This is a genomic window from Allokutzneria sp. A3M-2-11 16, from assembly GCF_024213555.1.
Lineage (GTDB): Bacteria > Actinomycetota > Actinomycetes > Mycobacteriales > Pseudonocardiaceae > Allokutzneria.
Genome location: NZ_JANAVO010000022.1, coordinates 1 through 55,790, shown reverse-complemented (window position 1 = coordinate 55,790; position 55,790 = coordinate 1). Strand labels below are relative to the sequence as shown.

57 protein-coding genes (1 of these 57 running past the window's edge) are annotated in these 55,790 nt (G+C 70.3%); 22 read left to right on the top strand and 35 right to left on the bottom strand.

Annotation, left to right across the window (positions count from 1 at the left end; genetic code table 11):
• Window positions 1-688, top strand: partial view of a cytochrome P450 gene (locus NLX83_RS38355; protein WP_254240197.1) — the 3' portion only. Its footprint begins 380 nt before the window's first position; only the last 688 of its 1,068 coding nucleotides appear in the window; its start codon lies beyond the left edge, outside the window; it ends in the stop codon at window positions 686-688.
• A gap of 46 nt (window positions 689-734) precedes the next feature.
• Here the strand turns inward: NLX83_RS38355 and NLX83_RS38350 are convergent, their stop codons facing one another.
• The 6 genes from NLX83_RS38350 to NLX83_RS38325 form a co-directional block, all read right to left on the bottom strand.
• Window positions 735-1,670 carry a hypothetical protein gene (locus NLX83_RS38350; RefSeq protein WP_254240196.1) on the bottom strand — a complete coding sequence of 312 codons (936 nt, stop codon included), beginning with the start codon at window positions 1,668-1,670 and terminating at the stop codon, window positions 735-737.
• A 119-nt stretch (window positions 1,671-1,789) separates the two neighbouring features.
• Window positions 1,790-4,597, bottom strand: a complete 2,808-nt coding sequence (locus NLX83_RS38345) for a helix-turn-helix transcriptional regulator (RefSeq protein ID WP_254240195.1) — start codon at window positions 4,595-4,597, stop codon at window positions 1,790-1,792.
• Complete coding sequence (locus NLX83_RS38340) at window positions 4,594-5,226, bottom strand: MBL fold metallo-hydrolase (RefSeq protein WP_254240194.1); 633 nt, start codon at window positions 5,224-5,226, stop codon at window positions 4,594-4,596. The genes NLX83_RS38345 and NLX83_RS38340 overlap by 4 nt, the downstream gene beginning before the upstream one ends.
• Window positions 5,227-5,375: 149 nt before the next feature.
• Window positions 5,376-6,548 (bottom strand): AAA family ATPase, encoded by a 1,173-nt coding sequence (locus NLX83_RS38335; protein ID WP_254240193.1) that lies wholly within the window; start codon window positions 6,546-6,548, stop codon window positions 5,376-5,378.
• A 127-nt stretch (window positions 6,549-6,675) separates the two neighbouring features.
• Complete coding sequence (locus NLX83_RS38330) at window positions 6,676-7,698, bottom strand: terpene synthase family protein (RefSeq protein ID WP_254240192.1); 1,023 nt, start codon at window positions 7,696-7,698, stop codon at window positions 6,676-6,678.
• Complete coding sequence (locus NLX83_RS38325; RefSeq protein WP_254240191.1) at window positions 7,695-9,002, bottom strand: cytochrome P450; 1,308 nt, start codon at window positions 9,000-9,002, stop codon at window positions 7,695-7,697. Before NLX83_RS38325 ends, NLX83_RS38330 begins: the two co-directional genes overlap by 4 nt.
• Before the next feature lie 214 nt (window positions 9,003-9,216).
• Here NLX83_RS38325 and NLX83_RS38320 point away from each other — a divergent pair, with 214 nt between their 5' ends.
• Entirely contained in the window at window positions 9,217-9,942 is a 726-nt protein-coding gene (locus NLX83_RS38320; protein WP_254240190.1) for a VOC family protein, read from the top strand.
• Here the strand turns inward: NLX83_RS38320 and NLX83_RS38315 are convergent.
• Window positions 9,936-11,441 (bottom strand): hypothetical protein, encoded by a 1,506-nt coding sequence (locus NLX83_RS38315; RefSeq protein ID WP_254240189.1) that lies wholly within the window; start codon window positions 11,439-11,441, stop codon window positions 9,936-9,938. The two genes, NLX83_RS38320 and NLX83_RS38315, sit on opposite strands and share 7 nt — an antisense overlap.
• Window positions 11,442-11,477: 36 nt before the next feature.
• Window positions 11,478-11,840 (bottom strand): LapA family protein, encoded by a 363-nt coding sequence (locus NLX83_RS38310; RefSeq protein WP_374118863.1) that lies wholly within the window; start codon window positions 11,838-11,840, stop codon window positions 11,478-11,480.
• Between the two features lie 384 nt (window positions 11,841-12,224).
• On the opposite strand from NLX83_RS38310, the gene NLX83_RS38305 reads away from it, so the two are divergent.
• On the top strand, window positions 12,225-13,160 hold the full coding sequence (locus tag NLX83_RS38305; protein WP_374118864.1) for an acyl-CoA desaturase: 936 nt from the start codon (window positions 12,225-12,227) through the stop codon (window positions 13,158-13,160).
• Here the strand turns inward: NLX83_RS38305 and NLX83_RS38300 are convergent.
• The 4 genes from NLX83_RS38300 to pdxR form a co-directional block, all read right to left on the bottom strand.
• Window positions 13,141-13,926: a GAF and ANTAR domain-containing protein gene (locus NLX83_RS38300; protein ID WP_254240187.1), complete on the bottom strand. Its 786-nt coding sequence runs from the start codon at window positions 13,924-13,926 to the stop codon at window positions 13,141-13,143. The genes NLX83_RS38305 and NLX83_RS38300 overlap by 20 nt on opposite strands.
• Window positions 13,927-13,978: 52 nt before the next feature.
• On the bottom strand, window positions 13,979-14,707 hold the full coding sequence (locus NLX83_RS38295) for an ANTAR domain-containing protein (protein ID WP_254240186.1): 729 nt from the start codon (window positions 14,705-14,707) through the stop codon (window positions 13,979-13,981).
• A gap of 54 nt (window positions 14,708-14,761) precedes the next feature.
• Window positions 14,762-15,115, bottom strand: coding sequence for an STAS domain-containing protein (locus NLX83_RS38290; RefSeq protein ID WP_254240185.1), 354 nt, complete (start codon window positions 15,113-15,115; stop codon window positions 14,762-14,764).
• Between the two features lie 178 nt (window positions 15,116-15,293).
• Entirely contained in the window at window positions 15,294-16,652 is a 1,359-nt protein-coding gene (pdxR, locus tag NLX83_RS38285; protein ID WP_254240184.1) for a MocR-like pyridoxine biosynthesis transcription factor PdxR, read from the bottom strand.
• Window positions 16,653-16,720: 68 nt separating this feature from the next.
• Between pdxR and NLX83_RS38280 the strand changes: the two genes are divergently transcribed.
• Genes NLX83_RS38280 through NLX83_RS38270 form a run of 3 tightly spaced genes read left to right on the top strand, consistent with a single transcriptional unit; the run spans window position 16,721 to window position 17,953 of the window.
• The gene (locus NLX83_RS38280) at window positions 16,721-17,296 is read left to right on the top strand and encodes a TIGR03086 family metal-binding protein (protein WP_254240183.1); all 576 of its coding nucleotides are present in this window, start codon (window positions 16,721-16,723) and stop codon (window positions 17,294-17,296) included.
• A gap of 45 nt (window positions 17,297-17,341) precedes the next feature.
• Window positions 17,342-17,530 (top strand): hypothetical protein, encoded by a 189-nt coding sequence (locus NLX83_RS38275; RefSeq protein ID WP_254240182.1) that lies wholly within the window; start codon window positions 17,342-17,344, stop codon window positions 17,528-17,530.
• A 9-nt stretch (window positions 17,531-17,539) separates the two neighbouring features.
• Window positions 17,540-17,953, top strand: a complete 414-nt coding sequence (locus tag NLX83_RS38270; RefSeq protein ID WP_254240181.1) for a YbjN domain-containing protein — start codon at window positions 17,540-17,542, stop codon at window positions 17,951-17,953.
• Between the two features lie 43 nt (window positions 17,954-17,996).
• Here NLX83_RS38270 and NLX83_RS38265 read toward each other — a convergent pair whose 3' ends face one another.
• Window positions 17,997-18,500, bottom strand: a complete 504-nt coding sequence (locus tag NLX83_RS38265; RefSeq protein WP_254240180.1) for an RICIN domain-containing protein — start codon at window positions 18,498-18,500, stop codon at window positions 17,997-17,999.
• 111 nt (window positions 18,501-18,611) lie between these two features.
• Between NLX83_RS38265 and NLX83_RS38260 the strand changes: the two genes are divergently transcribed.
• Window positions 18,612-18,953, top strand: coding sequence for a rhodanese-like domain-containing protein (locus tag NLX83_RS38260; RefSeq protein ID WP_254240179.1), 342 nt, complete (start codon window positions 18,612-18,614; stop codon window positions 18,951-18,953).
• Here the strand turns inward: NLX83_RS38260 and NLX83_RS38255 are convergent.
• Both NLX83_RS38255 and NLX83_RS38250 read right to left on the bottom strand, forming a co-directional pair.
• Complete coding sequence (locus NLX83_RS38255; protein ID WP_254240178.1) at window positions 18,937-19,536, bottom strand: TetR/AcrR family transcriptional regulator; 600 nt, start codon at window positions 19,534-19,536, stop codon at window positions 18,937-18,939. The two genes, NLX83_RS38260 and NLX83_RS38255, sit on opposite strands and share 17 nt — an antisense overlap.
• Window positions 19,537-19,552: 16 nt before the next feature.
• Window positions 19,553-20,386 carry an AraC family transcriptional regulator gene (locus tag NLX83_RS38250; RefSeq protein ID WP_254240177.1) on the bottom strand — a complete coding sequence of 278 codons (834 nt, stop codon included), beginning with the start codon at window positions 20,384-20,386 and terminating at the stop codon, window positions 19,553-19,555.
• Between the two features lie 65 nt (window positions 20,387-20,451).
• Here NLX83_RS38250 and NLX83_RS38245 point away from each other — a divergent pair, with 65 nt between their 5' ends.
• A complete protein-coding gene (locus NLX83_RS38245; RefSeq protein ID WP_254240176.1) occupies window positions 20,452-21,303 on the top strand; it encodes a phytanoyl-CoA dioxygenase family protein in 852 nt (283 codons plus the stop codon).
• A gap of 1 nt (window position 21,304) precedes the next feature.
• Here the strand turns inward: NLX83_RS38245 and NLX83_RS38240 are convergent, their stop codons facing one another.
• Window positions 21,305-21,754: a DinB family protein gene (locus NLX83_RS38240; RefSeq protein WP_254240175.1), complete on the bottom strand. Its 450-nt coding sequence runs from the start codon at window positions 21,752-21,754 to the stop codon at window positions 21,305-21,307.
• 68 nt (window positions 21,755-21,822) lie between these two features.
• Here NLX83_RS38240 and NLX83_RS38235 point away from each other — a divergent pair, with 68 nt between their 5' ends.
• Window positions 21,823-22,773: an alpha/beta hydrolase gene (locus tag NLX83_RS38235; RefSeq protein ID WP_305884229.1), complete on the top strand. Its 951-nt coding sequence runs from the start codon at window positions 21,823-21,825 to the stop codon at window positions 22,771-22,773.
• Window positions 22,774-22,844: 71 nt separating this feature from the next.
• Here the strand turns inward: NLX83_RS38235 and NLX83_RS38230 are convergent, their stop codons facing one another.
• The 4 genes from NLX83_RS38230 to NLX83_RS38215 all read right to left on the bottom strand — a co-directional run bounded on the left by NLX83_RS38230 (window position 22,845) and on the right by NLX83_RS38215 (window position 27,222).
• Complete coding sequence (locus tag NLX83_RS38230) at window positions 22,845-23,393, bottom strand: DUF1062 domain-containing protein (RefSeq protein ID WP_254240174.1); 549 nt, start codon at window positions 23,391-23,393, stop codon at window positions 22,845-22,847.
• A 201-nt stretch (window positions 23,394-23,594) separates the two neighbouring features.
• The gene (locus tag NLX83_RS38225) at window positions 23,595-24,719 is read right to left on the bottom strand and encodes an HNH endonuclease signature motif containing protein (protein WP_254240173.1); all 1,125 of its coding nucleotides are present in this window, start codon (window positions 24,717-24,719) and stop codon (window positions 23,595-23,597) included.
• 320 nt (window positions 24,720-25,039) lie between these two features.
• Window positions 25,040-26,101, bottom strand: a complete 1,062-nt coding sequence (locus tag NLX83_RS38220) for a winged helix DNA-binding domain-containing protein (protein ID WP_254240172.1) — start codon at window positions 26,099-26,101, stop codon at window positions 25,040-25,042.
• Window positions 26,098-27,222 carry an epoxide hydrolase family protein gene (locus tag NLX83_RS38215; protein WP_254240171.1) on the bottom strand — a complete coding sequence of 375 codons (1,125 nt, stop codon included), beginning with the start codon at window positions 27,220-27,222 and terminating at the stop codon, window positions 26,098-26,100. Before NLX83_RS38215 ends, NLX83_RS38220 begins: the two co-directional genes overlap by 4 nt.
• A gap of 62 nt (window positions 27,223-27,284) precedes the next feature.
• Here NLX83_RS38215 and NLX83_RS38210 point away from each other — a divergent pair, with 62 nt between their 5' ends.
• The 3 genes from NLX83_RS38210 (at window position 27,285) to NLX83_RS38200 (ending at window position 34,496) form a co-directional block, all read left to right on the top strand.
• Window positions 27,285-28,244: a helix-turn-helix transcriptional regulator gene (locus tag NLX83_RS38210; RefSeq protein WP_254240170.1), complete on the top strand. Its 960-nt coding sequence runs from the start codon at window positions 27,285-27,287 to the stop codon at window positions 28,242-28,244.
• Between the two features lie 271 nt (window positions 28,245-28,515).
• On the top strand, window positions 28,516-33,978 hold the full coding sequence (locus NLX83_RS38205) for an ATP-binding protein (protein WP_254240169.1): 5,463 nt from the start codon (window positions 28,516-28,518) through the stop codon (window positions 33,976-33,978).
• A 65-nt stretch (window positions 33,979-34,043) separates the two neighbouring features.
• Entirely contained in the window at window positions 34,044-34,496 is a 453-nt protein-coding gene (locus NLX83_RS38200) for a GNAT family N-acetyltransferase (RefSeq protein ID WP_254240168.1), read from the top strand.
• Between the two features lie 62 nt (window positions 34,497-34,558).
• Here the strand turns inward: NLX83_RS38200 and NLX83_RS38195 are convergent, their stop codons facing one another.
• Entirely contained in the window at window positions 34,559-35,293 is a 735-nt protein-coding gene (locus NLX83_RS38195) for a MerR family transcriptional regulator (protein ID WP_254240167.1), read from the bottom strand.
• 41 nt (window positions 35,294-35,334) lie between these two features.
• On the opposite strand from NLX83_RS38195, the gene NLX83_RS38190 reads away from it, so the two are divergent.
• The 4 genes from NLX83_RS38190 (at window position 35,335) to NLX83_RS38175 (ending at window position 37,662) form a co-directional block, all read left to right on the top strand.
• Entirely contained in the window at window positions 35,335-35,784 is a 450-nt protein-coding gene (locus NLX83_RS38190; protein ID WP_254240166.1) for a DUF6194 family protein, read from the top strand.
• A gap of 45 nt (window positions 35,785-35,829) precedes the next feature.
• Window positions 35,830-36,324, top strand: coding sequence for a CGNR zinc finger domain-containing protein (locus NLX83_RS38185; protein ID WP_254240165.1), 495 nt, complete (start codon window positions 35,830-35,832; stop codon window positions 36,322-36,324).
• Window positions 36,321-36,860, top strand: a complete 540-nt coding sequence (locus tag NLX83_RS38180; protein ID WP_254240164.1) for a GNAT family N-acetyltransferase — start codon at window positions 36,321-36,323, stop codon at window positions 36,858-36,860. Before NLX83_RS38185 ends, NLX83_RS38180 begins: the two co-directional genes overlap by 4 nt.
• A 79-nt stretch (window positions 36,861-36,939) precedes the next feature.
• Window positions 36,940-37,662 carry a class I SAM-dependent DNA methyltransferase gene (locus tag NLX83_RS38175; RefSeq protein WP_254240163.1) on the top strand — a complete coding sequence of 241 codons (723 nt, stop codon included), beginning with the start codon at window positions 36,940-36,942 and terminating at the stop codon, window positions 37,660-37,662.
• A gap of 303 nt (window positions 37,663-37,965) precedes the next feature.
• Here NLX83_RS38175 and NLX83_RS38170 read toward each other — a convergent pair whose 3' ends face one another.
• The 9 genes from NLX83_RS38170 to NLX83_RS38135 form a co-directional block, all read right to left on the bottom strand.
• Entirely contained in the window at window positions 37,966-38,400 is a 435-nt protein-coding gene (locus NLX83_RS38170; protein ID WP_254240162.1) for an Imm1 family immunity protein, read from the bottom strand.
• On the bottom strand, window positions 38,388-38,762 hold the full coding sequence (locus tag NLX83_RS38165; RefSeq protein ID WP_254240161.1) for a DddA-like double-stranded DNA deaminase toxin: 375 nt from the start codon (window positions 38,760-38,762) through the stop codon (window positions 38,388-38,390). The genes NLX83_RS38170 and NLX83_RS38165 overlap by 13 nt, the downstream gene beginning before the upstream one ends.
• Before the next feature lie 37 nt (window positions 38,763-38,799).
• A complete protein-coding gene (locus NLX83_RS41515; protein ID WP_256565074.1) occupies window positions 38,800-38,925 on the bottom strand; it encodes a hypothetical protein in 126 nt (41 codons plus the stop codon).
• Window positions 38,926-39,037: 112 nt separating this feature from the next.
• Window positions 39,038-39,652, bottom strand: a complete 615-nt coding sequence (locus NLX83_RS38160; RefSeq protein ID WP_254240160.1) for a maleylpyruvate isomerase family mycothiol-dependent enzyme — start codon at window positions 39,650-39,652, stop codon at window positions 39,038-39,040.
• A complete protein-coding gene (locus tag NLX83_RS38155) occupies window positions 39,649-40,110 on the bottom strand; it encodes an SRPBCC family protein (RefSeq protein WP_254240159.1) in 462 nt (153 codons plus the stop codon). Before NLX83_RS38155 ends, NLX83_RS38160 begins: the two co-directional genes overlap by 4 nt.
• Before the next feature lies 1 nt (window position 40,111).
• Entirely contained in the window at window positions 40,112-40,435 is a 324-nt protein-coding gene (locus NLX83_RS38150) for an ArsR/SmtB family transcription factor (protein ID WP_254240158.1), read from the bottom strand.
• A gap of 171 nt (window positions 40,436-40,606) precedes the next feature.
• Window positions 40,607-41,161: a sugar O-acetyltransferase gene (locus NLX83_RS38145; protein WP_254240157.1), complete on the bottom strand. Its 555-nt coding sequence runs from the start codon at window positions 41,159-41,161 to the stop codon at window positions 40,607-40,609.
• Window positions 41,162-41,170: 9 nt separating this feature from the next.
• A complete protein-coding gene (locus tag NLX83_RS38140; protein ID WP_254240156.1) occupies window positions 41,171-41,710 on the bottom strand; it encodes a GNAT family N-acetyltransferase in 540 nt (179 codons plus the stop codon).
• 13 nt (window positions 41,711-41,723) lie between these two features.
• Window positions 41,724-41,909, bottom strand: coding sequence for a hypothetical protein (locus NLX83_RS38135; protein WP_254240155.1), 186 nt, complete (start codon window positions 41,907-41,909; stop codon window positions 41,724-41,726).
• 47 nt (window positions 41,910-41,956) lie between these two features.
• Between NLX83_RS38135 and NLX83_RS42160 the strand changes: the two genes are divergently transcribed.
• Window positions 41,957-42,766, top strand: coding sequence for a helix-turn-helix domain-containing protein (locus tag NLX83_RS42160; RefSeq protein WP_254240154.1), 810 nt, complete (start codon window positions 41,957-41,959; stop codon window positions 42,764-42,766).
• A 270-nt stretch (window positions 42,767-43,036) separates the two neighbouring features.
• Window positions 43,037-44,428, top strand: a complete 1,392-nt coding sequence (locus NLX83_RS38125) for a GMC family oxidoreductase (RefSeq protein ID WP_254240153.1) — start codon at window positions 43,037-43,039, stop codon at window positions 44,426-44,428.
• Between the two features lie 41 nt (window positions 44,429-44,469).
• Here the strand turns inward: NLX83_RS38125 and NLX83_RS38120 are convergent, their stop codons facing one another.
• Window positions 44,470-45,237 carry a right-handed parallel beta-helix repeat-containing protein gene (locus NLX83_RS38120; RefSeq protein ID WP_254240152.1) on the bottom strand — a complete coding sequence of 256 codons (768 nt, stop codon included), beginning with the start codon at window positions 45,235-45,237 and terminating at the stop codon, window positions 44,470-44,472.
• Between the two features lie 193 nt (window positions 45,238-45,430).
• A complete protein-coding gene (locus tag NLX83_RS38115; protein ID WP_254240151.1) occupies window positions 45,431-46,873 on the bottom strand; it encodes an FAD-binding protein in 1,443 nt (480 codons plus the stop codon).
• 156 nt (window positions 46,874-47,029) lie between these two features.
• Between NLX83_RS38115 and NLX83_RS38110 the strand changes: the two genes are divergently transcribed.
• Window positions 47,030-49,318, top strand: coding sequence for an ATP-binding protein (locus NLX83_RS38110; protein ID WP_254240150.1), 2,289 nt, complete (start codon window positions 47,030-47,032; stop codon window positions 49,316-49,318).
• On the opposite strand, the gene NLX83_RS38105 is transcribed toward NLX83_RS38110, so the two are convergent.
• The gene (locus tag NLX83_RS38105; protein WP_254240149.1) at window positions 49,309-50,343 is read right to left on the bottom strand and encodes an NAD(P)H-dependent oxidoreductase; all 1,035 of its coding nucleotides are present in this window, start codon (window positions 50,341-50,343) and stop codon (window positions 49,309-49,311) included. The two genes, NLX83_RS38110 and NLX83_RS38105, sit on opposite strands and share 10 nt — an antisense overlap.
• Window positions 50,344-50,471: 128 nt before the next feature.
• Here NLX83_RS38105 and NLX83_RS38100 point away from each other — a divergent pair, with 128 nt between their 5' ends.
• Complete coding sequence (locus tag NLX83_RS38100) at window positions 50,472-51,911, top strand: alpha/beta hydrolase (protein WP_254240148.1); 1,440 nt, start codon at window positions 50,472-50,474, stop codon at window positions 51,909-51,911.
• On the opposite strand, the gene NLX83_RS38095 is transcribed toward NLX83_RS38100, so the two are convergent.
• Window positions 51,886-52,527, bottom strand: coding sequence for a DJ-1/PfpI family protein (locus NLX83_RS38095; protein ID WP_254240147.1), 642 nt, complete (start codon window positions 52,525-52,527; stop codon window positions 51,886-51,888). The two genes, NLX83_RS38100 and NLX83_RS38095, sit on opposite strands and share 26 nt — an antisense overlap.
• 62 nt (window positions 52,528-52,589) lie before the next feature.
• On the opposite strand from NLX83_RS38095, the gene NLX83_RS38090 reads away from it, so the two are divergent.
• Complete coding sequence (locus NLX83_RS38090) at window positions 52,590-53,927, top strand: aminotransferase-like domain-containing protein (RefSeq protein ID WP_254240146.1); 1,338 nt, start codon at window positions 52,590-52,592, stop codon at window positions 53,925-53,927.
• 268 nt (window positions 53,928-54,195) lie between these two features.
• On the opposite strand, the gene NLX83_RS38085 is transcribed toward NLX83_RS38090, so the two are convergent.
• Window positions 54,196-54,393: a hypothetical protein gene (locus NLX83_RS38085; RefSeq protein WP_254240145.1), complete on the bottom strand. Its 198-nt coding sequence runs from the start codon at window positions 54,391-54,393 to the stop codon at window positions 54,196-54,198.
• Between the two features lie 300 nt (window positions 54,394-54,693).
• Here NLX83_RS38085 and NLX83_RS38080 point away from each other — a divergent pair.
• A partial coding sequence (locus tag NLX83_RS38080; protein ID WP_254240144.1) for an HNH endonuclease signature motif containing protein occupies window positions 54,694-55,790 on the top strand: 1,097 nt, incomplete at its 3' end.

Below are 55,790 nucleotides of genomic sequence, written 5' to 3'. Positions count from 1 at the left end.
CGAGGAGCGCGACCACTTCCAGCAGCACGCGATGGTGGTGACGGGCTCGGGGGACGGGGACGCGGTCGTGACGTCGTTCGCGGCGCTCCAGGATTTCCTGCGCGGGCTGGTGAAAGCCAAGCGGGCCAAGCCGACCGATGACCTGCTGAGCGATCTGGCGACCACGGAGCTGACCGACGAGGAGCTGACGAACATCGGCGTCGTGCTGCTCGGCGCGGGGTTGGACACGACGGCGAACATGCTCGCGCTGGGGACGCTGACGCTGCTCGGGCAACCCGATGGGCTCGCGGCGATGCGCGCGGAGCCGGAGCCCGCGGTGGAGGAACTGTTGCGGCACCTCACGGTCATCCCGTTCCTGGTGCGGGCGGCGCTGGAGGACGTGGAACTGGACGGGCAGCTGATCAGGGCGGGGGACGCGGTCACCCTGCAACTCGGGGCGGCCAACCGGGATCCGCGGTGGTTCGACGAACCCGACCGGGTCGACCTGGGGCGGAAAGGCAAGGGGCACTTGGCTTTCGGGCACGGGGTGCACCAGTGCCTCGGGCAGCAGCTGGCGCGGGTGCAGCTGCGCGTCGGGTTGCCCGCGCTGGCGAGCAGGTTCCCGGGACTGCGGCTGGTGGAGCAGGAGGTGGCGATGCGGGACGACGCGTTCATCCGAGGAGTGCACGAACTGCGGGTCGCGTGGTGACACGCGAAACGGCCCCGCCGGGGTGGCGGGGCCGTGTGCGCGCGGGTCAGCCGACCGGCGGGGCCATCACGAACCAGTTGAAGTTCTCGATCATCTGGCGGGTGCTGCCGATGTACTGCGGGCCGGTGAGCTCCCAGCGGGTCACGGTGCGGTAGGTGCCCGGCTGCAGGCTCTCGTCCTCGGCGGTCTCCTCGTTGTCGCTGACCGGGATGTACTCCTTGATCGACTTCTTGGTCAGGGTGACGTCCAGCAGCTGGTAGTCCGACTGCGTCTTGAGGTAGTCGCCGTCGCCGTGGTCACCGGCGCGGCCCGGGTCGGACAGCTTCAGCTGCACGGTGCTGCCGTTGAACGAACCCTTCGCCGCGACCACGGTGACGATGTGCCCGCCGCTGCGCTGGAGGCTGCCCGACTCCGGACCGGCCTTGTAGCGGCCGTAGGCGATCTGCAGCGGACCCTGGTTCAGCCGCTTCGCCAGCTCCCCGGAGAAGTCCGGCGAGGTCGCGGTGCTGACGTTGCCGACACCGGTGGACCAGTTCGCGTCGCGGGCGGGCTTGGTCGCGATGTTCCACGCGGTCTGAAGGTTGCTGAGCTTGGTGCCGCCGTCGTACTTCGCGTCGACGCCGATCCGGCCGATCGAGTTGGTGATCACGTTGTAGTCGGCGGGGTCCTTCGGGTCCAGGTTGCCGACCTTGGTGGTGAGCCAGCCGACCGGGGCCTTCTTCACGTGCCCCCAGTAGTGCAGCACGTTGTACAGCGAGGCGGGCCCGCAGTAGGCGTTGCCGTTGTTCTCCAGCCCGGCCCGGAACTGGTCGACGTCGCTGACCCCGCACTGCTTCACGTCGAAGTCGGGGCCGGTGACGTCGCTGAGCTTCACGCAGGGCTGCGGCGTCCCGATGACGTCGTCGGCGAACGCGGTGCCCGGGGCCGACACGGCGGCGGTGGCGGCAGCGGCGATGATCAGGGTGCTGGCCTTGCGAAACATGGTTTCTACCTCCTGTGTGAGCCACCCTCCGTGGCGATGACACAAGAGTCGCGGGGCGGACCCCCCAAGGGCATGAGGGGCGATCCCTCACATCCGCGCGTGGGGGATCGGGGGTCCCCTCAGGCCAGCGCGCGGGCCAGCTCGCGGCGGCCGTTGATGCCGAGCTTGGTGTAGATCCGGCCCAGGTGGTTCTCGACCGTCTTCGGCGTCACGAACAGCTCTCGGGCGATCTCGCGGTTCGCCCGCCCGCTCGCGGCCAGGTCGGCCACGCGGCGCTCGCTCGCGGTCAGCGACTCCCGCCCGACGAGCACCAGCCTGCGCGGCCGGTCGCCGAGCGCCTCCAGGGCCTCCACCGCGCGGCGGCGCAGCACGATCGAGCCGCACTCCGTGGCCAGGTCGATGCCCCGGTGCAGGGGATCGCGGGCGTCGCTGCGCCGCCGCGCAACCCGCAGCGCCTCGCCGAGATCGACCAGCGAGCGCGCCAGCTGCAACCGCGCGGGAGAGGTCTCCAGCACCGCGACGGACTCGGCGAGCACGTCGAGCCGGTTGTCCACGTCGGCGTGCGCGAACAACCGCAGCGCGGCACCGACTTCCGTTGCGGCGCCCCATTTTCTGGCCAGCGCTAGCTGTTCGCGCGCGAGGACGAGAGCTTCCGCCTCCGCGCCGAGCAGCATGCACGCGCGCACCGCCGGATCCCGCCACGGGATGGTCGGCGGGTCGAGCCCGGCCGCGAGGGAGGCGTCGCGTTGCAGCAGGGCCTCTTCCTTGGCCAGCACGGGATCGCCGGACGCGAGCGCGATGAGCGCCCTCGGCTCGTGCAGCCACAGCGTCGGCATCATCTTCGGCCCGTCCGCGTGCTCCACGTCGAACCGGGCCAGCGCGGCAGCGGCCCCGTTGACGTCGCCGCGTTCGAGGGCCGCGTAGGCGGTGAAGTGCGTCGCGGTCGCTCGCAGCGCGATGACCTGCGGCAACGCGTCTTCGAGGGCGACGGCGGCGAGCGCGCCCTCGGACTCCGCGTCGACGGAGGTGACGTTGCCCAGCCGCCAGTCCAGGAACAGCGTGGCGTTGGCGACCATGGAGAACTCGATCGGCGAGCCGTGCGCGCACACCCGCCGACGCGCCCGCTCGACCTCGCGCCGCGCATCGGCCACCCCGTCGGCGGAGACCAGCGCGAGCACGGCGACCAGCCACGCCACCATCGCGTCGATGCTGCCGGTGGCGTCGTCGAGGTAGGCGCCGTGGGCGAGGGCCCGCCGCGCGACGGCCGCGACCTCCGCGGAGTCCCGGACCTCGTAGCGCCCCATCTGCGCGAGCAACCCGAGCAGGGTCCGCTCGTCCGGCGTGCCGCCGGGCAGCGTGGCGTAGCCGCTCAGGTGCTTCGACGCCACCTCGCGCTGGTGCGGCAGGAACGAGCGGATCACCGCGAGCCGGGCCTCCAAGTGCATCCGACCCGCGTCCCTCGGCCCGCCGGGGCGGTTGTCGATCGCTTCGGTCAGCTCGGCGATCGCGGCCTCGGGCCCGTCGACGGCCATGGTCGCCGACGCCGCCGCGGCGACGAGTTCCGCGTCGGGCAAGCCGTCCGCCGCGGCCCGGAGGTGGTCGCGCGCCTCCTCGGCCCGCCCACCCCGCATCAGCGCCCGGCCCAACTCCGCCCGCAGCGCCGCGTCGTCCGGGTTCTCCTCGATGGCGCGGGCCAGATGTGCCGCGGCGGTGCGGGAATCACCCGCCGCGAGCAAGGCCGTCGCCGCCTTGCGCAGCACCTCCGCCGCATTCGGCAACGTCCCCCTCGGCGCCTGCGCGAGGTGCGCCGCGATGCGATCGGCCGGGGCCTTCACCGCCCACAGCTCCCGCGCGGCGCGTGCGTGCAGCCCGGCGCGCGCGACCGCCCCGAGGTCGGCGAGAACCGCTTCGCGCACAACGGGATGCACGAACACGAGATGGTCGGACTCGCCCGTCAGCACGTTCGCCGCGACCAGCGACTCGACCGCGACGGACAGCTCCATCGCGTCGAGGTCGGCGAGCGCGCCCGCCTGCCACGGATCGCTGCCGATGCCGAGCACGGCCGCGGCCCCGGCCAGGCGCACGGAGTTCGCGGGCAGCCTGCCCAGCGCCGCCCGGAACACGGTGCTCGGACCGAGCCTGCCCACCCGCTCGGCGGTCTCCGGCTGGTCCAACGGCAGTCCGAGCGCGGCCATCTCGTCGACCAGAACCCTTGCGAGGAAAGGGTTTCCGCCGCTCGCGGAGTGCATCGCGGTGACCACCTCCGGTGCCGCGCGCACACCGCTGGCCGCGACCGAGGTGGCGAGCGCGGACGGGCTCAGCGGCCGTGGCAGCAGCCGCTCCGCCTGCCGCGAGACGCTCAGCTGCGCCAGCGGCCCGGTGTTCTCCGCGGGCGGGCGGGTCGCCACGACGAGCGCGATCGGCAGGTCGGCGATCCGCCGCGACAGGTACACCAGGAACTGCGCCGAGGACAGGTCCGCCCAGTGCGCGTCGTCCACGGTGATCAGCAGCGGTCGCGTGGAGGAGAGGTCAACGGCCACCCACCACAGCGCGTGCAGCGTCCTGGCCAGCTCGGCCTCGCTCGGATCGGCCTCGGCCGCGTCCAGCGCGGCGAAGGCGTCCCCGGACGGGCCCGCCAGGATGCGCTCCCGGACCTCGCCGTTGTAGCGGGAGACCGAGCGCTCCACCATCTGCCGGACCACGCCCCACGCCATGGCGCTCTCCAGGGCGTCGCCGACCGCCTGGAGCCTGCCGAAGCCGCGCTCCTTGGCCAGCGCCCTGGTGTCCTGCACCAGCCGGGTCTTGCCGATGCCCGCGCGCCCCTCGATGACCAGCACGTGGCCCTTGCCCCGGGCCGCCGAGTCCAGGCACGCGGCGATGCGGCCGAGCTCCCCCTCGCGTTCCAGGGTCGGCTCGTCCCGGCTCATCGGAGCAGGCGCGCGAGCCGGTCGGGCTCCTCGCGCAGCGGCTTGCCGTGGCCGAAGAGCACCAGGCGCGGGCGCAGCGCGGCCAGCCTGCGCATCGACTCGCGGTTGAGCTCGCGGTCCCAGGTCAGGAAGTCCGGCGGCGCGCCGACGCGCAGCAGCGCGAGGAACACGTCACCGCAGAGCAGCACGCCGTCGCTCTCCCGCCACAGCGCGATGTGGCCGGGGGAGTGACCGGGCACCTCCAGGACGGTGAACCCGGCGACCTCGTCGCCCTCGCCCAGGTGCTGCGCGACCGGGCACGGCGGAGGCATCGGCGTCCGCGCCAGCAGCGCGGGGAGCCTGCCGGGCGCCCGCGCGGGCGTCGCGGTCTCGATGGCCTCGGCGTCCTTGGCCCCGGCCCAGAGCGGGATGCCGAACTCCTCGCACACCGCGCGGCTGGAGCCGAAGTGGTCCGGGTGCGCGTGCGTCACCACGTGCGCCGAGAGCGGCGTCCCGCGCAGCTGCCGGAAGATCCGCCCGGCCGCCCTCGGGGTGCCCGAATCCACGAGCACGTCCTCCACCAGGTACACGTTCATCAGGTGGCGGGGTCGGCCCTGAAGCAGGCGCACTCCGGGTGCCAGTTGGCGCACTGTCCGATCGTAACGGCGATCTTGGCCACGACGGGGTCACGATCGAGCGTCACGATCGAGCGCTCTATTCGGTTGTATTCATGGCTTCAGTGTCGAATGAAATCAACCCCTTCCCACACAGAGAACAACCACGCCAGGACGGACGGAGGTCACCGCTTCGGCCAGTGCCACGCCGGGCGGTCCAGCCGTTCCTGCCCGGCGAGCACGGTCGCGCCGAAGTCCTTCTCCAACTCCAGCAGCGCCGCGTCCTCGTCGATCACCTCCAGCGCGCGCACCAGCGGCCGAGCGTGCGAGACCACCACCACCTGGGCCTTCTTCGCGGCGGTGGCGATCAGCGCCGCCAGTGCGGGCAGCAGGTCCGGGTGCAGGCTGGTCTCCGGCTCGTTGAGCACCAGCAGCTCCGGCGGGCGGGGGCTGAGCAGCGCCGCCACCCACAGCAGGTAGCGCAGCGTCCCGTCCGAGAGCTCCGCGGCGCCCAGCGGCCGCAGCAGTCCGTGCTGCCGGAACCGCAGCTCGAACCGCCCGTCCTCGCCGGTCACCTCCACCCTGATCCGCGATCCGGGGAAGGCGTCGTCGATCGCCGCGGCCAGCGCGTCGGCGTCACCGATCTCCGTGATCGTCTGGAGCGCGGCGGCCAGGTCCGCGCCCTCGTGGTCGAGCACCGGCGTGCGCGTGCCCACCCTGGCCTGCCGGGCGGGCGCGCCCGCGTCCGTGCGGAAGTGGTCGTAGAAGCGCCACGAGCGGATCTTTTCCCGTAGCACCAACACTTCCGGGGACGCCCGGGGATCGGCGAACTCGCTCAGCATGCTGTCGGTGAGCCCGATCCTGTGGTGCTCCTCGCCCCACGCCCCGCTGGCTCCGCGCGCCCGCACCACCGGACCGGCGCGGTCGGCCAGCAGCGCGGAGGTGCGCAGCACCGGACCGCTCCAGATGCTCTCGCGCTTGATCTCCGGATCGCGGTTGAACACGGTGGGACCGGGGACCGGCAGTCCGAGGTCGAGCGCGTAACCGAACTCGTCCCCGGCGAAGCCGAGCCGCAACCCCACCGGCTTCGTCCGCACCGTGCCCTGGACCGGCGCGCGGCCCTCGCGCACCGCCCGCCCCACCGTCTCCGGGCCCGCCCACAGCGTCGACGGCAGGCCGCCCTCCCGGGCCAGCGCGGCCACGGCGCCGTTGCGCGCGGCGTCGGCGAGCAGCCGCATCGCGCGGTAGAGGCTGGACTTCCCGCTCCCGTTGGCCCCGGTCACCACGGTCAACCGGGACAGCGGGAGCACGAGGTCGCGCAGGGAGCGGTAGTTCTCGACGGCGAGGGTTGTGAGCACGGGACCGAAGCTAGCTCGCATCCCCGACAGCGGCCGCCGGGTGTGCGCTCAGCCCGGCGCCGGGTTGAGCGGGTTGGGGGCGGTTTGAGACCGCTGGGAGGGGGGTTGGGGGTACTTGAAGACGCCCCTACCCCTGCCACCACCACTCGATGGAGGGGATGTTCGGTGGGCCGACGGCGGAGGGGGTGGGGGAGACGGAGCCCAGCGTGCGGATCGCGCCGGGGTGCGCGCCGTCCGGGTTGGAGTAGCGGCCGGTCTCCAGGCCCCACTCGAAGTTGCCGCGCAGGGTGCACGTCAGGTTGTGCAGGTACCGGGCGAGCGCGGGCGACGCGGTTGGCAGGACCTCGTTGCGCAGCTCGAAGAACCTGACCACGATCCGGTCCCGCAGCGCGACGCGGTCGGTCAGCTCCAGGCCGACGCCGACGAGGTCGGGTTGGGTCTGCCGCCCCCAGAGTTCCTTGCCGTGCGAGTACAGGTCGTTGTCGATCGCCGCGACCGTGCCCGCCATCTCGGTCAGCGCCCGCACGCGGGGAGCGCTGATCTCGCGCTCCGGCACGACAGTCGGTTCGGAGAGCTGGAACCAGGTGAAGGTCGGCTCGGCGCCCGCGTACATGACCCGGGCGGTCAGGTAGTCGTTGATCTCCGGCCGGTACCGCGCCGCGGCGATTTCCCATGCGGCGCCGAGCAACCACTTCGTGTGGCTGTCGACCAGCCGCCGCACGTGCTCGGGGGCGCAGGCGCGGTGCACCCGCGTCGCGAGGTCCACGATCGGCGCGGTGAACGGGTTGTCGGGCGGCAGGACCTTCGCGTCGGGAACTTCGAGGGTCCGGACGATGCGCACCGCGAGGTCCAGCGCTGTGAAGCCGTCGTTGTCCACGTCGTCGAAGACGAACATCAGGTAGCCCCAGTCGACCGCGGCCTGCAACCGGTCCGCGTCGGCTCTGGGGCACAGGTAACCGAAGAAGTGCGCGGAACGGCTGTCCCGGACGCGCGTCGCCTGCACCGGGTCGGAGCAGAACCCGTGGCGCGCCATCCACGCCAGGCCCCGTTCCTCCAGCAGGTCGATCTGCGGGTGCACCTTCAGCGCCGTGGGGAAGTACATCGGCGGCAACTGCACGGTGATGGTCGGTGACTCGGTCCGAGTGGTCACGCCGCTCCTCGACGGTTCAGCCGCAACCGCAGGTGCCGGGGGTGCAGCACGGCCCTGGCCTTCGGGCGCTTCCGCCGTCCGGGCACCGGCCGCAGTTCCCACCGCCGCACGAGCCCGGCCGCCACGACCATCAGCTGCGTCAGGGCGAAGGTGTCGCCCGCGCACTTGCGCGCTCCGTCACCGAAGGTCAGGAAGGAGCCGGGGCACCCGGTCGCCGCGCTCAGCCACCGGTCGGGGTCGAAGCGGTCCGGTTCCGGGTACTGCCGCGGTCGCCGCTGGATCAGGTAAGGGCTGTAGATCACGTTCATCCCGGCGGGGAGCACGTGCCCGCCCAGCGTCGTCCTGCTCGTGGTCACGCGGGCGAGCAGCCACGCGGGCGGGTAGAGCCGCAGCGCCTCGGTCACCACGGCGCGGGTGTACGGCAGGTGGATCAGGTCCTCGTAGGCGGGAACGCGGTCGCCCAGCACCGACTCGGTCTCGCGCCGCAGCCGTTCCTGCGCGTCCGGGTGTTCGGCGAGCAGGTGCATCACCCAGCTCACGCTCGCGCTCGTGGTCTCGGTCCCGGCCAGGAACAGGCCGGTGACGAGCGCCGCCATCTCCTCGTCGTCGGGCGTTCCGGTCTCGTCGCGCTCGGCGGCGAGCAGCACGGCCATCATGTCGTCGCGCTCCCCGCCCGCCCGGTAGCCGGCGATCAGGCGGGCGGCGCTGTCCTGGAGTTGCTTGCGCGCCTTGGTGAACGCGCGGTTGGCCGGGGTCGGGAGCCAGTTCAGCGGGCTGAGCATCCGCCGGAACACCCCGGCCACGAGGTCGGGCAGCGCGGCGCGGATGCCCGCGACGGCCTCCGGGTCGGCCGATTCGGAGAACATGACGCGGGCGGTGGTCTCGGAGGTGAACCGCAACGCGAACGCGGACACCGGCACGACCTGCCCGTCCTGCCACGCGGCGGTCTCGTCGGCGAGCACCTCGGTCATGATCGTGGCGTAGTGCGGCATCCGGGCCCGGTGGAAGGCCGGTTGCACCATGCGGCGGCGCCTGCGGTGCCTGGCGCGCGCCGTGGTGATCAGGCCGTCGCCCTCCACCTCGCGGGCGCGGCGCCACAGCGGGCCCTCCTTGTCGAAGACCCGTTCGTTGGTGATCACCTGGTGGGAGAGCTCCGGATCGCACACCACGACCGCGCGCAGCGGCCCGAACCGGACGTGGACGAGGTCTCCGTGCGCGGGCAGCGACCCGATGAACCGCAGGGGATCGCGCAGCAGTGTGGCCGCGTGCCCCAGCAGTGGAAGTGCCCCGGGAGCCGTGCCCATGACGGCGACTCCCGTGCCCTGTTGTCGGCTCCCCATCGGTGCGTCTCCCGTCCTGATCCCCACATCAGGGTGGCGATGGTTGCCCACTCAACGAGATTGTCGGGACTGGCTCCGATGGGGTTCACCCAAACGAGTGCATCGGTATCTAGGTCAGGAACTGGCCTACAGGGCTCGTAGCTTTCTCCTCGCCGCCCCACGCCGAAGGAGAAACGCGATGAGCCAGGTCGACCACAACCAGCCGCTCGGCACGCCCACCTGGATCGACCTCCCGGTGGCGGATGTCGCCGCGGCGCAGGCCTTCTACGGGGCCGTCTTCGGCTGGACCTTCGGCGAGACCGGGGTCTGCCTGCTGCGCGGGCTGCCGGTCGCCGGACTGCGCCAGGGGGAGGGGCGGGGCTGGGACGTCCACCTCGCGACGGACGACTGCGACGGCACGGCCAAGCGCGTCGTCGCGGCGGGCGGCACGCTGCTCACCCCGCCGCACGACGTCGCCGATCTGGGCCGCGCCGCCTTCGCGCTCGATCCCGCCGGTGGCCGGTTCGGCCTGTGGCAGGGCCGGACCTCGCCGGGCTGCCGCGTGGTGAACGAGCCGGACGCGCTGGTCCGCAACGACCTCGTCACCGCCCGGCCGGAGGCAGCACGTGCTTTCTACGCAACGGTTTTCGACTTCACCCTTGACGGCAACGAGGACATGCCGGGCGTCGACTTCACCTTCCTCCGCCGCCCGGACGGCCACGAGGTCGGCGGCATCCACGGTGAGCCCGGCGCGCCAGCGACGGCGTGGGTGACGATGATGGAGGTCGCCGACACGGACGCGACGTTGGCGCGGGCGGCCGCCGCGGGCGGAACTTCGTCCACTGTGGACGAAACCCCGTACGGGCGGTCGGCCGCCCTCACCGACCCGTTCGGCAACGAGCTGTGGGTGATCGCCCGCTACTGAGCCGGAGCCTGCTCGGGCGGCAGCGCGTGGGAGCAGGTCGGCGCGCCCCCCGCCCGGGCCTTCCGCTGCGCGAGGTAGTCACCGGCGATCTGCTCGCGGGGCACGCCGTCCAGGGCGAGCACGTTGTCCCCGGCCACGAGCACCTGCTCGCGCATGCGGGCGTGGTCGACCGCGTCCGCGCCGAAGGAGGGCGCCCACAACGACCACGGCCCGGAGATCGTCGCGATCGTGGGGATCAGGTGGCTCTGGTAGTGCGTGCCGAGGCCGCCGAAGGAGCAGTGCGGCGGGACGCGCGCCGGATCGGGGCGGTCGATCCCGGGCAGGACGAAGCTGCGCTGCACGGCGCGTCGCTTGATCGACTGGTTCGCGGTCTCGGCGAGCAACGGGTTCCCGGCGAACCACGCGGACTGCTCGACGGCTCCGGAGAAGCGCAGTTCCCGCCCGGGGCCGTTGGTCCGGGGAACCGGCAGGAGCTCCCGCGTACCAAGGTGTTCGAGCGTCATGGCGAACGCGATGGTGCCCTCGTCGTAGTCCTTGTCCAGCGTCCGCGCGCGGTGCTCGGTGCCCTCGACGGAGCGGTGCAGGTGGCCCGTGGCGAGCACGAACTCGAGCGTGCGCGGACGGCACCGCTTCGGCAGCCGGGCGAAGTAGTCGGCCAGCGCCAGCATCGCGACGGTCCCGTTCTCCTGCACCCACGTGTTGCCGTCGGTGTTGGTGCCCAGGACGATGCGTTCCTCGCTCTGGCCGGGCAACGTGGCGATCAGCGTCCGCGTGCTCGCCGGGTCGATCCTGGCGTTGACCGCGATCTTCACCGGTGCGCCCGCGGCCCGCTTGAGCCGCTCGGCCTCGTCGACGCCGACGAAGACGCCGGGAACGCGGTAGTGCGTCCCGGTGTGCGGGTCCCAGTAACCCTTGACCTGCTCGTGCGGGAGGTCGAACGCGATCACCAGCCCGGCCGCCCCGGCCAGCCCCGCGTCGATGAGGTCGCGGTCGAGCTCGGCTTCGGCCGTGTGCCCCCGGTCCACGGCGGGGAAATCGCGCAGGACGACTTTGCCGCCCGCGTTGGCCGCGGTGATCCGTTCGGTCCTCGGCACGGTGGCGAGAGCGCCCTCGCGGGTGGCGGGCAGCGAGTAGGGGATCGCCCCCGCCACGGTCACCGGCCGGTCGGCCGCGGTCAGCGATCCGGCTGTCGCGAGGTCGCCGCCCCTAGGTCGCCACCGCAGGATTCGCAGCTCCTGCGAGGCCGTCTTGACGCCCGGAGTCCGCCGCAGCCGCTGTTCCAGCCAGTCGACGAGCCGTTCGTGCGCGGTGCTACCGGTCGACCGCAGCCCGAAGCTCGCGACCTTCGCGTTCAGCTCCCGCAGCGCCTTCGCACTGGTGAAGAGCCGCTCGTCGACGACATCGGGACACCGCCCGGTGCCCCTCGCGTCGGCCATGGGCACCTGGGCGGTGCCGATCACCAGCAACCCGCACAGGCCGGCCAGCAGACGTCGCCTCATCTGTCCTCCTAGTTCGGTGCGCGAGCGCGCACCGAACTAGTGCGTCACTCGCTTGGCTTGACGACGCAATTGGAGGATTCGGGCTGCGCCGACCAGGGCCACGAGCACCGCGCCGGCGATCGCGGCGAACAACAACGAGACGCCGAGGGGCCAGGTGAAGGACGCGCCGAGGAAGTGGATCGTCACGTCGGTCAGGTTCTGGAGGATGAACACCAGCAGGAAGATCAGTACGACGATAGCCACGAGGATGGCGACCCAGGTACCGCTGATCCGGGTCGGCCGCGGCTTGCCAGCGGGCTCCGTCGTCCCCGGACCCGGCACCGGAGGGGGTGCGGCGGGACCCGGGATGGGTTGGGTCGGGGGTGGGAGGTCGACGCGATCGTCACGGGGAGTGCTCACGCGAGTCAGTATCGGCGCACCCCAGCACGTTCGCATGTCAGCGCCGCGGGTGGGCGACCTCCAGCAGGCTGGGCAGCGCAGCGGGGGTCGAGGACAGCGCGACCGGCGGGCAGTCCGCCCCGCCAGGACAGATTCCCTTGTCCCGCAACCATTCTGAGTAGTTCGGCGGAACGATGTGCTGTGTGTGTCGACGCGGTTCGCGGCGTGTCTTCCGCACAGGGAGATGAGGGACGCACCGCGATCGCCGTGCTATCTGCCCGCGGAACAGCTGCGAACGTTTGCAGACACCCGCGCGGGGTAGTCAGGAAACACAGCCATCGCTCGAGACCCCGGCGGCGGAGACCAGATCACCGCACGTTTCGGAGGCACGACCGCATGAGTCAGATGGTGTCCGCACGGCCTCGCACCACCGAGCCGGTTCTCGCCGGTCAGAAGTCCACGGGCGAGTTGCTGCTGGTGAAGTTGTTCGTCCTGGTCCCCGCCCTCGCCCTGTGCGCGGCGGTCCCGTTCGCATGGGGATGGGGGCTTGGCTGGGTGGACGTCGGCCTCGCCGTGGCCTTCTACGCTCTGACCTGCCTCGGCGTCACGGTCGGCTTCCACCGCTACTTCACCCACGGGGCGTTCACCGCCAACCGCGGTCTGCGGATCGCACTCGCCGCCGTGGGGAGCATGGCGCTCCAGGGGCCGGTCATTGCGTGGGTCGCCGATCACCGCCGTCATCACGCCTTCGCCGACCGTGAGGGTGATCCGCATTCGCCGTGGCGCTTCGGCTCCTCGGCGGGCGCGTTGGCCAAGGGGTTCTGGCACGCGCACATGGGCTGGCTCTTCGAGCGGGACCACACCAACGCCGTGCGGTTCGCGCCGGACCTGCTCGCCGACGCCGACCTCCGGCGGATCAACCGGTGGTTCCCGGCCCTGAGCGCGCTGACCCTGTTCGCCCCCGCCGTGGCCGGTGGGCTCATCACGTGGAGCTGGTGGGGAGCGGTGACCGCGTTCTTCTGGGCGGGCCTGGTGCGCGTCGCGGTGCTGCACCACGTGACCTGGTCGGTGAACTCGATCTGCCACCTGATCGGTGACCGCCCCTTCGAGGCCAGGGACCGCTCCGCCAACTTCTGGCCGCTGGCCATCGTGTCCATGGGCGAGTCCTGGCACAACTCGCACCACGCCGATCCCACGTGTGCCCGGCACGGCGTCCGCAGGGGCCAGGTGGACATCTCGGCCCGGGTGATCTGGGCGCTGGAGAAGGCGGGCTGGGCGACCAGGGTCCGGTGGCCGAGGCCGCAACGCCTGGCGCGCAAGCTCAGGTCGCGCGCGGCCTGAGGCGTTCCCCTTCTCTCCCAGGGGAGAGCTGGTCGCGGCGGATGGCTGCCGAGGACGCCAGGGTGTGGGCGTCGATGGTCCTGTCGACGACCGCGGTGCAGAGTTCGGCCAGTTTCAGGTTGTGCGCCCGCGCGTAGCGGCGCAGGACGGTGAAGGCGCTGTCCATGTCCATGTTCAGGCGGTGGGCGAGGAACCCCTTCGCCTGTTCGATGACGACCCGGCTGTTCAACGCGATCTGCAGTTGCTCGGTCAGGATCTCCTGGTTCCGGATGGACCGTTCCTGGAGCAACCCGATGGTGGCCACGTCGACCAGTGCCCGCGCGGTGCTCAGTGCGGTGCCGGGCAGGTCACCCGTACCGGAGCGGAACAGGTTGAGCGCGCCGATCACCTGTCCGCGCAGGCGCATGGGCAGGGCGTCCACCGCGACGAACCCGCTTTCGAGCGCGGCGACGGTGAAGCGCGGCCAGCGCTCGCCCGCGGTGCGCAGGTCCGGGTGACCGACGTGGTCGCCGGCGGCGAAGGCCTCCAGGCACGGGCCCTCGTCGTTCTGCAGCTGCACCAGCTCCAGCCACCGCACCTGGGCGTCGGAGCTCGCGATCAGTCGCAGGTGGCCGCGCTGGTCGGCCAGGAGCAGCCCGGCGGCGTCGATGTCGAGGAGCTCGACACACCGTTCCACCAGCAGGTGCATGAAGTCGATCACGTCGAAGTCGTCGATCAGCGTGTCCGCCAGCTCGACGAACGTCGCCAGGAGCCGGTCATCACCCACCGCGCTCACCTCCACCGGCTCCCCCAGAGTAGGGCAGCGATGCCGATGACGGTCATGTCGCCTCCTCGGATGGGTCGAAAGTGACGCGACGGGCCACGACGTCGGCCGCCAGGTCCGCGAGCGGTCGCCGGGTCGCGAACGCGTGGGCGCGCAGGCGGGACAGTGCCTCGTCGATCCCCGTGTCCAGCTGCGCGGCGATCATCCCGGTCGCCTGGTGCAGCTGCGGGTCGTGCAGCGGGAGGCAGTCGGCGCCGTCCTCCACCGCTCCCGCGTGCCCGTCCAGCAGGAACCGCAGAGCGAGCTCGGTGAAGGTCAGCGCGTCCGCCAGCTGTCCTCCGCTCAGCGCGCCCGCCACCGCCCGGTGCAGCACGAGCGTGCCGCCCCGGATCGAGCCGACCCGCAGCGGCAACGCGAACAGCGCGCTCACCCCCGCCTCCGTCGCGAGCGGCGCGAACAGCGGCCAGCGACGCTGGCAGGAAAGGGAGCCCAGGTCCGAGACGAGCACCGGCCCGCCCGTCCGCGTCGCGTCCAGGCACGGGCCCTCGCCAACGGTGACCTGGAGTTCCACCAACCGCCGTGCCATGTCGCCCGTCGAATACCGGGTCTCCGCCCACCCCCGGGACGTCTCCACCGTCACCGCGGCGCCGCCCATTCCCAACCGCAGGGACGCGGTCTCGCACAGTGCCGCCAGCGACACGGCCGAATCGGCTCCGCCGGACTGCGCCTCGATCCAAGCCCGCACCCGGGCATAGCGGTCAGCGCCGTCGGGCGAGAGCGTCATGGCAGTCGCCCATCCCTCCGGCACGGCACCGCGGCGTTGTCGGTCTTCGTCCGGTCATTCCGGAGCGGAGGGCGGAGCTGTTTCCCGCGCCGGGATCCGGCCGAGTTCGGAGTACACGTCGATCACGGAGAGCATGCCGGTGATCCGCAGTGGGTTCACCACCGTCTCGGAGCTGGCGATCACGGAGAACCGGATTCCCGCCGCACCCGCGTGGCGCAGGGTGATCGCCAGGACGGTGATGCCGGCAGCACCGAAGAAGACCAACCCGGTGAGGTCGGCGACCAGGTTCGGACCGTGGGGACGGATCTCCTCGTGGAGGCACGTCCGCAGCAGTGGAGCGCTGGACATGTCGACCTCGCCCACCGCGGCGACCACGACCGTCCTCGGCGGCATCGCGCGGCTGGTCACGCGGAGATGCGTGACGGCGTGGGCGGGTCGGGGGGATCGCTTGGACGGAAACTGTGAAGACCGGATCGTGGTGTTCACGGAGACTCTCCTCGCCAAGCCGTGACGTCCGCTGGGACCAGGCGGGCGGAAGAAGTGGAACACTCACCGTAGTCGCCTTTGAGCACCGGGCACAAGGACGTCACCGCACGAGCTCAAGTCCCTTCGCGATGCCGGTGGAGGTGATCGCGCCGTAGCCGAAGACCAGGCCGGGGGCTGCCGACTCGCTCCTGGAGCACTCGGCCAGCGTCATGATCGCCACCCCGGCGGCACGCATCCGGGTGACCGCCGGGGCGGGGTCGTCCTTGGCGAGCGCGGTCACGTGCAGCCCGGCCGCGCAGGGGACGAGGGTGAGCCAGCTCGGGAGGTTGGTGGTGAGGAGTTCGTGCCGCGCTTGGTACTCCCGCCTCATCCGGCGGATGTGCCGGGCCAGCAGGCCCTCGTCGATGAAGCGGGCCAGCGCGGCCTGCGTGCCCATCGGACTGGCCCAGTCGCTGACGTACTTGGCCGCCCGCAACGCCTGCCGCAGCGGCGCGGGCGCGACCAGGAAACCGATGCGCAGCGACGGCAGCATGGTCTTGGAGAACGAGCCCACGTAGACCACGTGCCCGGAGCTGTCCAGGTTCTGCAAGGGCTCGATCGGCCTGCCACCAAAGCGAAATTCGGTGTCGTAGTCGTCCTCGATCACCAGCGCTTCGTGCCGCCGCGCCCAGTCGAGCAGTGCCGTGCGCCGCCGCAACGACATCGGCACGCCGAGCGGGAACTGGTGCGACGGCGTCACGTAGACGATGCGAGCGTTGGGCGGCAAGGCATCCACGCACAGTCCCTCGTCGTCGACGGGAACGCGCACGACGTCCGCGCCCAGCGACCGGAACAGCAGATGGGCGGGAGGGTAGCCGGGATCTTCGACGGCGACGCGGTCCCCGGGTTCGAGCATCACCCGGCAGATCAGGTCCAGCGCCTGCTGGATGCCGCTGGTGATCACGATGTCGCCGGGGCCGGTCCGGACCGCGCGGGAGACTCCGATGTGCCGGGCGATCGCCGCCCGCAATCCCTTGTGCCCCACGGGATTTCCGTAGCCGTGCTGTTCGCTCCCGAGCATCCGCCGCCAGGTCGCGTGCGGGAACAGCCCGGTGTCCGGCACGCCCACGCGGAAGTCGTAGGTGACCGGAGCCGTGTCCTGGGAAGGCCACGGGGCGATGGAGTCCCAGACCGGTCGTGGCCGCAGCGCTGAACCTTGGGTGACCGCGTGCGCGGGTGTCCCGGCTTCGCTGACGAACGTGCCGGAGCCGACGCGGCCGGTCAGGTAGCCCTCGCCCATCAGACGGTCGTAGGCGACACTCACCGTGTTGCGCGCGACGTCGAGGCGGCGGGCCAGTTCGCGCGTCGGCGGCAGCGCGTCGTCCGGCCGCAACCGGCCGTCGCGGATCGCTGCGCGGAGCTGCCGGTAGATCTGGCCGGACAGGTCACGGCGCCCGTCGAGGCTGATGTGCACGTCCATATTGGCCCAATGTACTTCGTGAATATTGGATCTCGTACTGAGCCGATTCTGTTCCTAGGCTCCTCGGCATGGACATCCGGGAACTCGACCGCCGCGCCCTCGCGCTGACCGGGGAGATCATCAAGCACGTTCGGTCCGACCAGTTGGCGCTGCCCACGCCGTGCCCGGACTGGACGCTGTACGGCCTGCTCCGCCACCTCGTCTGCCAGAACGAGGGGTTCTCGGCCGCCGCGCGCGGGCAGGGCGGGCCGCTGATGACCTGGCGCCGTGGCGACCTCGGTGACGACCCGTACGGCGCCTACACGGCATCGGCGGAGGCGGTCACCGCGGCGTTCGCCGAGGACGGCGTGCTCGAACGGCCGTTCACCCTGCCCGAGGTGCGCGAGGACATGACCTTCCCGGGGCGCGTCGCGATGTCCTTCCACTTCGTCGACTTCGTCGCCCATGCGTGGGACGTCGCTACAACCATTGGTGTGGCTTGGGAACCCGACGACGAGATGGTCGCGGCCGGGCTGCGCGTCGCCGCGAAGGTCCCGGCCGACGACCGCGGTCCCGGAACGGGATTCGGCCAGGTGATCGGCATTCCCGAGGGCGCTTCGCCGTCGCACCGCCTGCTGGCCCTGCTCGGCAGGCGGCCCGCGTGAGGACGAGCTGGACTCCCGGGCCCGCTGACGAAGCGGGTCGGCTCGGTGGCGGTGTGGTCCGACGAGCGGGCCGTGCAGGGGTTCATCCGGCTGCCCGCGCACGTCGCGATCATGCGGAAGCACCGCCGCCGGGGCGTCACGCGGGTGACGAGGTGGTGGACGACCGTTCACGATCAGGCTGACATTTGGCCGGAAGCCCGACGGTGGCTGACCGCCGCGGTCCGCTCGCCCTAGTCTTGATCAATGGCCACGTGGGTTGACCTGGTGCGGTATGTGAAGGCTGCGTATCGAGTGATCAGCGAGGAGGACGGGGAGATCCGGATCCTCTACCGCTTCGAGTCGCAGTTCGAGGAGCTGGGCGAGGAGCGCGAGCAGGTCGTCGTCATCCACCGCGAGATCCTCGACGGCAAGCACGAGTGGGTGCAGATCGTCTCGCCCTGCGGCCTGGTCTCGGAGATCGACCTCCAGCGCTTCCTCGAAGAGGTCGGGCACACCACCGTCGCGGGCGGCGCGGCGATCATCGGTGATCACGTCGTCGTGCGGCACTCGCTCCCGCTGGTCAACCTGGACCCCAACGAGTTCGACGATCCGCTCGAACTGGTCGTCGGCACGGCCGACCAGCTGGAGGAGAAGTTCGTCGGCGGCGACGAGTACTGAACCGGGTCACAGGTCCACCAGTTCCACTGGTCACCGCCGCGCGTCAGGCGGGGATGACCAGGAAGCGTTGGTTGCCACCGCCGTGCCAGTCGAACTGGACCAGCTTCGCGCCGATGTCCGTCGAGACCCCGAGCACGTCGAGGCACCGGCCGCTGTGCAGGCTCACGATCCGGTAGGTGCCGTCGCCGAGGTCGACGAACTCGAACCTCTGGTTGGCGCCGCCGTGCCAGTCGCACTGGATGATCGGAGTCCCGTTGTCCTTGCGCGCGTGGAGCACGTCGAGCACCAGGCCGCTGTGCTTGGCCACGATCCGATAGGCCGCACCGGCTCGCACCGGTGGGTTCGGCCGTGCGACCAGGTTCGCCCGCGCTGCCACCAGTGAGAAGACTCCGACGATCAAGCTCAGCGCGCCCACCGGCAGCGCCAGCACGTTGGCGATCCCCGCGCCGTCGTCGTCGGCGGTCTTGCTCAGCAACCACGCGGTCAGCCATCCCACGCCGGTGCCGAGCAGGACCGCCCCGACGACCACGAGCCCCTTGCGCGACATACACCACATGATCACCGAAGGATCGGCCCGCCGTCACGGCTTGGAAAATCGGACCACGGTCCGTATTGTTCGCTGTAGCGGACTGGAGTCCGGTTAAGTGGAGGTAGTGCCATGACAGCGCTGATCTCGCGCGAGGAACTGAGGGCCGCCATCGAGGACGGCACCGTCACGGTCGTCGACACGCTCGGCGGCGAGTACTACGCCAAGCAGCACCTGCCCGGCGCCGTGCCGCTGGTGCTGTCGGAGGTCGAGGACGGCGCGGCCGCGCTGCTGCCCGACCGCGACGCCCCGATCGTCACCTACTGCACGGGACCGACCTGCCCGAACAGCGGACAGGTGGCGGAGCGGCTGACCGCGTTGGGCTACACCGACGTCCGGAAGTACCGCGAGGGCATCCAGGACTGGGTGGCCGCGGGTCTGCCGACCGAGACGGGCGTCAGGTCTTCCCGCTGAGGACGAGCCGGACGAGCTGTTCCAGACCGTGGCGGGCGCGCTCGGCGGACAACGACCGGGTGGCCTGCCACAGGTCCGCGGCCAGGGGCGCCAGCAACGCGTGGGCCATGTGCTCGGCGTCGAGCTCGGGGCGCGCCTCGGCCAGCAGCAGCCGGACGTGCTGGTGCCAGAACGCGTAGGCGCCGATGCGGTAGCGGGCGCCAGGGCTCGCGGTCTCCGACAGGTGCACCAGGTCCAGGTTGTCGTCCAGGAACCCGGCGTAGGCGGAGACGAACGCGACCAGGCGATCTCCGGGAAGCGCTCCGGGCCCCAACGGCGGGGGACCCGACAGGATCGCCTCCTGGAGGTCGCGTTCGCGCGCGTCGAGCAGGGCGGCGGCGAGCCCGGCCTTGTCGCCGAAGCGCCGGAACAGGGTTCCCTTGCCCACCTTGGCCTCGGTGGCGATCTGGTCCATCGACACCCCGGCGACGCCGTGCTCGGCGAACAGCCGCGCCGTCGCGTCGAGGATCTTCAGCCGGTTGCGCGCCGCGTCGGCCCGTTCCCTCGGCGGTTCGCCGAAGCGCGGCAGGGTCCCTTCGTCCACAGCGTCAGGACTGTAGTCAGGGGAGCAGGCGGGCCGCGAGCGGCAACAGCCCGTTCGTGGCGAGCAGAGCCGACGGGTCGGGCGCGTCGGCGGCGCGGCGGTACTGCCCCGGCGGCAGGTGGTACGCCCGGCGGAAGCGGTGGGAGAAGTGGCCGGGATCGGCGAAACCACAGGATCTGGCGACCGCCGCGAGCGGAAGATCGCTCTCCGTCAGCAGCGTCGCCGCCCGCGCGAGCCGGAGCAGCTCGATCGCCGTGATGGGCCCGACGCCGAAGTGGTCGCGGAAGACCCTGGACAGGTGACCGGTGGACACCGCGGCGGCCGACGCCAGTTCGCGCAGGCTCAGCGCACGCGCGATCCCGGACGGCGTCCAGGCCCGGTAGACGTGCTCGATGACCGCGTCCACGGCCGCGGGCGAGTTCGGATCGTGCACACCCGCGCGATGGGTGAACAGCACGAGCGCGCACCGGACGAGCTCCGCCGCGACGATCTTGTCGCTGTCCTGTCGCAGCAGGTAGCGCAGGACGGAGCGCAGCGGATCGTCCCCGTCCGTCGACCGGAGCACGGGCCAGCCGGATTCGGGGCTGGGGCGCCATGATCCGGTGAAGTCGAAGTACGCGTAGCCGTGCGTGGTCGGCTCGTGCCGGTCCCACAGCCAGAAGTCCGGCGTGCCCGGACGGACGAGCAGCAGCTGACCGGGCCGCAGTTCCGTTGTCCCGCTCGGGGACCGCCACCGCGCGCTGCCGCGCAGAATCCACACGAACTGGAACTCGGTGAGCCTTCGCGGGCCCACCGTCGCCCCGGGCAGGTAGACGGCCGAGCCGACCTTGCCCACCGCGATTCCTGTCACGATCAGACAATCCCACGTGCGGCTCGCCCATGGAACCGTTCGCGTCGCCGGGCGAGAGTCATCGCATGACGAATGTGGACCTGGATCAGTACGCCGAACAAGGATATGTCGTTCTGCGCAACGCTTTCAGCGCGGAGGACGTGCAGGGCCTGCTCGCCGAGACCGCCACGATCTGCCGGGGTGAGCGGGGCGCGGTCGGTGGTCTTGAACCGGCCAGCCCTGATCTGTCCGACGAGGAGGCGATGCGCCGCTACGTCGCGATCAACTTCCCGCACAAGATCTCAAAGGTCCTGCGCGACGCGATGCGGCAACCGAGCGTCGTCTCCGCGCTGACCCGGGTGATCGGGCCGAACGTGAAGGCGATGCAGTCGATGCTGTACATGAAGTCGGAGGGCAAGGCGGGCCAGGCGTGGCACCAGGACGAGCACTTCATCCCGACCCGCGACCGCTCGCTGACCGGCGTGTGGATCGCGCTCGACGACGCCGCCGTGGACAACGGGTGCCTGTGGGTGCTGCCCGGCTCGCACCGAGCGGGCGTGCTCTACCCGGACCGGGAACACGACGACCCGCGGTTCGACTGCGCGATCGAGGCGTACGACTTCCCCTACTCCCAGAATGACGCGGTCCCCGTGGAGCTCGACGCCGGATCAGTGGTGGTGTTCAACGGATATCTGCTGCACCTGTCACTGCCGAACACCCGCCCGGGTGGCTTCCGGCGGGCGCTGGTCAACCACTACATGAGCGCGGAGTCCCTGCTGCCCTGGCGCGGTCCGCTCCCGGAAGGCGTCCACATCGGGAAGTACGACCACCGCGACATCATGCTCGTCGCGGGCCACGATCCCTACGCCTACAAGGGAACGCCGGACATCGTGCACCCCTATCTGCGCAAGGACCGCGACGGCGGATGCGACCGGTGACTCAACCCTTGGTGATCTGCTCGCGCAGGATGTCCGCGTGGCCGCAGTGCTGCGCCAGCTCCCGGAGCACGTGCAGGTAGACCCAGCTGAGCGGGAGCGGTCCGCGCCGGTTGCCCAGCAGCATGTAGTCGAGCTGGAGATTCGCGGTCGCGCGGCGGGATTCCTCGCACGCTTCGCGGTGGGCTTCGCGGATGGTCTCGATCGTGTCCTCGTCGGTCAGGATGAACGACTCGTCCGGAGTGGCCGGGAGGCCGAGTTCCGTGCGGGGGCGGCACGTGATCCCCTCGTTGAACCAGACCTTCTCGACGAACGTGGCGTGCTTGACGAGGCCGAGCAACGTCGTGCGCGAGGCGACGAGTGAGCGCCGCGCCTGTTCTTCGGTCAGCCCGTCCAGGCAGGCGTTGAGCAGTGCGCGGTGCTCGTCGATGAACGCTTCGATCTCGGTCTTCACCCGCCGAGTATTTCACTCGGATTTCAGCGGGGGTGGCTACGGTCGCGCAGCGCCCTAGGAGGTTCACGTTGAGCAGTCGGAGAAACCTGTTGAAGGCCGCGGGTGGCCTCGCCGCGGCGATGGCCCTCGGCGGAGCCGGCACGGCCGCCGCCGCGCCCGGCCTGCGCGTCACCCAGCGCGATGAGCGCGACCCGCGGATGTGGTACTACCGCTTCGCCACCGACGCGATCGGCTGGGAGCCCGCGGTCAACGTGCTGCTGCCCGACGGCTACCACAACAGCGGCCGCCGGTACCCCGTGCTCTACCTGTTCCACGGCGGCGGCCACGACCAGGACTTCATCACCTTCGACCGGCTCGGCGTCCGCAGGTGGACCGCGGGCAAGCCGATCATCGTGGTGATGCCGGACGGCGGGCACGCCGGGTGGTACTCCAACCCGGTCAGCTCCAACACCGGGCCGCGCAACTGGGAGACATTCCACATTGGACAGTTGTTGCCGTGGATCGACTCGACCTTCCGCACCTTCGCCGAGTACAACGGCCGCGCGGTCGCCGGGTTCTCCATGGGCGGGTTCGGCGCGCTGAAGTACGCCGCCAAGTACTTCGGGCACTTTGCGTCGGTCAGCTCCCACTCCGGCCCGGCCAGCATGCGCCGCGACGGCGGGCTCGTCACCCACTGGGCGAACCTGTCCTCGGCCGCGGTCGACCTCGGCGGCGGCACGGTCTACGGCGCCCCGCTGTGGGACGAGGCCAGGGTCAACGCCGACAACCCGTGCCAGCGCGTGGAGAGCTACCGCAACAAGCGGGTTTTCCTGGTGGCGGGGACCAGTCCCGACCCGGTCAACTGGTTCGACACCGTCAACGAGACCCAGGTGCTCGCCGGGCAGCGGGAGTTCCGTTCCCTGTTGCACAACGCGGGCATCCAGCACGAGTGGTACGAGGAGCCCGGCGGCCACTTCGTCCGCGAGCACCTGATGATCCGCGACCTCGACGGGATCATCGCGCGGCTGCGCAAGTCCTGAAAGCCGGTCGAGGTCATCGCGGCGGGCTAGCCCGGGCCGGTCCGGCGGGTGCTGCCGGACCGGCCCCTGGCTCAGCGCTTGAGGGTGAAGGTGAAGTCGCCGGAGAGCTTGCCGCTCAGCCGGACCGCCGACACGAGTTTCCCTTCTGTGATCAGCCTTTCCACCTCCGCCCGTGAAAGACCGCACCCTTCGGCGATCAGTCGCACCGGCCGGACCGGAATCCGCGCCGCGAAGCGGACTTCGACGTCGACCACCTCGCCGTCCAGGTGATCCGCTCCGCCGGTGTCCAGCCGCCAGGCGTTGTCCCAGTCGAGGGCGATGCGGTTGCGGCGCTGCAACACCGGGTCCTGGAGCAGCTCCGTCACCAGCCCAGGATCGTTGTCGTGCAACCGATCCAGCAGTTCGGGTCGTACGGAGCGCACGTTCACCCGCTCCAGGACCGTGAGCTTCGCCGTTTCCCCGCAAGCGATGCAGAGCACGAGCAGCCAGGCGTCGAGGAGCTTGTGGTGCGCGTTGACGCGAAATTTCCCGGATGCCCGGAAGCGCTCGGACCCGCACGTGTGGCACCGGCGGAGAACGAGCGGAAGACAGGTGGGTACGACCACCCAGATTTTGAGCACAGAAGTACACCGATTTCTGTGAGAAGTCCGCAGCAAGAAGAAGCGCGGCCCACACGGGCGACGCGCGACGAATCAGCGCTCGGGAGGTCTCACTAGGCGTACAACGGCACGTCCCTGACTAGACGACTGGGCTCGGCGGCACGGTAACGGCGCACAGTGGTGCCGTACCACTGGTTTTCGCGCGCCTCACCGCCAGGCGTGTCAGAAGGGTGCGGGTTCGGCGATGGGCTTCATTTCCGTCTCGTAGGTCTTGCCTCGTGGTGTGGTCCACATGTGTCGTCCGTCGTCCAGGTTTTCGCACTGCCAGTTGGATTCGTGCTTCATCCTGTGGTGGTGGCGGCACTTCGGTCGAAGGTTCTGCATCGTGGTGTTGGTCCCGTCAAAGGGACAACAGTGGTCGATGTCGCAGCGGTGCGACGGCTGGTTGCATCCGACTGCGGTGCAGGTGGGGTAGCGGGCCTGGAGTAGTTCACGCATCTGTGCGGTGGGCTTGTAGGTGGTTTTGCCGATCTGTTCGGCGATGCCGGTCATCGGGTCGGTCTTGATCCATTTCCAGATGCCGTTGGCGGCGGTGGTGCGTGCGAGTTCGGCGGGGATGGGTCCGTATCCGGCGAGTTCGACGGGGTCGTTGGTCAAGCCCAAGGCTGTGGTGAGGGGCATGGTCAAGTGCACGCGGACCTCGCCTTGGGGTGCGGCGGTTTCTTTGCCTAGAAACAGGTCCGTCGCTACGTCGGCGCGTTTCTGGTCGAGGGTGCGGTCGTCTTTGGGCAGTGCCCGGGCGATCCTGTCGATGCGGTCGAAGGCCAACGCTGCGTCGACGGCGGACAGCACCAGACGCAGACTGCACATACCGTCATCGAGGACGAACTTCTCCACCAACCGCCGTTTGCGTTTCTCCTGGTGGCGGCGCAGGGCTGCCTCGGTGTCGAGTTTGGCGATGTAGCGCTTGGCATAGCGTTGGGTGGCGGGGTGGTTGTTGACGGCGGCGTGGGCGATCAGGGCGGGTTCGGCGGTGGTGGCGTCGACTGCGGTGAGGACGCTGAGTTGGTCGACGATCATCAACGCCTTGCCCTCGTCGAGACGTCCATCGGCCAACGCTTCCAGCACGGCCGGTCGGGCGACGAGGTCCAAGGCCCGGTCCAGCAGACGGTTGCCTTTGACTTGGGTGACGCGCAGCAGCGGCATGAGGATGTCGGCCGCGTACTGCTGATCACGCGGACTGAGTTGGTGGAAGAAGGCGGCCACGAGTTCGTCGAACTTCGCGATGGCGGCGCCGATTCCGATGTAGGAGGCGAGGATGTGGTCTTCGATGTCGACAGGGGGCATGTCTCTATTTTAGCTGGTCAGGATAGGTGATCATGGCTCTAAGGGGTGAACTTCCCAAGCCCCACAACGGTTTCACCACCCAGGAGCCAAGAAAAGCAAGTCCCAGCAACAGAAATCCGCCAACGAAACCGGTCGGCTTTACCTGGGGTGCGCGTGCCATACGCTTGTCGCGAGGGCCGGGGTTTCATCCCCGTGCCCCTGAGAGGCCCAAGGGCACGCGCAAGGGGCCCCAGGTCAAGCCGACCCCCGCTGGTACCGGCGCGAGCTGGAAGCCCAGCCCCGCTGGAAGCCCAGCCACACAAGCCGGAAGCCCAGCCCACTCATGCCGAAAACCCAGCTGACCCCTCAAAAACCACCGACTCCACCCCAGGCATCAAAAGCCCTTCCGCCGCAACAGAATCCCAGTCCAACCCCCGATAAGGCCGAACGGAAAGCACCCCCTCCGACAACGACCACTCAGCCGCGCTGAAGCCATCCACCAACACCACCTGCGGTGCGAAGTTCCGACGCGGGCGCTCCTGCCGGTAGAAGTCCTCCGTCAACACCCGGCTCCGATCAGCGTGCGACAGCAGCACATTGTCGAAGTCGTACAGGAACCGCACCGGCGCAGGGGTTTCCGGGTCAGGGCGGCAAGAAGAGGGTAGATCGAACAGCTCGCGGCCGGAAGAGTCGCGGAACACCATCAGCTGGGGCCGAAGCTCATCCATGACGGAGCTGAGCCGGGTCAGGCCGCACCACTTCTGCACGTCGAGGACCGATGCCGGGCCGAACGCGCCGAGGTACCGCAACACCAAGGAAGGCAAGGACAACGTCCCCGAAGCAGTCAGGACGCGGTGCGCGATCGGACCGCTGCGGCCCCACAGACCACGCGGGGGGACCTGAATCAGGGGGAGCAGGTTGCGGATGGCGTAGGCGAGGGAAGCGGGCGGGCACGATGGGAAGTGGGGCGACAAGGCCGAACCGAGCTGCTTCGCGGTCATGGCCGAAGACGCGAGCAGGGACTCCCCAACGGCGGCCAACGAGGAGAAGTCCAAGCCCGCCAACGGTTTGCTGTGCAGGGTGTTCGTGGCGAGGTCGCGATCGAGCACGGGCTGCACCAGAGGGCGCAACGCGGCGGCGTCGATCGGTGTGACGAGGTGGATCGTGCCGCGCATCAGCACGATGCGCACCAGGGAACCGGATTCCAGCAACGCGGAAGCGTCCGAGGGCTGGAAACCGGCCAGGCGCGACCAGAGCCCGAGGTACCACGTGTGCGGGGTCTGGGCCTGCATGCCGACGAGGTGCTCGACCGCCGCGGTGACGGAGATCTGCGTGCGCCGCAACAACATCTGCCGCTCCAGGGTGGCGCGGTTGAGCGCGCGGCGGCCGAGCACCGGGGTCATGCGAGCTTCCCGAAGAACGCGCGGATGTCCTCGACGAGCAGGTCCGGCGCGTCCTGGGTGGCCCAGTGCCCGCCGCGGTCGTACTCGTTCCAGGACACGATGTTGCTGTGGTCGCGCTCCGCGAACCGGCGCAGTGGCGTGAAGTCGTGGGCGAAGCTCGCCAAGCCGGTGGGCGCGGTGGTCGGCGCCGTGGGGTGCGAGGCGTGGTGGTCCTCGTAGTAGAACCGCGCCGACGACGCCGAGGTGTTGGTCAGCCAGTACAGGGTCGCGTTGGTGAGCACGTGGTCGTCGCTGGTCGACGCGAGCAACTGCGCGCTCCACGCCAGCTGGCCGGTGGGGGAGTCGGCCAGAGCGTGCGCGAGGTTCTGCGGAGCGGTCTGCTGGAGCTTGGCGTAGCCGGACATGTTGTCGTTGAACTGCGAGAGGAACTGCACGTACGCCAACTCCTTCTCCGACAAGCCTTCCAGGTCGCCTGAGGGGAACGAGAACAGCTGCGTGACGTGCACGCCGATCACGTTGGAAGAGGCAATCCGGCCCAGCTCGGGCGTCACGAAGGAACCGGCGTCGTTGCCGTGCGCGCCGTACCGCGTGTAGTCGAGGCGCTGCATCAACGAAGCCCAGGCACGAGCGGTGCGATGGCGGTTCCACCCGCGCGAGCGCGTCGGCCCGGAGAAACCGAAACCGGGCAGCGACGGGATCACCAGGTGGAAGTCCTCGCGAAGCGGCTCGATCACGTCGAGGTACTCGAACACGGAGTTCGGCCAGCCGTGGGTGAGGATCAGCGGCGTGGCGTCCGGCCGCGCCGAGCGCACGTGCAGGAAGTGGATGTTCTGCCCGTCGATCTCGGTGGTGAACTGCGGGTGCGCGTTCAACGCACCCTCCCACTGCCGCCAGTCGTAGCCGTCGCGCCAGTAGCGGACGAGGCGCTGCACGTACTCGCCGGGCACGCCGTACTCCCAGCCGGGCGCGACGGGACCGCGCTGGACGCCGTCGGTGACCTCCTCGCGGGGCAGTTCCTCCGCCCACCGGACGCGGGCGAGCCGGTCGGCCAGGTCGTCGAGGGCGGTCTGGGGGATCTCGGAGCGGAAGGGCTTGATCTCGGTCATCTTGGTCTCGGTCATGAGGAGGACACTAAGCACCCATTAGGAACATCCGGTTCCTAATGGGCTGCCAGACTGGAAAAATGTTGGAGACCTCGGCACGACTGCTGCGCCTGCTCTCCCTGTTGCAGGCGCCCCGCGAGTGGACCGGGACGGAGCTGGCCGACCGCTTGGAGGTCAGCACCAGGACCGTGCGCAACGACGTCGAACGCCTGCGCGCGCTGGGCTACCCGGTCAACGCCACGCGCGGCTCGGCGGGCGGGTACCGGCTCGGCGCGGGTGCGCAGCTGCCGCCGTTGCTGCTCGACGACGAGGAAGCGGTCGCGGTGACCATCGGCCTGCGCACCGCCGCGGGCGGGACGATCGCAGGCGTGGAGGAGACCGCGCTGCGTGCCCTCGCCAAGGTCGAGCAGGTGCTTCCCACGAGGCTGAGGCGCCGCGTGAGCGCGTTGCAGGACTACACCGTGGCCGTGCCGAGGGACGAGCCCGGACCGCGCGTGGACTCCGAGATCCTGGTGACCCTGACCGCCGCGTGCCGGGACGGCGAACGACTTCGCTTCCGCTATCAAGGCCACGGCGGAGAACCGAGCGCACGCCTCGTCGAGCCGTATCAGCTGGTGAACTGGGGGCGCCGGTGGTACCTCGTCGCGTGGGATGCCAAGCGCGAGGACTGGCGGACCTTCCGGGTGGACCGGCTGACCGAGCCCTTCGCGACCGGTGCCCGCTTCGCGCGGCGTGAGCTGCCGGAGGACGTGGTGGACCGCGTGCGCCGCGGCGTGTCCGGCGCGGCTTGGCAGCACACCGCGAAGGTCACCGTGCACGCCGCCGCCGAGGTCGTCGCGGCGAAGATCAACCCGGCGGTCGGCACCGTGCGCGCGGTCGACGCGGACACCTGCGAGCTGCACACCGGCTCGGACAGCCTGCACAGCCTCGCCGTGCACCTCGGCCTGCTGGACCTGAACTTCACCGTCACCGAGCCGCCGGAGCTGGTCGAGCTGGTGCGGCGGTTGTCCGACCGCTACCGGCGGGCCGTCCACCCGTGAGCCCTGGTCGATTCCCCAGTCCTTCGATTCGTAGTCGCTGATGCCGCGTACGGTGCGAGAACGGATTGTGGTAGACCATGCGGGAAACGACGGCCGTGCGGGATCATCCGGGTCTTTTTTGTAGGTGGCCCACAACGCAGCGGCTCCGGCATGCGCCATGCGGGACATAGGTGTACCCGGCGGTAATCAAGCAGGGTGTACCTCAGGTGCAGGCGGCGCTCCGGAACCCGGACGTCGCCTTCTGCTTGCTGGTACTTGGGAGGCTCAGCCGGTGTTCAGACGTGTCGCCATCGTCAATCGTGGAGAGGCCGCGATGCGGCTCATCCACGCGGTCCGGGATCTTTCGGCCGAAACCGGAACGCGAATCGAGACGGTAGCGCTTTACACCGACGCAGACCGGAACTCGACGTTCGTCCGCGAGGCCGACCTCACCTACTCGCTCGGCCCCGCGTCGGCCCGCCCGTACCTCGACCTCGCGGTCCTGGAGCGCGCGCTGGTGGAGACCGGGGCCGATGCCGCGTGGGTCGGCTGGGGCTTCGTCGCCGAGGACCCCGCGTTCGCGGAGCTGTGCGACCGGATCGGCGTCACCTTCGTCGGGCCGAGCGCGGACGCGATGCGCAAGCTCGGCGACAAGATCGGCGCGAAGCTGATCGCCGAGGAGGTCGGCGTCCCGGTCGCGCCGTGGAGCCGCGGCGAGGTCGCGACCCTGGAGGACGCGCTGCGCGCGGGCGCCGAGATCGGCTACCCGCTGATGCTCAAGGCCACCGCGGGCGGCGGCGGGCGCGGTATCCGCAAGGTCACCTCCGGTGAGGACCTGGCGGAGGCGTACGAGCGCACGAGCCAGGAAGCCTTGCGCGCCTTCGGTTCCGGCATCGTCTTCCTGGAGCGCCTTGTCACCGGCGCCCGGCACGTCGAGGTCCAGGTGATCGCCGACGGCCAGGGCACCGCGTGGGCGCTTGGCGTGCGCGACTGCTCGGTGCAGCGGCGCAACCAGAAGATCATCGAGGAGTCGGCCTCCCCGGTGCTGGGCCCGGAGCAGACCGCCGAGCTGAAGTCCTCCGCCGAGCGGCTGGCCGTCAAGGTCGGCTACCGCGGCGCGTGCACCGTGGAGTTCCTGTACCACCCGGGCGAGAAGATGTTCGCGTTCCTGGAGGTCAACACCCGTCTCCAGGTCGAGCACCCGATCACCGAGATCACCACCGGCACGGACCTGGTCAAGCTCCAGCTGCACGTGGCGGGCGGTGGCAGGCTCGAAGGCGAGCAGCCCCGGGAGCTCGGCCACGCCGTCGAGGCCCGGCTCAACGCCGAGGACCCCGACCGCGACTTCGCCCCCTCGCCCGGCCGCATCGCGCGGCTGGTCCTGCCCGCGGGCCCCGGCATCCGGGTGGACACCGGCGTCAGCGAGGGCGACACCATCCCCGCCGACTTCGACTCGATGATCGCCAAGATCATCGCCTACGGCCGCGACCGCGACGAGGCCCTTGGCAGGCTGCGCCGCGCCATGGCCGAGACGACCGTGATCATCGACGGCGGCGCGACCAACAAGAGCTTCGTGCTCGACCTGCTCGACCAGCCCGAGGTGATCGACGCCAGCGCCGACACCGGCTGGATCGACCGCGTGCGCGCCGAGGGCCGCCTGGTCACCCACCGGCACTCCGCGGTCGCCCTCGCCGCCGCCGCGATCGAGGCGTACCAGGACGAGGAGCAGGTCAGCCGCAACCGGCTGCTGTCCACCGCGCACGGCGGCCGTCCGCAGGTGCAGCACGAGAGCGGCCGTCCGCTGGACCTCAAGCTCCGCGGCGTCGGCTACCGGGTCAGCGTGGCCCGCGTCGGCCAGAACCGTTTCCGCGTCGGGATTTCCGGCGGCGGTGACGTGCACCCGGCCGACGTCGAGGTCAACCGCTTCGACGCGCATACCGGCCAGATCGTGGTCAACGGCCGCCGTTTCCGGCTGATCTCCGCCACGCACGGGCCGATCCACCTGGTCGAGGTCGACGGGGTGACGCACCGGATCAGCCGCGACGAGGGCGGTGTCGTCCGCTCGCCCGCGCCCGCGCTGGTCGTGGCCACGCCGCTGGCGGTCGGCGACGAGGTGGACGCGGACGCGCCGATCCTCGTGCTGGAGAGCATGAAGATGGAGACGGTGCTGCGCGCGCCGTTCCGCGCCCGGGTCCGCGAGTGCCCGGTTTCGGTGGGCAGCCAGGTCGAGACCGGCGCGCCGCTGATGCGCCTGGAGCCGCTGGCCGATGGAGACGCGGAGGAGGAGGCCGAGGGCACGGGCGAGACGGTCGAGATCGACCTGCCCGAGCAGGCGGACCTGCCCGCGGCCGAGCGCGTCGAGCGCGGCCTTCAGGACCTGCGCAGCCTGTTGCTGGGCTTCGACGTCGACCCGCAGGACCGCAAGCGCCTGCTCACCGGGTACGTCGCCGCGCGCGCCGAGCTGGACGCCCGTCCCACGCCGGGCGAGCTGGAGCTGTTCACGGTCTTCGCCGATCTGCTGGAGCTGAGCCGGAACAAGCCCAACAACGAGCTGGAGGTCGAGCCGGGCAGCCCCGTGCACAGCCCGCGCGAGTACCTGCACAGCTACCTGCAGAGCCTCGACGTCGAGCGCGCCGGGTTGCCGGAAGGCTTCCAGGACAAGCTGAAGCGCGTGCTGGCGCACTACGGCGTCGCCGAGCTGGACCGCACGCCCGAGCTGGAGTCCGCGGTTTTCCGGATTTTCCTTGCGCACCAACGGATGTCGACCGATGTCGCGGTCGTGTCGGAGCTGCTGCGGCAGTGGCTGGCGGGCTCGCCGCCGGTGGAGTCGATGCGCGAGCGCGTCGGCCTGACGCTGGAGCACCTGGTGCAGGCGACGCAGATCCGCTTCCCCGCGGTCTCCGACCTGGCGCGCGGTGTGGTGTTCCGCTGGTACGCCCAGCCGCTGCTGCGCCGCGCTCGCGCCAAGGTCTACGCCGCCGTGCGAAACGACCTGCGCTACCTCGACCGCAACCCGGACGCGCCGGACCGCGCCGACCGCATCCAGGCGATGGTGGCCAGCGCGGAACCGTTGGTGCGGCTCATCGGCCAGCGGATCGGCCGGGCGGGCTGCGACCACGCGCCGCTGCTTGAGGTCGTGACCCGCCGCTACTACGGCAACCGCGGCCTGTCCGAGGTGACCGCGCTCGACGCGTCCGGCTGCCGTTTCGTCACCGCCCAGCACACCACCTCCGACCGCGTGACTCGCGTGGTGACCACCGCTGTCGACATCGCGGCGCTGTCCGACGCCATCGGCGCGGTCGGCACCTTCGCGGCCGACGTGGCGGAGGACGGGCTGGTCGCCGACCTCTACCTGACGTGGGAGGACCAGCCGGACGCCGACGCGATGGCGGTGCGGCTCGGGGAAATGCTCGCCGGGCACGCGCTGCCGGTGGGCGTCCGCCGGATCACCGCGACCGTCGCGGGCACCAGCGGCGCGGTGATGCACCACCACTTCACCTTCCAGCGGGCCGGTGAGGAGGACCGCCTCATCCGCGGCCTGCACCCGCAGATCGCGCAGCGCCTCCAGCTGGAGCGGTTGCGCGAGTTCGACCTCACCCGCCTGCCGTCCTCCGACGAGGAGATCTACCTCTTCAAGGCGGTGGCGAAGAGCAACCCGGCCGACGAGCGGCTGTTCGCGCTCGGCCAGGTCCGCGACCTGACGCCGCTGCGCGAGACAGACGGCCGCCTGGTCGCGCTGCCCGCGGTGGAGGACGCGATCAACGCGGGCCTCGACGCGATCCGCAACATCCAGGCGCAGCGCCCGCAGAACAAGCGCTTCGACACCAACCGGATCATGATGTACGTCTGGCCGGCCACCGAGCTGACCACCGACGAGCTGGACACGCTGGTGCGGCGCATCCTGCCGACGACCTCCGGCGCCGGACTGGAGGAGCTCCAGTTCATCGCGCGCAGGCGCACCTCCACCGGCGAGCTGACCGAGGTCGCCGCGCGGGTCACCCTCGACCCGGGCAACGGCGCCACCCTGCACGTGGGGGAGCCGGTGACGGAGCCGGTGCGGCCGCTGGACGACTACCGGCAGAAGGTGCTGCGCGCGGCGCGGCGCGGCAACGTCTACCCGTACGAGCTGACCGACATGCTCGGCAGCTTCGTCGAGCACGACCTCAACGAGGACAGCGTTCTCGTGCCGGTGGACCGCCCGAAGGGCAAGAACACCGCGGCGATCGTGGCGGGTGTCGTCACGACGGTGACCGAGCGGCATCCCGAGGGCGTGACCCGGGTGATCCTGCTCGGCGACCCGACCAAGGCGCTCGGCGCGCTGTCGGAGCCGGAGTGCGCGCGGATCATCGCCGCGCTCGACCTGGCCGAGAAGATGCAGGTGCCGCTGGAGTGGTTCGCGCTCTCGGCGGGCGCGCGGATCTCGATGAGCTCGGGCACCGAGAACATGGACTGGGTCGCGGCCGCGCTCAAGCGGATCGTCACGTTCACCCAGGATGGCGGCGAGATCAACATCGTGGTCGCGGGGATCACCGTGGGCGCCCAGCCGTACTGGAACGCCGAAGCCACGATGCTCATGCACACCAAGGGAATCCTGGTGATGACGCCGGACTCCGCCATGGTGCTCACCGGCAAGCAGTCGCTGGACTTCTCCGGTGGCGTCTCGGCCGAGGACAACTTCGGCATCGGCGGCTACGACCGGGTGATGGGCCCCAACGGCCAGGCGCAGTACTGGGCGCCGAACCTGGCGGGCGCCCGCGACGTGCTGATGTCGCACTACGACCACACCTACGTCGTCCCCGGGGAGACGGCGCCGCGCAAGGCCGAGACGAACGACCCGGTCACCCGCGACGTCTCCGACTTCCCGCACGCGATCGTCGGTAGCGACTTCGCCACCGTGGGCCAGATCTTCTCGGCCGAGCACAACCCCGACCGCAAGAAGCCGTTCGACATCCGCACGGTGATGCGCGCGCTGTCCGACCAGGACCACCCGGTGCTGGAGCGCTGGGCGGGCATGGCCGACGCGGACACCTCCGCGGTGCAGGACGTGCACATCGGCGGCTGGCCGGTCTGCCTGATCGGCATCGAGTCGAAGTCCGTGCCGCGCCGTGGTTTCCCTCCCACGGACGGCCCGGACACCTACACCGCGGGCACGCTGTTCCCGCAGTCGTCGAAGAAGACCGCGCGGGCGATCAACTCCGCGTCCGGCAACCGGCCGCTGGTGGTGCTGGCGAACCTGTCCGGGTTCGACGGCTCACCGGAGTCGATGCGCAAGCTCCAGCTGGAGTACGGCGCGGAGATCGGCCGCGCGATCGTCAACTTCGACGGGCCGATCGTGTTCTGCGTGATCTCCCGCTACCACGGCGGCGCGTTCGTGGTGTTCTCCAAGGCGCTCAACCCGAACATGACGGTGCTGGCGCTGGAGGGCTCGTTCGCCTCGGTGCTCGGCGGCGCCCCGGCCGCGGCCGTGGTGTTCTCCGGCGAGGTGAACAACCGCACCGCCACCGACCCGCGGGTGACCGAACTGCAGGCCCGCGTGTCGGCGGCCAGCGGTGCCGAGCGGGCCGCGCTCACCGCGCAGCTCGCCGAGGTCCAGTCCTCGGTCCGGGCCGAGAAGCTCGGTGAGGTGGCGTCGGAGTTCGACCGCGTGCACAGCATCCAGCGCGCGGTCGAGGTCGGCTCCGTCGACGCCATCATCAGCGCCGCCGAGCTGCGGCCGCGGATCATCGAGGCGATCGAGCACGGCATGAAGATCTGACGCCTGCTTTCCCACGGAACCGGCTGTGCTCCCAAGGGCAGCCGGTTTCGTGCTTTTCTGGGGACATGTTGTCGCTGCGCGAGATCACCGATGCCAACCGCGACGAGGTGTGCGCCGTGCGCGTGCACCCCGGCCAGGAGAAGTTCGTCGACTCGGTCGCGAAGTCTTTGCGGGACGCGGCCTCCACGCCCGAGGCGGCGCCCTGGTACCGGGCCGTGTACTCCGGGGACTCGCCGGTCGGTTTCGTGATGCTCAGCTGGAATGTGCTGCCGCGGCCGGGAATCCTGGGGCCGTACTTCCTGTGGCGGCTGATCATCGGCGCGGAGCACCAGGGACGCGGGTACGGCTCGGAGGTGCTCAAGCTGATCGTCGAGCTGATCCGCGCGGACGGCGCCACCGAGCTGCTCACGAGTTACCAGCCGGGTGACGGCGAACCGTGGCCGTTCTACCAACGATTCGGTTTCGAACCCACCGGTGAGGTCGACGGGGACGAGATCGTGCTGCGCCTGCGGTTGTGAACGTTTATCCGGGGCGGCGCATGTGGGACGGCCGCTCGCGGTGGGGCGTTGATCCGGGTGCTTCAGCTTCTGAGCGCGATGATCTCGGAAATGACCGTGCCCGCGCGGAGGAGAGCGAGGGCACGGTGCGCGATGGAGTCGATTCTCGATGCCAGTGCGTCGAGAGTTTCGCCGACGTCCTGAAGATCGCGGATGGCGGTGATCGCCCTCTGCACGTCGGGAATCCGGTAACCGGCCGCCCTGAGCGCGGCGGTGATGCGGGCCTCGCGGATCGCCGGGAGGGGATAGCGCCGAGCCGCGCCCGCCATCGTGATGACTCGCTCGGGTGAGACGAGCCCGGCCTTCTCCCAGAATCGCAGTGCCGAGGTGCGGACGCCGAGCGCACCGGCGAGTTCGGTGATCGTCATCGCGTCCTCGGTGGTCGGCTCGGCGTCGACCGCTGCCTCGGCGCGGATGGCGCGGAGCGCGTGCTGCGCGGCCAGCGCCTCGTCCCGTTCCCGGTTGAGCGCGGTGTGGAAGGAGCACACCAGCGCAGCCGCCTCGGCGAGCGGCAGCGAGCGGATCTCGCGCATCGCCCGGCGGGCCAGGACGGGTCCCACGGCAGCGGCAAGATCGCGGTAGGCGCGGAGGTCGCGCACGTGGTGTGCGGAGAACTGGCGGTATCCGTTGGCCGCGCGGGAGGCGGGAGCGATGACCTCCAGGGCCTCCAGGTTCCGGATCTGCTGCACGGAGTAGCCCGTGATCGCTGAGACAGCGCTCGTACTGAGCCGGTCACCCGCTGCGTCGGCGTGGACCATCGGCGAACCCTCCACAAGCACTTCAACCTCACACTTCAAGCATGAGTATGGAGCAGATCCTCGACACGGTGCGCGGCTTCGACGGCGTCCTCGAACTCGCCCCCGCCGAAGGCAGCGAGTTCCCGGAAATCGCGTGGGGCGACCACTTCTTCTACTACGCCCCGGACGGACAGGTCCCGCAGCGGACACAGCCCTACGCCACCATCGTCACGAAGAACTACCCGGACGACGCCCTGTCCGACCTCGACCCGCCGGGGCGGTGGCGGCTGAACATCCACGTCGGCAGGGCCGCGTTCATGAGGCTCACCGGTGAGGACCCGAAGCGCGTGGCGTCGCGGCCGGACTTCAGCGCCGCCGACGTCGTCCTTCGGCACCCCGTCTACTCGACCCAGGGCTGGATCGCCATCGTGAACCCGGGCGACCACACGACACCGCTCGCGGTCGAGCTCCTTCGCGAAGCCCACGAGAACGCCCGCCGCCGAGCCGACTAGCGGAAATCCGTACTGACGGTAAACAGAGTCTGTTACCGTCAGTCTGTGGAGTACCCCATCCTCGGCACCGAGCCCCTGCCGGTCGAGTTCGCCAACACCCTCTATGGCGGGCTCGACTGCCTCGGCACGCCCGAACTGGCGGCCGGGTGGTTCGCCGCGATGGAGCTGGAGGCGGCAGAGCCGGACCGCGCCCGAGAACTGCGGGACGCCGTCTACCGGCTGCTGACCGAGCAGTCCGAACTCGACCCGGACGCCGTGCAGACGCTCAACGCGTTCGCCGCCGAAGTTCCGAGCGTGCTGCGGCTCGACAGCGACGGGAAAGCGCGCTGGGTCACCACGACGAGCGCGGTGCTGGGACGCATCGCCACCTGTGCGATCGAACTGCTCGTGGACGGCGTCGTGCCACGGCGGTGCGCGGCGCCGGACTGCGGAGTGCTGTTCGTGGCGCAGCACGGCCGTCGCCGGTTCTGCCATCCCTCGTGCAGCGGGCGGATGCGCCAGGCGCGCTACTACAGACGACACCTCAAGGAGCAAGCATGATCACGTGGCGCAGGCTCACCGCGGAAGACTTCCCCCTCGTGGCCCGCTGGCTCGCCACCCCGCACGTGCACCGGTGGTGGTACCACGAGTTCACCCCCGAAGCCGTCGAGCGCGACTTCGGTGCCTCGGCGCGCGGCGAGGAGCCGGGGGAGGACTGGCTGGTCTCCGTCGACGGCGAACCCGTTGCCCTGATGCAGCGTTCGCGGATCGCGGACTACCAGGAGGACCTCGACGCGCTGTCCGCGGTCGTGCCCGTGCCCGACGACGCGGTCACCCTCGACTACCTCATCGGCGACCTCGGCCAGGTCGGGCGCGGCCTCGGCTCGCGGCTCATCCGCTGGGCCGTGGAACGGACCTGGGCCGACCACCCGCGAGCGCCCGCGATCATCATCCCGGTGGTGGCGGCCAACATCGCGTCCTGGCGCGCGCTGGAGAAGGCCGGGGCGAGGCGGATCGCCGAGGCCGACCTCGAACCGGAGAACCCGATCGACGAGGCGGCGCACTACGTCTACCGGTTCGATCGTCCACCAGGATGAGGTAGAACCGTGCGCCCGGTCAGCGCTCCAGCTCGGCAATCGTTCGCGCTCTACGCGGTCCTGGCGTTACGGTCGGGCTGTGGAGGACGGATACTTCGGGGAAAGCGTCGCCGAAACCTACGACGAGTCGTCGGCGGAGATGTTCGCGCCGGGCGCGGTGAATCCTGCCGTCGACTTCTTGGCCGCGCTCGCCGGCGACGGTCGCGCACTGGAACTCGGCATCGGCACCGGCCGCATCGCCTTGCCTTTGGCGCAGCGCGGTATTCCTGTGCACGGAATCGAGCTGTCCCGCGCGATGGCCTCCCGGTTGCGCGCCAAACCCGGCGCCAATGCCATCGGTGTGACGATCGGCGATTTCTCGACAACACGTGTGGCCGGGACTTTTTCCTTGGCGTACCTGGTCTTCAACACCATCATGAACCTGACTTCGCAGTCCGCCCAGGTTGAGTGTTTCCGCAACGTGGCCGCTCACCTCGAACCCGGCGGCTGCTTCGTCATCGAGGTCGGCGTTCCCGCCCTGCGAAGCCTGCCTCCCGGCCAGAACGTGCTCCCGTTCCACGTCAGTTCCACCCGGTGGGCTTACGACGTCTACGACTTCGCCACGCAGGCCATGAGTTCCAACTACGTGCGGGCGGGCGGCGAGTTCCGCTCCATCCCGTTCCGCTACGCGTGGCCCGCCGAACTCGACCTGATGGCCCAATTGGCCGGGCTACGGCTACGCGAACGGTGGGAAGACTGGACGCGCCGCCCGTTCACCGGCGAGAGCACCAATCACGTCTCCGTCTGGGAGAAACCCACCTAGCCCCCGCCCGCAATCCCTCAAGCACTCCGCACACCACGTAAACTGAACCCATGCATCCCACCCGCCCCCGCACCCAACGCCCGGCGGCCGCAACCTAGAGATCTCCCGTTTCGTACTCATAGCGGGAAAGAGAGCGCTCCCAAATCCCGGCAAGAGTACGAAACGGAAGAACTTGGCCACCTCAGCGCAGGATGAGGGTGCGCCTGGGTGGAGCCTGGGTGCGAGGAGTCCGATGGTCGGCAGGGCGAGCGGGTTGCAGTGGCCCTGCTTGGCGCTTCCGGGTCGTTCGGGCCCGCGAGTTCATCACGGCGTCGAGGAGCGTCCTGGTTCGGCGTCTTCCTGCCAGGCGATACAACTCGGTCGACCACCTGTCGCAACAAGCTCGTGAACGGCTTCGCAGATATCCGCCAGGGGAAGTTCGGCGTTGGCGGGAATCTGGCGCTGGTGTCCCATGTAGTCGTAGTCAACCGGCTCGCGGTCGGTTCCGCCGTTGCAGCTGGTGACCGATCCGACCGGGTCCGCGTAGGTCATGAACCCGGTTCCGCGCCGGGGATCCAGACCGACGTGGGCGACGAGCCACCCGTCCGGGCTCTGGCGGGACAACTCGGCCAGCGGCGGCACGTCGAAGCCCCGGCCATCGGCGACCATGCGATCCAACAGGACATCGAGATCGGCGCTCCCCTGGATCAGGGTTGGCTCGTCATCCTCGCTGTCGTACCAGGCTTCTAGCGCCACCACGGCTTGGCTCCTCCCGGAATGCGCTTGTGGTAGTTCGGGGCGTGAATCGTCAGGGAGTACCCCTCGGGAAGCATGATCCCGATCAGGGTCGCGCACCCCAGGATTCCGCGACAGGGCCGGTTGTTGATCACCAGCGTGAAGTGTCGCCACTCGGGGTCATCGGCGCCCTTCTCGCGCATCAACGCGACCAGCTTCATCTCGACATCCGCGGCCGTGGCGATCGGGACCCTGGGGCAACCCATGCTTCGCAAGGTGTCGTTGATCTGTGGTGTCCGCTCATCCTCGCCGCTGACGATCGTGCGTACGCCTCCGTCCGGTCCGATCCATCGGCCGTGCGTCTTCTGCCTCCTGCCCCGGGCCACAGGTGGGGGCAGTTCGGCCCGGAGCTGTTCGATCCGCTCACGAGTCGGGGTGCCCTGCGGCCTCCGACCGCGCTGCCCCGATGCCCGCGAATCCGGTGAGGTAGCCCTGTACTCGTTGCCCCAGGGCCACGAAGCCGCGATAGGCGTCGTTCAGGTCAGCCATGCTGCGAGTCAGCAGCCCCAGCGCTTCGTCGGCGCCAGGATCGTGGGCGCCGCCCACCGCACGGGCGTCTTGGGTGCTGGCGGCTTCCAACAGAATGCCAGTGGGGGAGGGCTCAGGTGAGTCGGGAGGTGAGGAGGGGGACGCCGGGGCCGGTCAGCTCGGGGAGGGCGGCGCAGCGGCCGGCGATGGCCATGAGGAGCGCCTCGCCGGGGCCGCGCACCTCGGGGCCGGAGCCGTGTGACCACTCCACGTCGGTCGCGGTGAGGGTCAGGCCGCGGACCTGCTTGCCCGCGCCGAGCGGCGGGGCGAACAACGCGAACCGGAGCGCGACCAGCAGGCGGTCGTGCGGGATCTCCCGCGGCAGGCCCAGGGGGCGGCGGATGTCCTGCTGGTGGATCATCCCGTCCACCAAGGCGATCCGGCCACCGAACGCGGTGGTGAGACCGCGCGGGCGCGCGTAGGTGCGGAAGAGGGCGACGAGGTCGGTGTCGGCGTACTCGGCGACGCCGATGGCGTTGGCCCTGTGGAGGCTGAACCGGCCGCGGGCCAACCGGCCGAACGCTCCGCGCCAGCCGATGACGTCGTAGCTGATCACGTGGGCGACCACCTCGCGGACGGTCCAGCCCGCGCACAGCGTCGGCAGGTCCCACTGCTCGGGCGCGAGCTTGTCGAGGAAGTCGGCGAAGTCGGCCCGTTCCCGCACGGCCAGGGTCATGGTGCTGCTCATCCGGCGACCTCCGCGAAGGCGGTCAGGGTGCCGGTCCAGCCACCGGGCGAGTCGAAGACCGCGTACATGGTCTGCGCCTGGCCGCCGTAGCGCTCCAGGTGCCGGTGCCGCAGCTCCACCAGCGTGCCCCCGGAGTCGGCCTCGGTGAAGGTCACCTCGACCTCGGTCTCCAGTTCCGGGTCGAACTTCCAGTCGGCGCCGAGCTGCCACAGCAGCACCACGCGGTGCGGCGGGCCCCAGTCGCCGACCCGGCCCCAGTCGCATTCGCTGCCGTCGATTCCCTTTTCGTACCAACGCCCGCCGAGCCGGGGTTCGACGACGACGCGGTCGAGCGGCGAGGAGCCGATGGAGTGCTCGCGCGGCCAGAACTCGGTCATCCGCGTGGTGAACAGGGCGAAGGCCTTGTCCGGTGACAACGGCACGCTCACCGAGCGGTGGACCTGGATTTCGGTGCTCATCTCAGCTGTCTCCCTTGGTGGCCTCGGCCTCGGCCAGCGCCGCGAAATTGTCCATTGTGGTCGCCCAGAACCGGTCGAAGTACTCCCGGACGACGGTCAGCCCGGCCGGGTTGACGCGGTACAGGCGGCGCGTGCCGACCACGGACACCACCACCAGCCCGGCTTCCTTGAGCACCCGCAGGTGCTGCGACACGGCCGGGCGCGAGATCGGCAACTGGTCGGCCAGGACGCCGACGGGCACCGGACCGGTGACCAGTCGTTCCAGGATCAACCGGCGGTTGCCGTCACCCAGGGCGTCCAACACTGTCGCGGCGGAAGCAGGCACTCGGTAAGTCTCTGCTAACGGTAAGCCGATGTCAACTGTTCGTCTGCGCTTACCGATGGTGCTGCGGACGAACGGGGACAAGCCGGTCACCGCCACGCGAACACCACAAGGCTTTGGGACATCTCCACGCCGCGTGCGCCGAAGCCGGTCGCCGCGCGGATGACCGGCCCGTCAGAGCGCGCGGATGACCCGCGCGGGGTTGCCCGCGACGAAGGTGCGTTCCGGGACGTCGCGGATGACCACGCTGCCCGCCCCGACGACGGCGTTCGCGCCGATGGTGACGCCGGGGCAGACGATCACGCCACCGCCGAACCAGGCGTTGTCGCCGACGGTGATCGGCAGGGGCCGTTCCCAGCCCTCGCGGCGCATCTCGTGGTCCTCCAAGGGGTGCAGCGCGGTCAGCAACTGGACGCGCGGCCCGATCCGGACGTCATCCCCGATCGTGATCCTGGCGTCGTCCATGAAGTACGCGTCGTTGTTGACGAAGCTGTTCGCGCCGATCGTGGTCAACGAGCCGTAGCTGCAAAGGAAACGCGGGAGGACGCGGGTCCCGGGGCCGATGCCGCCGAGCAGCTCGGTGAGGATCTCGAAGCGCTCGGCGTCCTCGTCGGTCACGGTCGCGTTGAACCGGTCGAGCAGGCGCCCGCACCGCCGCCGCTCTTCGGCCAGCTCAGGTTCGTCGAGGTACCACTCGCCGCGCAGCATGCGCTCTTTCTGCTCACCCACGCCATCCGATCATGCCATCGTCGCGAGCCGGGTCACCGTCCACACCACGATCGTCTCCGGCACGCCGTCGATCACGACCTCGTCTGGGAGCCGGTGGGACAGCCGGAATCCGCACTTCCTGGCCACACGGGCGGATGCCGTGTTCCGTTCCCCGTGGCCGTAGCCGATCTCCAGCAGACCGAGCTCGTCGAACCCGAAACGCGTTGCCGCGCCAACGGCCGCCACGGCCAGGCCACGACCACGAGCCCGCGGCAGGGTCCAGCACTCCAGGCGCGCGGTGCGACCGGTCCAGTCGAGGTTCTTCAGGGCGACCTCGCCGAGGAGCTCGTCCGTGGCCGGGTCGGCGAGGGCCCAGGAGTAGCGCTCGGCTCGCGCCCATTCCCGCGCGCGCAACGCCAGGTAGGCGCTCGCCGCGTCCAGGTCCGGCAGGCGGGTGGGCAACCACCGCCGGATCTCCGGGTCGGCGAAGGCTTCCACGAGCACCGGCCGGTCGTCCGGGGACAGCCGCCGGAGCAGGCACGCGCCCGCGTCGATCGCGTTCGGTTCCATTCGTCGAGCCCCCTCACGGCCCGTCGCCGAAGTCGAACGCGTGCGGCCGCAGACGTGTCGCCACAGTGTGGGAGAACCAGGCGAAAAAGTCACTTTCCTGGTCGAACGCCGCCTCGACGTACCTGTTCAGCTCCGGCGTCTGACGACCGAGGTGATCGACGTGCGCGGCGAGGATGCCAGCCGGTACGACCGGGGGCAAGCTCGTACTGTCGGGTCCGGAGGGAGGGATGACCGCTGATCACGCAGGTGCAGGGGCAGACCGAGGCCGGTTCGTGGGAGGTGTTCTCCCGCCCGCCCGCCGCCGGGCTGCGGGGTTTCGTGGCGCGGTACCTGGGCTACCGCGAGCACGCGTTGCTGCCCGTGCGAAGGCGCGAGGTCCCGACCGGCCGGGTCGCGCTGATCCTGAGCTTCGGTCCGACCATCCGCGTTGTCGGCGGGCCGGGGGAGCTGGGCAGTTTCGTCGCGGTCGTGGGCAATCGGTGGGCGGAGACCGAGTACGTCGGTGAGCAGTACGGCGTGCAGGTCGACGTCACGCCGCTCGCGGCCGGGATGGTCCTGGGAACGCGCCTCGGTGAGTTCACCGGGGTCGCGGTCGACCTCGTCGACGTTCTCGGTGCCACTGGCCGCAGGCTCGTGGAACAGCTCGCGGACGCGCCCGGCTGGGCGGAACGGTTCGACCTGCTGGACGCGTTCCTGTTGGCGCGCTTGAGCGGTGCGCACAGCCCGTCACCCGCGGCGGCGTGGGCCTGGACGCGGTTGCGCGAGACGAACGGGCAGGCATCGGTCGCCTCGCTGGCCGACCAGTTCGGGTGCAGCACCAGGTACCTGTCCGCCCAGGTGCTCGCGCACGTTGGTGTGCCGCCGAAACAGCTGGCGCGGGTGCTGCGCGTGCAGCACGCGATCCAGCTCCTCGGCACCGGAGCCGCGGCCCTGGCCACGACCGCGTCCGTCTGCGGATACGCCGACCAGCCGCACTTCGGCAGGGACTTCCTCGACATCACCGGAACCACGCCCGGGGCTTGGGCCGCACATCCCGCCAGCCTGCCCTTGGCGTAGCGCGCGCCCGGCGAGCCGTCCACGTAAACTGTGCCCATGCGCCACAACCGCCCGTCCACCCCATCCAGGGCGCGCGCCGTCTAGAGAACCCCGTTTCGTACTCATAACGGGAAAAAGAGCGCTCCAAAATCCCGACAAGAGTACGAAACGGGGATTTGGGCTGCGCTGGTGATGTTCTGGCGAAGGGGGAGATCGCGGGGAGTGAGGAGCGGTCGTTCCGATTCGTTCCATACGGTGGGCGGTGGGCGGTCGTATGGTTCGGGTGTGAACATGGCGACTGCGGACCTCGTGATCGTCGGCGCGGGCACGGCGGGATGCGTGCTGGCCGCGCGGCTGTCCGAAGATCCGTCGCGCACCGTCGTGCTGCTGGAGGCGGGTCCCGACTTCGCCGACCTGCCGACCGCCCTCACCACGGGCAACGGCGAAGGGTTCGACTGGGGCCTTTCCGCGATCGTGACCGGGGGACGCCGCGCCGCACTGCCCAAGGGCAAGGTTGTCGGGGGATCGGCGCAGATCAACGGAAGAGGCGCGGTGCGGGCCCTCCCAGCCGACTACGACGCGTGGGCGGCGAAGGGCTTTCCCGCGTGGTCGTGGGAGAAAGTGCTGCCCGCCTACTGCCGTGCCGAGTCCGACAAGGACTTCCCCGGCAGCACCTACCACGGCGCCAACGGGCCCGTGCCCATCGTCCGGCCGGACCCTGCTCGTCTGACGCCGCCGATGGCCGGATTCCTCGACGCCGCAATGGATTTCGGTCATCCCTACCAAGACGACATGAACGCGCCGGGTGCCGTGGGCATCGGCCCCTATCCGCACAACCAGTACCCCGACGGTGCGCGGGCGTCCACCGCGTCGACCTACCTCGCTCCGGCCCGAGCCCGCGACAACCTCACCGTCCACGCCGACATCCATGTGGATCGGATCGTCATCCGGGACGGGCGCGTGCGCGGGGTCGAGGTCGCCGGAGAGACGATCACCGCCCGCGAGGTCGTCCTCGCCTGCGGGTCACCGCAAACACCCTTGCTGTTGCTGCGATCCGGCGTCGACCTGCCTGGCGTCGGGCGGGACCTCTACGACCAGCCGGGCGCTGTCGTCCCCGCCATCCCGGTCCCCGGCGCGGTCACCGAGCGGTCGCCGCTGACCGAGCTCTTCGGCCGCCTCGCCGGGATTCCCGGTCACACCAACGATCAGGGCTTCTACCTGACCCTGTTCACCGGTCCACCGCCGGGCGGGACGGAGCCGTCCATCGCGCTCATGGTCGGCGACCTCAACCCCGTGTCCCGCGGCGGCGTCACCCTCGACGGCATCGACCTCGGCTTCTACCGGGCGGACGGCGATCTGGCCCGGATGCGCGCGGCCTACCGGCACGCGTGGGAGCTCTGCGCCCATCCCGCGCTCGCCAGGCACATCGCCGGATTCGCCATGATCGACGATGAGGTCGTCGGTGATGACGAACGCCTCGACGACGCGTTGCGCGCCATGACCTTCAGCAGGTGCGCCGTTCTCGGCGGGGCCGCGATGGGTGCGGTGGTCGACCAGGAATGCCGAGTCCTCGGCGTTGACGGCCTTCGCGTCGTCGATCTCTCGATCGTCCCGGTGCCCCTGCGCGCGCCCACCGCTCTCGACGCCATCGCGATCGCCGAACACGCGGTCACGCTGATGTGACGCCCGGACCCGCGGACGGGCCCGGGACGTCAGGCAGTCGGTCAGGGCTTGCCGCCGGGCTTGGGGCCCTTGTAGCCCGGCATGGAGGACTTGTCGATGCCGACCTCGTACTTGATGCCGGGGCTGACCTTGTTGCCGCTCACGGTGGCGTTGGTGGACTTGATCGCCAGGCCGATGGCCTTCGTCGGTGACGCGGCGAACTCGTTGTTCTCGATGGTGGCGTGCTGGATGTCCTCGAACATCAGCGTCTGCGAGGCTTTGAGCGTCTCGCAGAAGTTGCCGCGGAGGGTGAAGTGGGAGCTGTGGCCCTTGCCGCTGCCCTCGCCCTCGTTCGGCCCCTCGGCCATCAGGCACATGTTGTCGATCTTCTGACAGCGGTTGCCCTCGATCAGGACGTGGTTGCTGCCAGGGGTGTTCGTCGCATAGGTCTGCATGCAGTCGGCGTGGCCGTACTTGTTGCTCGTGCCGCTGATCGTGTTGCGCAGGATCTTGATGTTGTCGCCGAAGAAGCGGATGCCGTCGCCGTCACCGTTGACGGGGTTGGTGATGGTGTTGGCCTCGAGGGTGATGTTGTTGCCGAGCGCGCGGATTCCCGGTGCGGAGGGGCGGTTCATCGTGAAGTTGCGGACGATGACGTGGCTGGCCCTGATGTCGATGCCGTCGACGGTCTTGCCGGTGCCGTCGTAGACGCGCGGGTTCTCCGCCGTGCCGCCCTGGTTGATCGTCAGCCGTGACGCGCCGTCAGCGGGGGCCGAACCGACGACCATGAACAGCGCGGCGGTGATGCCGATGAGAGATTTGCCGAGCACAGGGGGACTCCTGCCTGTGGAGTGGTGATGATGTGCCGTCACCAGCCCTTCTCGTTGGTGGTCGAAGGAGCGGGGCGGCGGAGGCGGACAGTACGGGTCCCGTCCTGGGAGGGGTCCCCAACGCCGTGAGCAGCAAGGCGCCCGGCGGCGTCGAGTGGGCACTGGGGCGACGCCGCCGGGCTGGTCCACGCGGTCAGGGCAGCGCGGCGTTGATCCCGGGGCCGGGGGTGAGGATGCGCGCCGGGTCGTGGATCTTCTTCGTCCGCACCACCTCGTCCCACGTGTCCCCGTAGTGGTGCCGCCAGTCCTCAGGGGTGAAGACCTGGCTCCCGACCGGATAGGCGAAACCACCGGCGCGCCGCGCGGCGTTGAGCCAGTTCTGGTTGCGCCGCAACATCTTTTCCGTGAACAAGGGGTCAGGGTCCGGCTGTGAGGAGGTGAGCACGTCGAACAGCCACACCCAGTCGTCCGGGCCCTGCTGCGGCAGCCGCAGGCGGGACCGGCGGAACACCCCGGCACGATGGGGCATCAGCAGCACGAAGCCCTTCCCGTGCGGGAGGGACCAGTCCTCGGCGGTCATCTGGCCGAGGACGTCGCCGACGAAGGAGTCGATCACGGCATCGGCGTGCCAGACGTCGAACCACGGCTTGACGCAGTCGTCCCAGCGCTCCTCGCGCTGCCACCGCTCCATGATCGCCGAGTACTTGGTGACGTGGGAGACGTAGTCGGTCCGCTCCTCCTGGACCGGACCCCGCGGGTACAGGCCGTCGACGAAACCCTCGCGCGGCGCGCCCGCCCCGTCCTCGTAGTGGGCGAGGTGCAGGAGGAACGTCGGGACCGGGGCCAAAGTGCCCGGCGGCGCGACCACGCAGAAGACCTCGTCGAGGGTTCCCCGGTCGAGGAGCTCGCGCATCACGGCGAAGGCCGCGACCTGGTCGGTGTAGGGCAGCACCCAGGAACGCACACCGGTCGGCAGCGCGGTCACCTTGAGCACGGCCCTGGTGATGACGCCGACCTGGCCGATCCCGCCGAGCGCGGCGTTGAACAGGGTCGGGTGCTCGCGCTCGGAGGCCCACACGATGTCGCCGCTCCCGGTGACGATCTGGATCCGCTCGACGAAGTCGATCTGCGCGCCGTTGTGGCAGTCGGGGCCGACCCCGCCCGCGCTGAGGGTGCCGCCGACGCTGACGGGCAGGTAACCGGTCAGCCCGCCCGCGAACCGCCTCCCGGCCGCCGCCAGGGTCCGCACCAGGTCCGACCACAGCACCCCGGCGTCCACGTCCACCCAGCCGGGGCCGTGCCCGCGAATGGTGCGCAGCGCGGTGACGTCGACGGCGACCCCGGCCTCCACCAGCCGCTGCCCCTGCGTCATGTGGCCGGTTCCCTGCGGCGCCAAGGGAACCCGGTGGTCGTGGCAGAACCTGACGACCTTCGCGACGTCCTCGGCGGTCCGCGGCCGGAGCACCGCGTGCGGGCGCCGGTCGACCACCCGGCCGAAATCGCGCGAGGCTTCCCGCACGGCGTCGCCGGTGACGAACAGATCCCCGGTGAGCACCGACGCGGCCACGGCGGACTCGGTCACCGCGCTCGCCCAGTCTTGGCCGGGGCGGCGCCAGTACAGGGCTTGATCGGTCATCAGGTCTCCTGAGATCGCCGTGGGTTCACGGCGAATCGTGGTGCGATGACCGGGCCCGCGCGTCGGTGATGACCGCACGCTTCGGGAGCCGCGCACGTACGAGTGCGGACCCCGCACGTACGTATCGGGGCGCGGCGGTGGGTAGGGTCCGGGCTTGTGGAACTAGCAGGGGTAGCGCTGACCAGCCTGGTCGGCCGGGACGACCTGTTGGGCTCGTTGGCCGGGGCGGTGCGGCGGGGGACCCGGTTGATCAGTCTGTCCGGCGCGGGCGGGGTCGGCAAGACCCGGCTCGCCCTGGAGCTGGTGCACCACGTGGCCGACGAGTTCGACCTCTCGGCCGTGGTGTACCTGGCCGACCTCAACCCCGGCGAGGACGCCACGACCGCGATCGGGCAGTCCATCGTCACCGCGCTCGGCGTCACCGACCACCAGTCCCGGCGCGGCGCGGTCGAGGTGCTGCTCGACCACCTCCAGGGCAAGCGGGTGCTGCTGGTCCTGGACAACGCCGAGCACCTCCTCGACCCGGTCGCCGACATGGTGATCGCCCTGTTGACGGAGGTGCCCCAGCTCAGCGTGGTCACCACGACGCGGCACCGGCTGGACCTCCCGCCGGAGCGCGTGGTCGCCGTCCCCCCGGTGACCATCCCCGAGGCCAACGCGACCCCGGAGCAGGCCCGCGGCAGCCAGGCCGTCGAGCTGCTGCTGGACCGCGCCGCCGCCACCGGCAGCCCGGCGATCCCGGAGAGCGGCGCCGCGTGGGACGCCGTCGTTGAACTGGCCAGGTGGTCCGGCGGACTGCCGCTGGTGATCGAGCTGATCGCCGCGCAGATGAGCGTGCTCGGGCCGGAGAAGACGTTGCAGCGCTTGGACGGCGGCCGGTTGCTGGCGACCAGGACGCGCCGCGCGCAGCCGCACCACCGCACGCTCACCCGGGCACTGGACGTCTCGTGGGACCTGTGCAGCCCGGAGCAGCGCCGCCTGTGGGCCCGGCTGGCGGTGTTCTCCGGCGGCTTCGACCTGGAGGCCGCCGAGGAGGTCTGCGGTGACGGGGGCGGCGACGAGGTGCTGGCCCTGCTCGCCGACCTGGTGCGGCACTCCGTCGTCGTTGTCGGCGGCGACGGTCGTTATCAACAGCTGCAACCGTTGCGCGGCTACGGTTTGCGCCACCTCGACGCGTTCGGCGAGACCGACGCGCTGCGCGAGAAGCACTGCCACTGGGTGCGGCGGCTCGTCGCGACCTGCGCGGTGGAGTGGTTCGGCCCGGACGAGCTGACCTGGCTGGCCCGCATCCACCGGGAGCTGCCCAACATCCGCGCCGCGGTGAACTGGTGCGTGGCCACCAGGACCGTGCAGATCGGGCTGGGCATCGTCGCCGACGTCGTCCGCACCCGCGTGCACTTCTTCGCCGCGTTGCAGAGCACCGTCCGCGCCTGGGCGGACGACCTGCTCTCGGTCGAGCCCGCCGAGCCGACCCAGCCCAGGATGGCCGCGCACGCGGCGCTCGCCTTCACCCTGATCGCCATCGGTGACAAGGAAAGGGGCGACTACCACCTCGACCAGTGCCGCGCGGTCGCCCAGCGGCTGGGCATCGAGTCCGCGCCGCCGGTGCTCTTCGCCGAGGGGCTGCACCTCGTGCTCAGCCGGGGCGATACCGCGGGGCTGGCGCTGCTGCGACAGGCCCGCGACGGGTTCCGCGCGATCGGCGCGCCCGGTGACGGCCAGATGGCCGCGCTGCTGCTGTCCGTCGGCGCGGGCCTGCTCGGGGCGACCGAGATCGCGGACGCGGCCTCCGCCGACTGCCTGGCCGACGCCGAGCGGCACAACTCTCCGTGGGCCCGCACCTGGGCGCTGTGGACCCACGGGCTGCCCGCGCTGAGCCAGCCGAAGTACGTGCTCCACGAGTGCCTGCCCGCCCTGATCGAGATGGGCGACCGGTGGGGGTGCACGTGGACGATCGAGGCCAGCGCGTGGTGGCGGGCCCGGATCGGCGAGCCCGAGGACGCGGCCCGGCTCCTCGGCGGCTGCATCGGACTGCACCAGCGGCACGGTGTCGGCCTCAGCGGGCTGGTTCCCTTTCAGCGCCAACGCGAACAGGCGGAGCGGCGCATCGTCGCCGCGATCGGCGAGGCCGCGTTCCGCGCCGCGTACACCGACGGCACCCGGCTCGCCACGGAAGAGGTCTACGACCTGGCGCTGCGCCCCTTCGACACCTCCGAGTCCGAGGACGTCCGGACCGGCGTCATCGCCTCACCGCTGACCGCGGCCGAGCGGAAGGTGGCGGAGCTCGTCGCCGCCGGGCTGAGCAACGGCCGGATCGCCGAGGAGCTGTACGTGTCGAAGCGCACCGTCGAGACGCACGTGGGCCGGATGCTGGCCAAGCTCCACTTCACCAACCGCACGCAACTCGCCACGTGGTACGGCAACCGGGGCTCGTCTCACCGCTGACGCCCGAGCCGCGCGCCGAGATCACGCGCGCTCCGCAGGGCGTGTCCGTACTCGTTCTCGGCGCGGTCGACCTTGGCCAAGGTCAGGCTGGTGGTGATCACGCTGACCGCCATCCCCATCTCTTCTCCCAGAATCAGTTGCAGCACAGGGGTTGCGTGGTCCCGGCCCTCGTTCACAGTTCCGTCGTCGTAGTCCCCGCCCCGCGTCGCGACCAGCACGGCCGGGCGTCCGGCCAGCGGAGCGCCGGAGATCGCCGACGGCGCCGTCAGTCCCGGGACGTGGACGTGGTCGAGCCACGCTTTGAGGCTGGAGGGCAGCGAGTAGTTGTACAGCGGGACGCCGATCAGGAGCACGTCCGCGCTCAGCAGCTCGGCGACGAGCCGTCGCTGGAGGTCCTCGGCGGCCGGGTCCGGGCTCGCGTCCGCCTCCCGCAGGCCCGCCGCCCAGTGCAGGCTCGGGTCGGGCAGGTGGGGGAGCGGTTCGGTGTGCAGGTCGCGGTGGACCACCACGTTCCCCGGTGCCGCGTCGCTGAAGGCCGAGGCGAAAGCCGCGGTGATGGCCCGCGACCGCGAGTTCGAGCGCCCGGCGGAGGAGTCCAGGTGGAGCAGCTTCGGGCGGGGCAGTTCCGGCAGCGCGCCCGCGGCGGCGTCCCGAATCGCGGGGAGCGCGTGGTCCAGGTGGGCGATGAGCACCGGTCGGACCGCCGGATCACGCGTGGAGGCCAGGATGTCGAGAACGTATTCGAGCAACTCCGGTGTGAGCGACGGCATGCGTCGCACGAGCGGCATGACCAAGTGCGACGGCAGGATGCGGCGGTAGGCCCCTTCGCTGATCGCGTGCAGCGCCTCTTCGATGATCACCGGGTCGTCGTCGCCAAGGGCGAGGTTCACCAGTCCGGTGATGACCACCTCGACGCCGGTGGCGTCCAAGGCGTTGCCGCGCAAGAGATCTCCGAGTTCCGCCGCGGCCAGCTCACGCTGTCTGGGGTCCGGGTGGGCGAGGCGGCTGACGGCGTCGGTGGTCACAAGGCGCCAGCTTAGGCCGCGCGCGGTGCTTGACCATGCCGTGACGGCACGGTTTCTACTCGGCGAGGACAGGCCCACGGCCTGCACTCGTTGACCGCGGCGCCTTTGCGCCGCACAGGAGGGGAACCATGCGGAAAGCCTTGCCCATCGCCGTCGTTCTCGCCGTCGTGGCGACCGCGGCCCCGGGGCTCGCACAGGGGGCGACACCGCTCCAGTGGGGCGCGTGCCCGCAGGGGGTGCACGCGCCCGGCATGCAGTGCGCGAACCTCGATGTGCCGCTGGACCACCGGAAGCCGGACGGACGGAAGATCCAGATCGCGATCTCCCGCCTGGCGAGCAAGAACCCCGCGAAGCGCCGGGGCGTGCTGCTGACCAACTCCGGCGGGCCGGGCGGCTTCGGCCTGGACTTCCCGGCGCTGCTCGCCGCCCTGGGACTGCCGCGGAGCGTGCTGGACAGCTACGACATCATCGGCTTCGACCCGCGCGGCGTGGGCCGCAGCACCCCGGTGACGTGCGACCTGACCGAGGAACAGCAGTTGCGGGGCAACGTCCCGCCCTACGCGCGTGACGCGGCCGAAGTCGCGAAGCACGCCGAGAGGTCGAAGGCCGTCGCCGAGCAGTGCGCCCGGTCCAGGACGGCGTTCATGTTGCCGCACACCACGACCGCGAACACCGCGCGCGATATGGACCGCATCCGGGAAGCGTTGGGGGAGAAGAAGATCTCCTTCCTGGGCTATTCCTACGGCACGCATCTCGGCGCGGTCTACGCGACGTTGTTCCCGCACCGCGGTGACCGCCTCGTGCTCGACAGCAGCCTGGTCCCGGCCGGTCTGGACGCCGAGGGCGGGCGCCTGTTCGCCCGCGGCCTTGAGGACCGCTTCCCGGACTTCGCCAAGTTCGCCGCCGCCCGTCCCGAGTACGGGCTCGGCACCACGGCGGAGCAGGTGCGCGCGAAGTTCTTCGACCTCGCAGCCCGCCTTGACCGTGCGCCCGTGCAAGGTGTCGACGGCGCCGCGTTCCGCCTGATGACCTTCGCCTTCACCTACGCCGACAGGCAGCTGCCCCTGCTCGCCGAGTCCTGGCGGGCGCTCGACACGAACAAGCCGCTGCCGCCCATGCCCGCCCCGCAGGACCTGGACAACAAGGTGTCCAGCCACCTCTACGTGATCTGCAACGACGCCCGCTGGTCGAAGTCGGTGGAGTCCTACCAGCGCGATGTCGCCGTCGACCGGGTCCGCTACCCGATGTTCGGCGCGGCCGCGGCCAACATCCGGCCGTGCGCGTTCTGGCGGTCCGAGCCCGCCGAGCCGCCGGTCCAGGTCGGCGACCGGGGACCGTCGAACGTGTTGGTGGCGCAGAACACCCGCGACCCGGCCACCCCGCTGACCGGTGCCCGGCAGATGCGCCGGGCCCTCGGTGACCGGGCTCGGATGGTGACCGCCGACCAGGGCGGCCACGGTGTCTACGTGCTCGCCCCGAACAAGTGCGCCAACGATGCCGTCACGGCGTTCCTGATCACGGGCGAGCACCCGGCGCGCGACGTCACGTGCGCGGCGGAACCGAGCTGACGAGAGCGGATTCGGGCTGGAGATAGGGATTCACGTTGCGCATGGCTCGCGCGACGTACTCCTCCTTCTCCCCGACCGGGGCCACGTAGTGCAGCGCGTCCGCGGCGGCTTCGGGACCGGCCAGCCTGGCGATGACCCAGGCGGCCAGGTAGTGCGATGCGAGGCAGCCACCCGCCGTCGCCACGTTGTCCTTGGCGTAGAAGGGCTGGTTCAGGACCTCGATCCCGGCCGCGACGACCCACGGCCTGGTCGTGAGGTCGGTGCAGGCGGGAACACCGCGCAGCAAACCGAGCTCGGCCAGCAGGAACGTTCCGGAACACTGCGCGGCGAGCAGCTGGCGGGCGGGGTCGAGGTTCCGCAGCACGTCCATGACGGCGGGGTCGGCCGCCACCTCGCGGGTCCGCACCCCGCTCCCCACGACGACCGCGTCCGCGGCGCAGGCCTGTTCCAGGTCCGCCATCGACTCGATCACCACGCCGTTCATCGAACGGACCGTGGGGGTGGGGCTGGCGATCGACACCCGCCAGCCGGGCCGCTTGACCCGGTTGAGCACGCCGAGCGCGATGAGCGAGTCCAGTTCGTTGTACCCCTCGAAGGTCAGGATCGCGATGTGCATGGAGCGCAGCCTAGGAGCCGTATCCATGACAGTCGAAAAATTGTCATGGATACAATCGCGCCGTGCGCACTCCTCGGTACAAGCGCGTGGTGGACGCGCTGGCGGCGGAGCTCCGTTCGGGGCGCTGGCCCGTGGGGACCCGCCTGCCCACCCATCGCGAGCTCGCCGCCCGCGAGGGCATCGCGCTGGTCACCGCCTCCCGCGTCTACGCCGAACTGGAGGCGATGGGCCTGGTGAGCGGCGAACAGGGCCGGGGCACGTTCGTCCGCGACACCGCGCTGCTGTCCGGTCAGGGCATCGACCAGCGGTCGGTGGCGGTCGACGCGGTCGACCTCAGCTTCAACTACCCCTCCGTGCCAGGGCAGGCGGACCTGTTGCGCCGCGCCCTGCGGGAGCTGGCGACCGCGGGCGACCTGGACTCCCTTCTGCACTACCAACCCCACCGAGGGCGGGCCAAGGACAGGGCGGCGGTCGCCGGCCACCTCCGGCGCCGCGGCCTGACCGTGCGCGCGGAACAGGTCCTCATCGCCAGCGGAGCCCAGCACGGGCTCGCGGCGACCGCCACGGCCGTGCTCCGCCACGGCGACGTGGTGGCGGTGGACGCGCTCACCTATCCGGGCTTCAAGGTGCTGGCGCACGCACAGGGACTGGAACTGACGACGTTGCCGGTCACCCGGACTGGACCAGACCTCGACGCGCTCGAACGACTCTGCGCCCAGCGCCCGGTTCGCGCGGTCTACGCCATGCCGACGCTGCACAACCCGCTGGGCTGGGTGATGGCTCGGCCCGCCCGCGATCGCCTGGTCGCGATCGCGCGCCGCCACGGGCTGATCATCATCGAGGACGCCGCCTACGCCTACCTGGTCGAGGACTGCCCGCCGCCGCTCGCGGTCCTGGCACCGGAGAGCACGATCTACGTCTCCAGCCTGTCCAAGAACGTCGCCACCGGCCTGCGTTTCGGTTTCGTCGCGGCGCCCGAGGCGCGGGTCGCCGCGATCGAGCGCGCGATCCGGGCGACGACCTGGAGCACGGCCGCGCTCGGCGCCGAGATCGCGTGCCGCTGGCTGGAGGACGGCACCGTCGACCGGCTGGAGACCCAGAAGCGCGACGACGCCCTCACCCGGCAGGCCATCGCCCGCGACGCCCTCGGCGGGCTGCCCTTCGTGAGCCACCCGGCGTCGTACTTCCTCTGGCTGCCCCTGGCCGAGAGCTCACGGGCGGACCGAGTCGCGGCATCGCTGGCGCGCCAACGCATCTCCGTCTCCACCGCCGAGCCGTTCGCCGCCACCGACCCTGTGCCACAAGCACTTCGGCTGGCCCTGGGCTCGATCGGGCTCGACGAGCTGCGCCGGACGCTGAACGTCGTCAGACAGGTGGTCGACGACGACGCGCACCGCTGAGGATGTCAGCGCTTCAGCCGAGGAGATCCCGGTCGTGGGACAGTGCGCCGTGCTTTCCCGCCGGGAACAGATGAACCAGGCGCGGCGGATCTCGGTGCGCGCGCTGACCGAATATCCGTTCTTCGGCGACACCCTGCAGTACGGCGGGATCAACGCCGCCCAGGTCTGGGACCTGCTGCCGGACGATCTGCGGCGAGCCTTCGATCGGGTGGCCGCGGCAGCGCGCCAATCCATGGCGGAGCCGACCGCTGTCGCGGGCCCACCTCGGCTACCTGGACACGTTCGTCGCCATCCGCGAGGTCGCGTTCGGACTGTGGTTCGTCGGCACCGCGCAGGCCAACGAGGTCTTCCGAGATCGGCTGCCTCGCGCGCTCGACGGCATCAGGAAGTCGTTGAAGGTCCTGGACTGCTGACCGGGGCTGTCGTAAAGCGCGTCCACTGTGGATGGTTGGTTGGTTTCGGTCATCTGGACTTCCTTGTGTGGCTGGGTTTCCAGCGGGGTCGGGCTTCCAGCTCGCGTCGGTGCCTGCGTGGGGTCGGCTTGACCTGGGGCCCCTTGCGCGTGCCCTTGGGCCTCACGGGGGCACGGGATGAAACCCCGGCCCTCGCGACAAGCGTATGGCACGCGCACCCCAGGTAAAGCCAACCGTTCCAGCCGCGCCTGACAGATGGTCGACGCCTGGGTTTTTCCTTGTGTGGCACCGATTTGACACCACGAGAAGTTGTGATTGAGTGGAAGTATCCACACAGGAGAGGAGGTGTGATCATGTTGGATACCAAGGCAACCAAGGATCTACTCGCCGCGCAGCTGGCGGCCAACGACTCCTACCAACTCCCCGAAAACGACCACCTCGAATTCCTTCACGAGTTGGAGACGATCAGCAGGCTCCTGACCGCTGTGAAAACCGACGCCAACACTCAGGCGGACGAGCGTGTGCTGCACTCGACCTATGGGTGCAAGGACCTGTCGATGTTGTTGTGCACCAAGCTGCAGATCCATCCCGGTGAGGCCAAGCGACGCGCTCGGTTGGTGCGGGAGTTGCCGGGACTGCCCCATACCCGGGAGGCGGTGTATGCCGGGGAGATCAGTGGTGAACACGCGCTGGTGATCTCCGATGCCATCAAGCGTCTCCCGTCGGAGCATGTGGAGGGTGCTGAACGTGTGCTGGCGGATGTCGCTCCGACGTTGGACCCGGAGTTCCTGAAGCGCGCGGGGAAGTATGTGCGGACGGTGGTTGACCCGGATGGTGTCTACCGGGATGAGCGGGAGGCGGTGGAGCGGCGGGCGGCTCGGATGTCCCGGGGCAAGGACGGGAGCGTGCGCCTCAGTGCCACGATGGGTCCGCTCGAGGGTGAGAAGGTCTCCAACTTCCTGCTCGGGATGGCCAAACCCAGGAGTGTGGACGGGGAGAAAGACCCGCGTACCTTCGAGCAGCGGTTGGCCGACGCGTTCATCGAGGCCATGACGATCGCGATGGCCCACCACGACATCCCCGGACTGCCCCGCTCCCTGCTGGTCATGACGATGAACGCCGACAACCTCAAGGACAAGACCGGGTGTGCTCGGACTGACACCGGTCAGCCGGTGTCCCCGGACCTGGCCCAGCACATGGCCTGTGACGCCGACATCGCCCATGTCGTCCTCGGGGAGAAGGGTGAACCCCTCGCCTACGGACGCGGACGACGCCTCGCCTCACTCGCCCAGAGACGCGCCCTCGCCGTGCGGGACAAGGGATGTGCCTTCCCGGGCTGCGATCGGCCCCCCGCATGGACAGAAGCTCATCACGTGGTGCATTGGATCGACGGAGGACCGACCGACCTCGACAACCTCGTCCTGCTGTGCGTGTATCACCATCATGTGAT

What these genes read in the sequence shown, in the direction of transcription:
- NLX83_RS38350 (WP_254240196.1), bottom strand. Translation starts at nt 1,670, where the DNA reads ATGTTTCGCAAGGCCAGCACCCTGATCATCGCCGCTGCCGCCACCGCC.
- NLX83_RS38345 (WP_254240195.1), bottom strand. Translation starts at nt 4,597, where the DNA reads ATGAGCCGGGACGAGCCGACCCTGGAACGCGAGGGGGAGCTCGGCCGC.
- NLX83_RS38325 (WP_254240191.1), bottom strand. Translation starts at nt 9,002, where the DNA reads ATGGGCACGGCTCCCGGGGCACTTCCACTGCTGGGGCACGCGGCCACA.
- NLX83_RS38320 (WP_254240190.1), top strand. Translation starts at nt 9,217, where the DNA reads ATGAGCCAGGTCGACCACAACCAGCCGCTCGGCACGCCCACCTGGATC.
- NLX83_RS38315 (WP_254240189.1), bottom strand. Translation starts at nt 11,441, where the DNA reads ATGAGGCGACGTCTGCTGGCCGGCCTGTGCGGGTTGCTGGTGATCGGC.
- NLX83_RS38305 (WP_374118864.1), top strand. Translation starts at nt 12,225, where the DNA reads ATGGTGTCCGCACGGCCTCGCACCACCGAGCCGGTTCTCGCCGGTCAG.
- NLX83_RS38295 (WP_254240186.1), bottom strand. Translation starts at nt 14,707, where the DNA reads ATGACGCTCTCGCCCGACGGCGCTGACCGCTATGCCCGGGTGCGGGCT.
- pdxR (WP_254240184.1), bottom strand. Translation starts at nt 16,652, where the DNA reads ATGGACGTGCACATCAGCCTCGACGGGCGCCGTGACCTGTCCGGCCAG.
- NLX83_RS38280 (WP_254240183.1), top strand. Translation starts at nt 16,721, where the DNA reads ATGGACATCCGGGAACTCGACCGCCGCGCCCTCGCGCTGACCGGGGAG.
- NLX83_RS38270 (WP_254240181.1), top strand. Translation starts at nt 17,540, where the DNA reads ATGGCCACGTGGGTTGACCTGGTGCGGTATGTGAAGGCTGCGTATCGA.
- NLX83_RS38265 (WP_254240180.1), bottom strand. Translation starts at nt 18,500, where the DNA reads ATGTCGCGCAAGGGGCTCGTGGTCGTCGGGGCGGTCCTGCTCGGCACC.
- NLX83_RS38260 (WP_254240179.1), top strand. Translation starts at nt 18,612, where the DNA reads ATGACAGCGCTGATCTCGCGCGAGGAACTGAGGGCCGCCATCGAGGAC.
- NLX83_RS38245 (WP_254240176.1), top strand. Translation starts at nt 20,452, where the DNA reads ATGACGAATGTGGACCTGGATCAGTACGCCGAACAAGGATATGTCGTT.
- NLX83_RS38225 (WP_254240173.1), bottom strand. Translation starts at nt 24,719, where the DNA reads ATGCCCCCTGTCGACATCGAAGACCACATCCTCGCCTCCTACATCGGA.
- NLX83_RS38220 (WP_254240172.1), bottom strand. Translation starts at nt 26,101, where the DNA reads ATGACCCCGGTGCTCGGCCGCCGCGCGCTCAACCGCGCCACCCTGGAG.
- NLX83_RS38215 (WP_254240171.1), bottom strand. Translation starts at nt 27,222, where the DNA reads ATGACCGAGACCAAGATGACCGAGATCAAGCCCTTCCGCTCCGAGATC.
- NLX83_RS38210 (WP_254240170.1), top strand. Translation starts at nt 27,285, where the DNA reads ATGTTGGAGACCTCGGCACGACTGCTGCGCCTGCTCTCCCTGTTGCAG.
- NLX83_RS38200 (WP_254240168.1), top strand. Translation starts at nt 34,044, where the DNA reads ATGTTGTCGCTGCGCGAGATCACCGATGCCAACCGCGACGAGGTGTGC.
- NLX83_RS38195 (WP_254240167.1), bottom strand. Translation starts at nt 35,293, where the DNA reads ATGGTCCACGCCGACGCAGCGGGTGACCGGCTCAGTACGAGCGCTGTC.
- NLX83_RS38190 (WP_254240166.1), top strand. Translation starts at nt 35,335, where the DNA reads ATGAGTATGGAGCAGATCCTCGACACGGTGCGCGGCTTCGACGGCGTC.
- NLX83_RS38180 (WP_254240164.1), top strand. Translation starts at nt 36,321, where the DNA reads ATGATCACGTGGCGCAGGCTCACCGCGGAAGACTTCCCCCTCGTGGCC.
- NLX83_RS41515 (WP_256565074.1), bottom strand. Translation starts at nt 38,925, where the DNA reads ATGGCTGACCTGAACGACGCCTATCGCGGCTTCGTGGCCCTGGGGCAA.
- NLX83_RS38160 (WP_254240160.1), bottom strand. Translation starts at nt 39,652, where the DNA reads ATGAGCAGCACCATGACCCTGGCCGTGCGGGAACGGGCCGACTTCGCC.
- NLX83_RS38155 (WP_254240159.1), bottom strand. Translation starts at nt 40,110, where the DNA reads ATGAGCACCGAAATCCAGGTCCACCGCTCGGTGAGCGTGCCGTTGTCA.
- NLX83_RS38140 (WP_254240156.1), bottom strand. Translation starts at nt 41,710, where the DNA reads ATGGAACCGAACGCGATCGACGCGGGCGCGTGCCTGCTCCGGCGGCTG.
- NLX83_RS38125 (WP_254240153.1), top strand. Translation starts at nt 43,037, where the DNA reads ATGGCGACTGCGGACCTCGTGATCGTCGGCGCGGGCACGGCGGGATGC.
- NLX83_RS38115 (WP_254240151.1), bottom strand. Translation starts at nt 46,873, where the DNA reads ATGACCGATCAAGCCCTGTACTGGCGCCGCCCCGGCCAAGACTGGGCG.
- NLX83_RS38100 (WP_254240148.1), top strand. Translation starts at nt 50,472, where the DNA reads ATGCGGAAAGCCTTGCCCATCGCCGTCGTTCTCGCCGTCGTGGCGACC.
- NLX83_RS38095 (WP_254240147.1), bottom strand. Translation starts at nt 52,527, where the DNA reads ATGCACATCGCGATCCTGACCTTCGAGGGGTACAACGAACTGGACTCG.
- NLX83_RS38085 (WP_254240145.1), bottom strand. Translation starts at nt 54,393, where the DNA reads ATGACCGAAACCAACCAACCATCCACAGTGGACGCGCTTTACGACAGC.